At 71.0% G+C, this 56,960-nt stretch carries 45 protein-coding genes and 2 pseudogenes (2 of these 47 running past the window's edge); 19 read left to right on the top strand and 28 right to left on the bottom strand.

All coding sequences use genetic code 11. From position 1 onward, the window contains the following. Nucleotides 1-498, bottom strand: the 5' portion of a protein-coding gene (locus tag AAFF41_RS42055) for an RNA polymerase sigma factor (RefSeq protein ID WP_097287451.1). It extends 54 nt beyond the left edge of the window; the window shows 498 of its 552 coding nt (coding positions 1-498); it begins with the start codon at nucleotides 496-498; its stop codon lies off the left edge, out of view. A gap of 525 nt (nucleotides 499-1,023) precedes the next feature. On the opposite strand from AAFF41_RS42055, the gene AAFF41_RS42050 reads away from it, so the two are divergent. From AAFF41_RS42050 to AAFF41_RS42040, 3 genes are all read left to right on the top strand, one after another. After that, nucleotides 1,024-2,415 carry a serine/threonine-protein kinase gene (locus AAFF41_RS42050; RefSeq protein ID WP_319749127.1) on the top strand — a complete coding sequence of 464 codons (1,392 nt, stop codon included), beginning with the start codon at nucleotides 1,024-1,026 and terminating at the stop codon, nucleotides 2,413-2,415. Between the two features lie 226 nt (nucleotides 2,416-2,641). Then, nucleotides 2,642-3,361 (top strand): DUF4232 domain-containing protein, encoded by a 720-nt coding sequence (locus AAFF41_RS42045; protein WP_097287449.1) that lies wholly within the window; start codon nucleotides 2,642-2,644, stop codon nucleotides 3,359-3,361. 229 nt (nucleotides 3,362-3,590) lie between these two features. Further along, the gene (locus AAFF41_RS42040) at nucleotides 3,591-4,844 is read left to right on the top strand and encodes a polysaccharide deacetylase family protein (protein WP_319749128.1); all 1,254 of its coding nucleotides are present in this window, start codon (nucleotides 3,591-3,593) and stop codon (nucleotides 4,842-4,844) included. 86 nt (nucleotides 4,845-4,930) lie between these two features. Here AAFF41_RS42040 and AAFF41_RS42035 read toward each other — a convergent pair whose 3' ends face one another. Further along, nucleotides 4,931-6,844 carry an RICIN domain-containing protein gene (locus tag AAFF41_RS42035; protein WP_319749129.1) on the bottom strand — a complete coding sequence of 638 codons (1,914 nt, stop codon included), beginning with the start codon at nucleotides 6,842-6,844 and terminating at the stop codon, nucleotides 4,931-4,933. Between the two features lie 533 nt (nucleotides 6,845-7,377). Here AAFF41_RS42035 and AAFF41_RS42030 point away from each other — a divergent pair. Next, a complete protein-coding gene (locus AAFF41_RS42030; RefSeq protein WP_319749130.1) occupies nucleotides 7,378-9,234 on the top strand; it encodes a glycoside hydrolase family 9 protein in 1,857 nt (618 codons plus the stop codon). A gap of 111 nt (nucleotides 9,235-9,345) precedes the next feature. Here the strand turns inward: AAFF41_RS42030 and AAFF41_RS42025 are convergent, their stop codons facing one another. Further along, entirely contained in the window at nucleotides 9,346-10,314 is a 969-nt protein-coding gene (locus AAFF41_RS42025; protein WP_319749131.1) for an aldo/keto reductase, read from the bottom strand. Nucleotides 10,315-10,656: 342 nt separating this feature from the next. On the opposite strand from AAFF41_RS42025, the gene AAFF41_RS42020 reads away from it, so the two are divergent. The 4 genes from AAFF41_RS42020 to AAFF41_RS42005 all read left to right on the top strand — a co-directional run bounded on the left by AAFF41_RS42020 (nucleotide 10,657) and on the right by AAFF41_RS42005 (nucleotide 16,354). Then, a complete protein-coding gene (locus tag AAFF41_RS42020) occupies nucleotides 10,657-11,559 on the top strand; it encodes an SDR family oxidoreductase (RefSeq protein ID WP_343325699.1) in 903 nt (300 codons plus the stop codon). A 161-nt stretch (nucleotides 11,560-11,720) separates the two neighbouring features. Next, complete coding sequence (locus AAFF41_RS42015) at nucleotides 11,721-12,938, top strand: glycosyltransferase family 39 protein (protein WP_343325698.1); 1,218 nt, start codon at nucleotides 11,721-11,723, stop codon at nucleotides 12,936-12,938. 25 nt (nucleotides 12,939-12,963) lie between these two features. Next, nucleotides 12,964-13,962, top strand: coding sequence for an LLM class flavin-dependent oxidoreductase (locus tag AAFF41_RS42010; protein WP_425526265.1), 999 nt, complete (start codon nucleotides 12,964-12,966; stop codon nucleotides 13,960-13,962). A gap of 43 nt (nucleotides 13,963-14,005) precedes the next feature. Then, nucleotides 14,006-16,354, top strand: a complete 2,349-nt coding sequence (locus tag AAFF41_RS42005; protein WP_343325697.1) for an ATP-binding cassette domain-containing protein — start codon at nucleotides 14,006-14,008, stop codon at nucleotides 16,352-16,354. A 55-nt stretch (nucleotides 16,355-16,409) separates the two neighbouring features. Here the strand turns inward: AAFF41_RS42005 and AAFF41_RS42000 are convergent, their stop codons facing one another. The 5 genes from AAFF41_RS42000 to AAFF41_RS41980 form a co-directional block, all read right to left on the bottom strand. Continuing rightward, nucleotides 16,410-17,219, bottom strand: a complete 810-nt coding sequence (locus tag AAFF41_RS42000; RefSeq protein WP_319749135.1) for a lysophospholipid acyltransferase family protein — start codon at nucleotides 17,217-17,219, stop codon at nucleotides 16,410-16,412. Next, nucleotides 17,219-17,989 (bottom strand): GNAT family N-acetyltransferase, encoded by a 771-nt coding sequence (locus tag AAFF41_RS41995; RefSeq protein ID WP_054227933.1) that lies wholly within the window; start codon nucleotides 17,987-17,989, stop codon nucleotides 17,219-17,221. Before AAFF41_RS41995 ends, AAFF41_RS42000 begins: the two co-directional genes overlap by 1 nt. A gap of 313 nt (nucleotides 17,990-18,302) precedes the next feature. After that, the gene (locus tag AAFF41_RS41990) at nucleotides 18,303-19,052 is read right to left on the bottom strand and encodes a succinate dehydrogenase/fumarate reductase iron-sulfur subunit (RefSeq protein ID WP_319749137.1); all 750 of its coding nucleotides are present in this window, start codon (nucleotides 19,050-19,052) and stop codon (nucleotides 18,303-18,305) included. Continuing rightward, nucleotides 19,049-21,007: a fumarate reductase/succinate dehydrogenase flavoprotein subunit gene (locus AAFF41_RS41985; RefSeq protein WP_319749138.1), complete on the bottom strand. Its 1,959-nt coding sequence runs from the start codon at nucleotides 21,005-21,007 to the stop codon at nucleotides 19,049-19,051. The genes AAFF41_RS41990 and AAFF41_RS41985 overlap by 4 nt, the downstream gene beginning before the upstream one ends. 1 nt (nucleotide 21,008) lies before the next feature. Further along, nucleotides 21,009-21,680, bottom strand: a complete 672-nt coding sequence (locus AAFF41_RS41980; protein WP_319749246.1) for a succinate dehydrogenase — start codon at nucleotides 21,678-21,680, stop codon at nucleotides 21,009-21,011. A gap of 119 nt (nucleotides 21,681-21,799) precedes the next feature. On the opposite strand from AAFF41_RS41980, the gene AAFF41_RS41975 reads away from it, so the two are divergent. Continuing rightward, the gene (locus AAFF41_RS41975) at nucleotides 21,800-22,681 is read left to right on the top strand and encodes a LysR family transcriptional regulator (RefSeq protein WP_054227929.1); all 882 of its coding nucleotides are present in this window, start codon (nucleotides 21,800-21,802) and stop codon (nucleotides 22,679-22,681) included. Nucleotides 22,682-22,706: 25 nt separating this feature from the next. Here AAFF41_RS41975 and AAFF41_RS41970 read toward each other — a convergent pair whose 3' ends face one another. The 4 genes from AAFF41_RS41970 to AAFF41_RS41955 all read right to left on the bottom strand — a co-directional run bounded on the left by AAFF41_RS41970 (nucleotide 22,707) and on the right by AAFF41_RS41955 (nucleotide 27,917). Further along, nucleotides 22,707-23,486, bottom strand: a complete 780-nt coding sequence (locus AAFF41_RS41970; RefSeq protein WP_319749139.1) for an SDR family NAD(P)-dependent oxidoreductase — start codon at nucleotides 23,484-23,486, stop codon at nucleotides 22,707-22,709. Between the two features lie 81 nt (nucleotides 23,487-23,567). Continuing rightward, entirely contained in the window at nucleotides 23,568-25,703 is a 2,136-nt protein-coding gene (locus AAFF41_RS41965; protein ID WP_319749140.1) for a putative bifunctional diguanylate cyclase/phosphodiesterase, read from the bottom strand. Next, nucleotides 25,700-26,512: an SAM-dependent methyltransferase gene (locus AAFF41_RS41960; protein ID WP_319749141.1), complete on the bottom strand. Its 813-nt coding sequence runs from the start codon at nucleotides 26,510-26,512 to the stop codon at nucleotides 25,700-25,702. Before AAFF41_RS41960 ends, AAFF41_RS41965 begins: the two co-directional genes overlap by 4 nt. Before the next feature lie 457 nt (nucleotides 26,513-26,969). Next, complete coding sequence (locus tag AAFF41_RS41955; RefSeq protein ID WP_319749142.1) at nucleotides 26,970-27,917, bottom strand: SCO0930 family lipoprotein; 948 nt, start codon at nucleotides 27,915-27,917, stop codon at nucleotides 26,970-26,972. A gap of 282 nt (nucleotides 27,918-28,199) precedes the next feature. Between AAFF41_RS41955 and AAFF41_RS41950 the strand changes: the two genes are divergently transcribed. The 3 genes from AAFF41_RS41950 (at nucleotide 28,200) to AAFF41_RS41940 (ending at nucleotide 30,351) form a co-directional block, all read left to right on the top strand. Further along, nucleotides 28,200-28,751: a hypothetical protein gene (locus tag AAFF41_RS41950; RefSeq protein ID WP_319749143.1), complete on the top strand. Its 552-nt coding sequence runs from the start codon at nucleotides 28,200-28,202 to the stop codon at nucleotides 28,749-28,751. A 15-nt stretch (nucleotides 28,752-28,766) separates the two neighbouring features. Further along, on the top strand, nucleotides 28,767-29,531 hold the full coding sequence (locus tag AAFF41_RS41945; RefSeq protein ID WP_319749144.1) for a bestrophin-like domain: 765 nt from the start codon (nucleotides 28,767-28,769) through the stop codon (nucleotides 29,529-29,531). Between the two features lie 223 nt (nucleotides 29,532-29,754). Next, nucleotides 29,755-30,351, top strand: coding sequence for a hypothetical protein (locus tag AAFF41_RS41940; protein ID WP_319749145.1), 597 nt, complete (start codon nucleotides 29,755-29,757; stop codon nucleotides 30,349-30,351). Between the two features lie 109 nt (nucleotides 30,352-30,460). Here AAFF41_RS41940 and AAFF41_RS51880 read toward each other — a convergent pair whose 3' ends face one another. Further along, nucleotides 30,461-31,303: a hypothetical protein gene (locus tag AAFF41_RS51880; protein WP_425526207.1), complete on the bottom strand. Its 843-nt coding sequence runs from the start codon at nucleotides 31,301-31,303 to the stop codon at nucleotides 30,461-30,463. A gap of 332 nt (nucleotides 31,304-31,635) precedes the next feature. On the opposite strand from AAFF41_RS51880, the gene AAFF41_RS41930 reads away from it, so the two are divergent. Continuing rightward, complete coding sequence (locus tag AAFF41_RS41930) at nucleotides 31,636-32,298, top strand: class F sortase (RefSeq protein WP_319749146.1); 663 nt, start codon at nucleotides 31,636-31,638, stop codon at nucleotides 32,296-32,298. Nucleotides 32,299-32,380: 82 nt separating this feature from the next. Here the strand turns inward: AAFF41_RS41930 and AAFF41_RS41925 are convergent, their stop codons facing one another. Next, nucleotides 32,381-33,217, bottom strand: a complete 837-nt coding sequence (locus AAFF41_RS41925) for a polysaccharide deacetylase family protein (protein ID WP_319749148.1) — start codon at nucleotides 33,215-33,217, stop codon at nucleotides 32,381-32,383. An 81-nt stretch (nucleotides 33,218-33,298) separates the two neighbouring features. Then, nucleotides 33,299-36,586: a bifunctional lysylphosphatidylglycerol synthetase/lysine--tRNA ligase LysX gene (gene lysX, locus AAFF41_RS41920; RefSeq protein WP_343325696.1), complete on the bottom strand. Its 3,288-nt coding sequence runs from the start codon at nucleotides 36,584-36,586 to the stop codon at nucleotides 33,299-33,301. Between the two features lie 188 nt (nucleotides 36,587-36,774). On the opposite strand from lysX, the gene AAFF41_RS41915 reads away from it, so the two are divergent. Further along, complete coding sequence (locus AAFF41_RS41915) at nucleotides 36,775-37,239, top strand: universal stress protein (RefSeq protein ID WP_319749150.1); 465 nt, start codon at nucleotides 36,775-36,777, stop codon at nucleotides 37,237-37,239. A gap of 65 nt (nucleotides 37,240-37,304) precedes the next feature. Here AAFF41_RS41915 and AAFF41_RS41910 read toward each other — a convergent pair whose 3' ends face one another. After that, complete coding sequence (locus tag AAFF41_RS41910; RefSeq protein ID WP_343325695.1) at nucleotides 37,305-38,459, bottom strand: CapA family protein; 1,155 nt, start codon at nucleotides 38,457-38,459, stop codon at nucleotides 37,305-37,307. A gap of 241 nt (nucleotides 38,460-38,700) precedes the next feature. On the opposite strand from AAFF41_RS41910, the pseudogene AAFF41_RS41905 reads away from it, so the two are divergent. The 3 genes and pseudogenes from AAFF41_RS41905 to AAFF41_RS41895 all read left to right on the top strand — a co-directional run bounded on the left by AAFF41_RS41905 (nucleotide 38,701) and on the right by AAFF41_RS41895 (nucleotide 40,798). Beyond that, nucleotides 38,701-39,239 (top strand): annotated as a pseudogene (locus AAFF41_RS41905) (sigma-70 family RNA polymerase sigma factor). Nucleotides 39,240-39,390: 151 nt separating this feature from the next. Next, on the top strand, nucleotides 39,391-39,906 hold the full coding sequence (locus AAFF41_RS41900; protein WP_054234932.1) for a hypothetical protein: 516 nt from the start codon (nucleotides 39,391-39,393) through the stop codon (nucleotides 39,904-39,906). 235 nt (nucleotides 39,907-40,141) lie between these two features. Then, on the top strand, nucleotides 40,142-40,798 hold the full coding sequence (locus AAFF41_RS41895) for an anti-sigma factor family protein (RefSeq protein WP_319749153.1): 657 nt from the start codon (nucleotides 40,142-40,144) through the stop codon (nucleotides 40,796-40,798). Nucleotides 40,799-40,826: 28 nt separating this feature from the next. Here the strand turns inward: AAFF41_RS41895 and AAFF41_RS41890 are convergent, their stop codons facing one another. The 3 genes and pseudogenes from AAFF41_RS41890 to AAFF41_RS41880 all read right to left on the bottom strand — a co-directional run bounded on the left by AAFF41_RS41890 (nucleotide 40,827) and on the right by AAFF41_RS41880 (nucleotide 45,270). After that, nucleotides 40,827-41,687 carry an Fpg/Nei family DNA glycosylase gene (locus AAFF41_RS41890; RefSeq protein WP_319749154.1) on the bottom strand — a complete coding sequence of 287 codons (861 nt, stop codon included), beginning with the start codon at nucleotides 41,685-41,687 and terminating at the stop codon, nucleotides 40,827-40,829. Nucleotides 41,688-41,774: 87 nt separating this feature from the next. Beyond that, nucleotides 41,775-43,849 (bottom strand): annotated as a pseudogene (locus AAFF41_RS41885) (SpoIIE family protein phosphatase). 101 nt (nucleotides 43,850-43,950) lie between these two features. Continuing rightward, a complete protein-coding gene (locus AAFF41_RS41880) occupies nucleotides 43,951-45,270 on the bottom strand; it encodes a DUF6777 domain-containing protein (protein WP_319749156.1) in 1,320 nt (439 codons plus the stop codon). Between the two features lie 176 nt (nucleotides 45,271-45,446). Here AAFF41_RS41880 and AAFF41_RS41875 point away from each other — a divergent pair, with 176 nt between their 5' ends. After that, nucleotides 45,447-46,868: a lipase maturation factor family protein gene (locus tag AAFF41_RS41875; protein WP_343325694.1), complete on the top strand. Its 1,422-nt coding sequence runs from the start codon at nucleotides 45,447-45,449 to the stop codon at nucleotides 46,866-46,868. A 28-nt stretch (nucleotides 46,869-46,896) separates the two neighbouring features. Here AAFF41_RS41875 and AAFF41_RS41870 read toward each other — a convergent pair whose 3' ends face one another. From AAFF41_RS41870 to AAFF41_RS41835, 8 genes are all read right to left on the bottom strand, one after another. After that, nucleotides 46,897-47,736, bottom strand: a complete 840-nt coding sequence (locus tag AAFF41_RS41870) for an amidohydrolase family protein (protein WP_343325693.1) — start codon at nucleotides 47,734-47,736, stop codon at nucleotides 46,897-46,899. Next, complete coding sequence (locus tag AAFF41_RS41865) at nucleotides 47,733-48,047, bottom strand: L-rhamnose mutarotase (RefSeq protein ID WP_319749159.1); 315 nt, start codon at nucleotides 48,045-48,047, stop codon at nucleotides 47,733-47,735. The genes AAFF41_RS41870 and AAFF41_RS41865 overlap by 4 nt, the downstream gene beginning before the upstream one ends. Next, nucleotides 48,044-49,057 (bottom strand): aldo/keto reductase, encoded by a 1,014-nt coding sequence (locus AAFF41_RS41860; protein ID WP_319749160.1) that lies wholly within the window; start codon nucleotides 49,055-49,057, stop codon nucleotides 48,044-48,046. The genes AAFF41_RS41865 and AAFF41_RS41860 overlap by 4 nt, the downstream gene beginning before the upstream one ends. Then, a complete protein-coding gene (locus tag AAFF41_RS41855; protein WP_319749161.1) occupies nucleotides 49,054-49,812 on the bottom strand; it encodes an SDR family NAD(P)-dependent oxidoreductase in 759 nt (252 codons plus the stop codon). The genes AAFF41_RS41860 and AAFF41_RS41855 overlap by 4 nt, the downstream gene beginning before the upstream one ends. After that, nucleotides 49,809-51,179, bottom strand: coding sequence for an L-fuconate dehydratase (locus tag AAFF41_RS41850; protein ID WP_319749162.1), 1,371 nt, complete (start codon nucleotides 51,177-51,179; stop codon nucleotides 49,809-49,811). Before AAFF41_RS41850 ends, AAFF41_RS41855 begins: the two co-directional genes overlap by 4 nt. Nucleotides 51,180-51,265: 86 nt before the next feature. Next, nucleotides 51,266-52,300, bottom strand: coding sequence for an ABC transporter permease (locus AAFF41_RS41845; protein WP_319749163.1), 1,035 nt, complete (start codon nucleotides 52,298-52,300; stop codon nucleotides 51,266-51,268). Further along, nucleotides 52,293-53,786 carry a sugar ABC transporter ATP-binding protein gene (locus AAFF41_RS41840; protein WP_319749164.1) on the bottom strand — a complete coding sequence of 498 codons (1,494 nt, stop codon included), beginning with the start codon at nucleotides 53,784-53,786 and terminating at the stop codon, nucleotides 52,293-52,295. Before AAFF41_RS41840 ends, AAFF41_RS41845 begins: the two co-directional genes overlap by 8 nt. Beyond that, nucleotides 53,783-54,850 (bottom strand): sugar ABC transporter substrate-binding protein, encoded by a 1,068-nt coding sequence (locus AAFF41_RS41835; RefSeq protein WP_060899763.1) that lies wholly within the window; start codon nucleotides 54,848-54,850, stop codon nucleotides 53,783-53,785. Before AAFF41_RS41835 ends, AAFF41_RS41840 begins: the two co-directional genes overlap by 4 nt. Nucleotides 54,851-55,049: 199 nt before the next feature. Here AAFF41_RS41835 and AAFF41_RS41830 point away from each other — a divergent pair, with 199 nt between their 5' ends. Then, entirely contained in the window at nucleotides 55,050-55,751 is a 702-nt protein-coding gene (locus tag AAFF41_RS41830) for a FadR/GntR family transcriptional regulator (protein WP_054234945.1), read from the top strand. Between the two features lie 40 nt (nucleotides 55,752-55,791). Here the strand turns inward: AAFF41_RS41830 and AAFF41_RS41825 are convergent, their stop codons facing one another. After that, nucleotides 55,792-56,960, bottom strand: partial view of an alpha-mannosidase gene (locus AAFF41_RS41825; protein ID WP_343325692.1) — the end only. Its footprint extends 1,849 nt past the window's final position; 1,169 of the gene's 3,018 nt are visible here — the last part of the coding sequence; its start codon lies off the right edge, out of view — the gene reads right to left on this strand; it ends in the stop codon at nucleotides 55,792-55,794.

Below are 56,960 nucleotides of genomic sequence, written 5' to 3'. Positions count from 1 at the left end.
GGACTTGAGCGTGCCGAGCGGAATGCCGACGCGCTCGGCGACCTCGGCGTACTCCAGCTGGCAGATGTCCCGGTAGACCAACGGCGCCACCAGATGCGGGTGTTCGCGCTCCAGGCGCTCCAGCGCCTCCAGGAGGTCGATGCGGGATCCGGCGATCACGCTCGTGGTACGCGGGTCGACGTGCTGCGAGGCGTCGATCGCGTCCGGCTGCTCGGCGGCCCGCCGCTTCAGCTCGCGGTACTTCTGACGGGCGCAGTTGGCGACGACGGTGTAGAGCCAGGTACTGAATCGGCTTCGCCCCTCGAATGAGGTGATCTTCCGCGCCACCTGGAGGAGGACGTCCTGCGCAGCCTCCTCGGCGTCCTCGCGGCAGGGCAGGAAGCGCCCGCAGCGCCGCACGACCTCCGGTCGGATCCCCTGGAGCAGCAGATCAAGGGCCGCCGGATCACCCGAGGCCGCGCGCAGCGCGAGCTCCTCGGTCGCCGCCGCGTCCTGCACGGGGTGCTCCCCTCGGTGTCGATCAGAGGCCACGCATCATAGTTGCACGCACCCGGCGTCGTTCGGCGCGCCCCAGTTGGCTGGGGCTCTCTCCGTCCCGCTCCGTCGGACAGCCCGGAGGTCGCGCCCCTACCCGGTTCCGCCGGGGAGGCGGGGTGAAAGGAGATGGACACCGCCGTCGGCATGCTTCCTCGGGGCCTGGGCGTTCTCCGTCGGGCTCCTCCTGGCAGCCTGCGCCGGGTGCTTACGAAGTCCCCCATAAAGCCTCCATCTGCGACGACACAGGGGATACCGAGGAAGAACGCCCTCCGCATGGTGCCGCGTGCTCGGCGGCCGACGTGACCGGTAGGCTTCAACAGCCCGACCGTTGCCAGGAGCAGCAACCCCTCTAGGGACAGCGGCCACAGCGCCGCGCTCGTGGCATCCGCCCCGCCCTGGAGAGCAAATGCCCGCTGGTGAACAGATGCCAGGCCATCTCGACCGTGGTCGAACCCACCGGCTCACAGGCTTTGCGACGGGTTGTCCATGGTGAGGGGTCCCCTCGATCGGATCGGTCGCTACCGTCTGGACCGGCGTCTCGGCGCGGGTGGCTTCGGCGTGGTGTGGCTGGCCCACGACGAGGTGCTCGAGGCCGTCGTCGCCCTGAAGGTACTGTCCGACAACTGGGCCGACCACCTCGACGTCCGCGAACGTTTCCTCTCCGAGGCCCGGCTGCTGCGCAAGGCCGACTCGAACCGGGTCGTCCAGGTCTACGACATCGGTGAACTACCCGACGGCAGGCCCTACTTCGTCATGGAGTACGCCGACGGAGGCACCCTCGACGACCGGATCGAGGCCGGGCCGCTGCCCATCGCCGAGGCACTGCGCCTGACGGCCCTCGCGGCACGGGCCGCGGCCGCGCTGCACGAGGCCGGGATCGTGCACCGCGACATCAAACCGTCCAACGTACTGCTGCGCACCTCCACCGGCGGCGCCGATCGCGTCCTGCTCGCCGACCTCGGGCTCGCCAAGAGCCTGGCGCAGGCCTCCGGGCTGACGATGGCGGCCGGTTCCGCGGGCTACACCCCGCCCGAGCAGGCCCAGCCCGGTTCGGGCATCGACGCGCGGGCCGACGTGTACAGCCTCGGTGCTCTGGGCTACCACCTGGTCACGGGGTCGGTCCCCGGGCCGCCCGGCAAGGTCGTACGACCCGAACGGCTGCGTACGGATCTGGCCCCGGACGTGCGGCGGGCGCTGCTGCGCGCCATGGAACCCGACCGCGAGCGGCGCTGGCCCACGGCGCTGAGCCTGGCCGTGGAGTTGGAACGGTTGGCCGAACAGGTGTCGATGGGGGCGGTCCGCGTGCCCCGGCGCCGTCGGCGGACCGTGCTGGTGGCCGTGGCCGCCGCGGTCGTGATCGGCGCGGCCGGTGTGACCACCGCGCTCGTGACCCGAGGGTCCGACGCCCCGTCCGTGACGGTCGAGGACGCCTCAGGGCAGGTCTCGGTCGAGGTCCCGGGCGGGTGGGGCCGCCAACTGCGCGACTCCGGGTGGAATCCGCGGACCGTGGGCCTGCCGGACACGCACGAACCGGGTCTCGCCGTCGCGGACGACCTGGCGAGGTGGCAGAACCTGAGCTCGGGCGTGGACGGGGTGTTCGTCGGCCTGAGCGCACACGGCGACGTGCGCGCCAGGGTCGCGACCATCGCCCACATCGACTGCCACTACGAGGGCAGCCGCACCTACACGGGCACGCGCTGGCACGGGCTGATCCGCACCTGGAACGCCTGTCCGGGCAGCCATGGCTCACTCACGGAGGCGGGGCTCACCGCGGCGGGCGGGAACCAGCAGCCACAGCTGTACGTCCAGATCCGTCAGGCCGCCGGCAACGCCGCGACGACCGACCACGTACTCGGCTCCATACGGGCCGCAGGCTGACGAGCGGGAAACTGACGAGCCGGAGGCTGACCCGCGGGAAACTGACGAGCGGCGCCGGGGTCCGCGGGCCCCGGATCACGATCCCCGTTCCGGGACCCGCGGAAATCGCGGGTCCGCTCCGCGAACTTTTTCGCGTGCCCGAGCATCGGACACTGGTGACGGAGCACAGAGCGCCGTTTCGCACGCCGAGTCAGGGCGCGTGCGGTGAATTCCAAGGAGTGTTGACATGGCGACCTTCCGGCCCGGCGACGCGGTTCCCGTCCGCCGCCCGTCCTCCCCCACCCACAGGGCAGCGCTGGTCGCGGGGGTCGCGCTGCTCGGCCTGCTCACGGCCTGCGGCACCGACCACGGCACCGCCAGTCCTCCGCAGAAGCTCTCCGGCACGGCCGAGCCGGCCTCCGGCGACAAGACCACGGACACCACCGGAACGGGCGCCGCCCCGACCGGCTCCCTCACACCATCGGCAGCTGCCTCGAACTCGTCGTCGAGCTCGAACTCGTCCTCGACCGGGAGCGGCTCGTCCGGCAGTACCCGATGCCACACCTCGGAGCTGCGCGCGACGGTCGGCGCCAACAATCCGGGCGCCGGTCAGGAGAACTTCCCCGTCGTCCTCACCAACACCTCCCACCGCACCTGCACCCTGCGTGGCTTCCCCGGGGCGGCGTTCGTCGACGCGTCGGGCAAGCAGCTCGGGCCCGACCCGAGGCGCTCCGCCGATACGCCGACCACGGTCACGCTGACGCCGGGGCGGAGCGCGTGGGCGGGGCTGACGTTCTCCAATCCGGGCATCAGCGGGGCGAAGACGGCGACGCCCGCCTCGCTGATCGTCACGCCGCCCGACGAGCGGGACCCGCTCAAGGTCACGTGGAAGGGCGGCGAGGTACCCGTGTCGGGGAACGCCTCTTCCGTATCCCTGACCGTCGTCCGCGCCGGCAACGGCGCCTGACCCCGGTCCGCGTCACCGACCCCGCGACCCACGTCGCTCCCCCGCCCCGCCGTCCGCCCCGCGGATCGGCGGGGTTTGTCACGGAACAGCAACACGTGCCGATCCCGGCGACCTTTCTCGACGATCCACGCATCACACCGTGTGACGCACCCCGCGGAGCGGCGCGTCACAGGAACGGAAGCTCCCGCCCGTGGGCGGGAGCCGGATCGAGAAACTTCGGGGGTTCATCATGACCGGCATCTCACGCAGGCGTCTGCTGACCGCGACGGCAACCGCGGGCGCGCTGGGCGGCCTGGGCGCGCTCACCGCCTGCTCGGCGAACGACTGGTCCGTGGGCAGCAGCGCCAAGGGGGACACGAGCGGCAAGTCCCCCAAGCCGAAACTGATCGGCGACGGCTCCACCGCCGACACCGGGGCCCAGCCCAAGCAGCCGAAGGCCGAACGGCTGAAGCCGGGCGAGCGCCCGCCGCAGTTCGTGGTCTTCTCCTGGGACGGCGCGGGCGAGCTCAGCAACAAGCTGTTCTCCCGCTTCCGCAAGGTCGCCGCCGACCACGGCGCCTCGATGACGTTCTTCCTCAGCGGCATCTACACACTGCCCGAGTCGAAGAAGCACCTCTACAGCCCGCCTCAGCACCCCGTGGGCGCCTCCGCGATCGGCTACCTCTCCGACCGGCACATCCACTCCACGATCCAGCAGATCCGGTCCGCCTGGCTGGAGGGCCACGAGATCGGCACCCACTTCAACGGCCACTTCTGTGGCGCGGACGGGGTGCGGCGCTGGTCCCCCGCCGAGTGGCGCAGCGAGATCGCGCAGGCGAAGAAGTTCGTCACCGAGTGGAAGACCAACACCGGCTTCACCGACCTCGAACCGTTCCCCTTCGACTACGAGAAGGAGCTGATCGGTGGCCGAGCCCCGTGTCTTGAGGGCCAGTCCAACCTGCTGCCGACCGCCGCCGCCCTCGGCTGGAAGTACGACGCCAGCAGCCCCGGCGGCCTGCAGATGTGGCCCGGCAAGGTCCAGGGCGGCAGGATCTGGGACTTCCCGCTGCAGTCCATACCCTTCCCCGGTCACTCCTTCCAGGTCCTGTCGATGGACTACAACCTGATGGCCAACCAGTCCCACGCCAACCCGCTCGGGGACAAGTCCATGTACGACGCCTGGCGCGCCCAGGCCCGAGACAGCTACCTCGCCGGCTTCCGCCGCGCCTACGAGAGCAACCGCGCCCCCTTCTTCATCGGCAACCACTTCGAACGCTGGAACGGGGGGATATACATGGACGCGGTCGAGCAGGCCATCGAGCAGATCGCCGGGCACGACGACGTACGCCTGGTCTCCTTCCGCCAGCTCGTCCAGTGGCTGGAGGCCCAGGACCCGGCCGTACTGCGCAAGCTGCGCACCCTCAATCCGGGACAGTCGCCCCTCGGCGGCTGGTCGGAGTTCCTGGGCACGGCGGCCTCGCAGTCGGCCACGGCGAGTTCCTGACGACTCCGACACCGACGACCACCACGAACACGACCGCGGCCAGGCGCGCGTGGCCCGGCCGCGGTCGGTGTGACGTACAGGACGGGTCAGCGATGGCCGCCGTGTCCGTAACCGCCGTATCCCCCGTAACCGCCGTACCCATAGCCGCCGTAGCCGCCGTAGCCATCTCCGTAGCCGTACCCGTACCCGGGTGCGCCGTACTGTCCGCTCGGAGGCGCGCAGTAGTAGTACGGGGAGCAGCTGTGGTCGGGTGTCGAGGGCGCGGGCGTCGAGGGCTCGACCGAGGGCCGGGGCGACGCCTTGGGCCCGGTCGGCGACGGTGACTTCGACGGCTGGGGAGAGGCCCGACCCGACGATGTCTTCGGCTGCCCGGCGGAGTCCCAGTTGACCGCCTCCATCTGGAGCGAGGGCGACGAGGTGTCCATCGTCCAGTGCTGGTCGGACTCCTCCGCCCGGACCTTGAGGACCACGGACGCCTCGCCCTTGGTGGAGGCGGGGGTGAGGGCCAGGTCCTGGTTCCAGCGGGGCACCACCGTGCCCTGGAGGGTGAAGTCGTAGCGCACGTTCTTGGTGCCCGGTTGCGACTCGCCGGTGCAGGGCCCGAGTTGGACCGAGTAGCCGAGGTGGGAGTCGAGGCAGAGGTCGGGGGCGGCCAGGTCGCGCAGCAGTCCGTCGTCCTCGTACGACCATTCCTGGCTCGCCGCCGAGGAGCAGGGCGTGAGCGCGGTCTCCACGCCCTTCGCCGGCTTCTTGCCCACGATGCCGATGCACAGCCCGGTCTCGGTGTTGCGCAGCCGGCCGCGCACGCCGCCCTTCGACGTGTCGCCGGTGCCTATCCAGGACGGCTTCGATCCCGGCGCCTTGGCCGTACCCGAACTGGGCGAGCCCGAGGGTCCGGCGCCGTCGGCCATGCCGGGCGCGCCGTCCGAGCTCTGGGTGACCCACAGGACCAGCGGGACCAGGATCATTCCGCTCACGGTCAGCGCGGCGAGCGCGATGTTGTTGCGACGCGGGGCGCGGCGGGAGGAGCGCCGGGGCGCCTTGTGCGTCGGCGGGCGGGAGTCACCGGAAGCGCGGCTGCGCGGGGCGGGGCGCGAGGGCTCGCCCGGAACGAGGGGCGCGTGGCTGGGAAGGGGAGGGATTCTGTACGCGGCCGGAACGGCGCCCGGGACGTCCGTCACTTCCACGATCGCGTCGACGCGTCCGGGGCGGGAGTCGAGGTAGGCCGCGGCGCCCCAGCCGAGCAGAGCCTCGGCCAGGGGCAGCGCGAGGTCGCCGTTGAACCGGCTCAGCTGGTCGGCTGTGTGACGGCAGTGCCGGCAGCGGCCCATGTGCCTGCTCAGGTCGGCGTCGAGGTCGAGGCCGCCGCGGCGCAGGGACACGTCGAGCATCCGGTGGAAGCGGCGGCACTCCTCCTCCGGTGCCAGTTCGCGGTGGATTTCCAGGCAGCCCTCGCGCAGGCGTTCCCGGGCCCGCCGCAGTTCCACCAGGGCGTCGTCGTCGCTGATGCCCAACAGCCCAGCGGGTGCGGCGAGTTGCTCGGCCTCGACCTCGGTGTGCCACAGCAGACAGCGGGCGGGCTCGGGAAGCCGCTGGAACGCGCGGGACAACTGCCGCCTGTTCTCCGGCGGCAGAAGCCGCGCCATGACCCGGTCACGGCTGTCGGAATCGGCCAGCAATTCGGGATGAAGCATCTCCCGCCGTTGGTCCCCGAGCCATTCGGCGGTCATACGCCGTACGGTGACCAGCAACTGCGGCCGCCAGGCGGCCGTCGGCCCGGTCTGCCGCAGCGATTCGCCGAACAGCCGGGTGAAAGCGGCCGTGGTGAGCATTCCGGCGGGACGCACACCGTTGGTGCACAGGCGCGCGTAGGCGAAGACCGCTTCCCAGTGGCGGTCGAGGAGTTCCCCGACGGGATGGTGCGCGGGCGTGTTCCCCGAGCTCTTCTTCAGGTCCGCCGCGAGCCGCTCATCCGAAACCTCGAACAAGCGACCGGGCATGGGGGAATGAGACACCGCTGCGTCATTCACGTCCGCTTTCCTCCCAAAGGTAACGCAGGAATTAGTCCATACCAATGGGTATGTAGCCCGCCCGCCGAAGCGGAGGGACTACCCATGGGGGGTTGTTACCGCAATCGCCCCCTCCGACAGCTCTTTTGAAGCGAGGGGCGCGCGGGCACACCGTGCGCGTACAGAAGGAAGCGAATTGTCTGCACGCCAACAAGGCACACCTTTGCACAGTGCGCCGAGCCGAAACAAGAGATCTCGTCACCTTCCCTTTTCCGTCACGCGCGGACGGTTTGACCAAACGTCAGCCGAGGTCTCCACAAAAGGAATTCGGAATCCCCTACAGCCATCGGCGAGCGGTCATACGCAAGCCTCCGACCAGGCTCCCGAAGAGCGGCAAGGCCCGCACCGACCCGTTGACGGCCTGGCATGCCCATGCAATGCTCCCCATTGGGAGCGCTCCCATTTCCCGTCGTCCACCTCGCGTGGCCGCGGCACAGGATTCACCTCACCGCTGGGAGCCGCTCATGTCCGCTTTCCCGTTGCCCCGCCGCCGCCGAAGGCACCTGACGACCGCCTTGCTGGCGGGGGCATTACTCGTCGGCGGCCTCGCGACCGCCCCCTCCGCGACGGGGCTTGCCACCGCCGCCACGGCGACAACCGCCGTACGGGTCAACCAAGTCGGCTATCTGCCGGACGGCCCCAAGCGCGCGACCGTGGTCACCTCCGCCACGGGGCCGCTCACCTGGCGACTGCGCACCGCCTCGGGCAGGGTGGTCGCCTCGGGGTCGACCGTCGGCCGGGGCACGGACGCGGCCTCCGGGCAGCCGACCCAGGTCGCCGACTTCTCCTCGTACGGACGGACCGGTTCGGGTTACGTCCTGACGGTCGACGGAACGGTCAGCGATCCCTTCGACATTCGCGCGGATCTCTACGACGGGCTGCGCTCCGACGCGCTGGCCTTCTTCTATCACCAGCGCAGCGGTATTCCGATCGAAGCCTCCCTGGTGGGTTCCGCCTATGCGCGGCCCGCCGGGCATCTGGGAGTCGCACCCAATCAGGGCGACACGAACGTGCCCTGTCAGTCCGGGGTGTGCGACTACACGCAGGATGTCAGGGGCGGCTGGTACGACGCGGGCGACCAGGGCAAATACGTCGTGAACGGCGGCATTTCCACCTGGCTGCTCGTCAATTCCTTCGAACGGGCGAAGAGAGCGGGCACCGCGTCCGCACTCGGCGACTCGACGCTGCGCGTTCCCGAGCGCGGCAACGGCGTGCCCGACGTCCTGGACGAGGCGCGCTGGGAGCTCGACTTCCTGATGCGGATGCAGGTCCCGGACGGCAGACCGTACGCGGGTATGGCGTTCCACAAAGTCCACGACGCCGCCTGGACCGGGCTGCCGACCCGGCCCGAGCAGGACGCCCAGCCCCGTGAGCTCCACCCGCCGTCCACCGCCGCCACCCTCAACCTGGCGGCGACGGCGGCCCAGTGCGCCCGTGTCTTCCGGCCCTACGACACGGCGTTCGCGAACCGTTGCCTGACCGCCGCCCGCAAGGCCTGGACGGCGGCGCGGGCCAACCCTGCGATGTACGCGCCGGATTCGGACAGCACCGGCGGCGGGGCCTACGGCGACACCCGGGTCACCGACGAGTTCTACTGGGCAGCCGCCGAGTTGTACGCCACGACCGGCGAGCGCGCCTACCGGGACGCGGTGACCTCCTCGCCCTGGCACACCGCCGCGAACGCCTTCACGTCCGGCGGCTTCAGCTGGGCCGACACCGCCGCGCTGGGCAGGTTGACGCTGGCGACCGTACGCACCGGGCTGCCCGCGGCCGACCTCCGGCGGGTGCGCGCCTCGGTGACCGTCGCGGCGGACGGCTATCTGTCCACCATGGCCGGGCAGGGATACGCCGTCCCGATCCCCGCCACCGGGTACGTCTGGGGCTCCAACAGCGCGGTCACCGACAACGCGATCGTCATGGCCACCGCCCAGGAACTGACCGGGGACCCGCGCTACCGCGCCGGAGTGCTGGAGTCGATGGACTACCTGCTGGGCCGCAACGCCCTGGGCCGGTCGTACGTGACCGGATACGGGGAGCGGTACTCCGACAACCAGCACCACCGCTTCTGGGCGCACCAGTACGACCCCTCGCTGCCGCACCCGCCGGCGGGCTCCCTCGCGGGCGGTCCCAACAGCGGGCTGCAGGACCCGGTCGCACAGGAGCACCTGCCCGGCTGCGCGCCCCAGGCCTGCTACATCGACGACATCGGCTCGTACTCGACGAACGAGGTGGCCATCAACTGGAACGCGCCGCTGGCGTGGCTGGCCGCCTACGCGGCCGAGGACGACTGCGCGGGCGTCCTCCCTGGACGCCTCGGCTGACCGCGCTCCCCGCCCGCCACCGGCGGACGCGGAAGCCGAGTCGGAGGCCCTCTTCGGCTCGGACGTGCCGGGCGTGCGGGCGCTCACCACGGGTTCGGTGGGCGCCGCGCGTCAGTGCCCGCTGATCGCGCGAGGCGTGTACGGCTCCTCCAACTGCTCGATCTCCTTCTCCGAGAGCTCCACGTCGAGGGCGGCCACCGCGTCGTCGACGTGCCCCACCTTGGTGGCACCGATGATGGGAGCGGTCACGGTGCTCCGGCGCAGCAGCCAGGCGAGGGCGATCCGGGCACGCGGGATGTCGCGCTCGGCGGCGATCCGGGCGACGGCGTCGACGATCTCGCGGTCGCCCGGCCGGTAGAGCCTCTTGCCGTACTCGTCGGTGCGGCTGCGCTCGGTGCTGACGTCCCAGTCACGGGTGAGCCGACCGCGGGCGAGCGGGCTCCAGGGCAGTACGCCGACGCCCTGGTCCGCGCAGAGCGGCAGCATCTCGCGCTCCTCCTCGCGATAGAGGAGGTTGTAGTGGTTCTGCATGGACACGAACCGCGTCCAGCCGTTCAGCCGGGCCGTGTACTGGGCCTTGGAGAACTGCCACGCGTACATCGAACTCGCCCCGATGTAACGGGCCTTGCCCGCCTTCACCACGTCGTGGAGGGCCTCCATCGTCTCCTCGACGGGAGTGGCGGGGTCGTAGCGGTGGATCTGGTACAGGTCCACGTAGTCGGTGCCCAGACGGCGCAGGCTGTTGTCGATCTCCGTCATGACGGCCTTGCGGGACAGGCCACGCCCGTTGGGGCCGTCGTGCATCGCGCCGTTCACCTTGGTGGCGATGACGATCTCGTCGCGGCGCGCGAACTCCGCCAGCGCGCGGCCGACGATCTCCTCGCTCGTGCCGTCGGAGTACACGTTCGCCGTGTCGAAGAAGGTGATCCCGGCGTCCAGTGCGCGGCGGATCAGGGGGCGGGCACCCTCGGCGTCGAGCGTCCACTCGTGTGGCCCTCGGTCGGGCAGCCCGAAACTCATGCAGCCCAGGCAGATCCGGGACACGTCCAGGCCCGTCGAACCGAGCTTCACGTACTGCATGCTCACTCCTGCTTTCCGTGGGGTGGAAGGGCTCCCGCCGACCCGGCCACGGCGAGCCGCCGAGAAGAGCTCCGGGAAAGCCATTCCCGATCGCCGTTCGCTTAGTCGCGGGGGCGCGGCGCAGTACTTGCCGGCGAGGAGTTCGTACGACGGCCGGCGGGCGCGGGTGGACTGCGTGGCGGCAGGGGTGTGTGCAACGGTCTGAGCTGTGGTGATGCCTCAGACGTATCGTCGGATGCGAAACAGGCCTTGGACCCGGAGCACCTCCCGCGCGCAGGGTGGAATCACCGCTCCGGTGCCGCACCGGGGCGGACCCTGCTCGTCCTGTCGAAGGAATGCACCATGCGCGTATTCGTCACCGGCGCGACCGGATTCATCGGTTCCGCCGTCGTCCGTGAACTCCTCGAAGCGGGGCATCAGGTCCTCGGCCTCGCCCGCTCGGACACCGCCGCCGCGGCGCTCACGGCGGTCGGCGCCGAGGCGCACCGCGGCTCCCTCGACGAGCCGGACCGCCTGCACGAGGGCGCCGCAGCGGCGGACGGCGTCATCCATCTGGCCTTCAACCACGACTTCTCGGACTACGTCGCCAACGGCAAGCTGGACCTGCGTGCCGTCGAGGCTCTCGGAGCGGCGCTCGAAGGAACCGGCAGGCCCCTCGTGGTGACCTCGGGGACCTTGATGCTCACCATGATGGCGCCGGGTCGCCTCGGGACCGAGGAGATCGGGCCCGCTCCCGGGTCGGAGGCACCCCGGATCGCATCGGAGAGCGCGGCCATGGCGCTGGCCGCGCGCGGGGTGCGCGCCTCGGTCGTCCGGCTTTCACCGACCGTGCACGGCGAGGGCGACAAGGGCTTCGTCCCGAGCTTGATCGACATCGCCCGCCAGACCGGCGTGTCGGCCTTCGTCGGCGACGGATCGAACCGCTGGCCCGCCGTGCACCGGCTCGATGCGGCGCACCTGTTCAGGCTGGCGGTGGAAGCCGCCCCGGCCGGCTCGATCCTGCACGGGGCCGCCGAAGAGGGCGTGCCGTTGCGTGACATCGCCGAGCTCATCGGCCGCCGGCTGAAGCTGCCGGTCGCCGGGATCACCACCGAGGAGGCGAGCGGGCACTTCGGCTTTCTCGGCGCCGCCGTGTCCCTCGACAACCCGACCTCGAGCACCTTGACCCGGAACCTGCTCGGATGGCGTCCCGGGCACCCCGCACTCGTCCCCGATCTCGAAGCAGGCCACTACTTCAACGACTGAGCGAGCCGTTCGAGCGGTTCGAACCCGGCGACCTCGTCACCCTTCCGTCCCGGCCCGGAATGCGCCGCCCCGGAAGGTCGTGTCCCATGAAGTCAGGACCTTCCCACCGGTGGAACCCCGTCCCCGGCCATTCCCTCTAGCAGGGCGACGAGGAGGTCGGCATGGAAGACGGCCCCCAGACGGTGAGCGGCAGACCCACGCGGCGGTTCGTGCCCGCGACGCCTGCCGTCTCGGCCGGGGTATGGCGATGGCGGGGCGAGCTGAAGCGGGCGCTGCCGGCGCTGTGGCTGTTCGCCGCCGCGCGACTGGCGGGCGTGCTCATGGTGACCGCCTGGTCGCTGCACCTGGGCCGGCACCCGCGCAACGTGCTCGGCCTGGAATGGGACGGCGGCTGGTACTGGCACATCGCCCGGTACGGCTACGGCACGGTCGTCGCCGCCAAGTCCGGCCACGGGGTCGTCTACAACGACCTGGCGTTCTTCCCGCTCTTCCCCGGACTGATCCACGGCCTGAACACGGTCCTGCCGATCGGCCCGGTCAACGCGGCGCTCGTCATCTCCTGGATCGCCGCCGCCGTCGCCGCCTGGGGCGTGTACGCGGTCGGCGAGCTGCTGCACGGACGGCGGGTCGGGCTGGCGCTCGCGGCACTGTGGGCGCTGCTGCCGCATGCCGTCGTGCTGACCATGGCGTACACCGAGTCCCTCATGACGGCCTTCGCCGCCTGGGCGCTCTACGCGGCGCTGACCCACCGCTGGCTGACCGCCGGGACGCTGGCCGCGCTGGCCGGGCTGTGCCGCCCCAACGGTTTCACCGTGGCCGCCGCCGTCATCACGGCCGCCGCCGCCCACCTCTGGCAGCGCCGCCGCGAAGGGAGACCCACCACCGCCCCGCGCGCCTGGGTGGCCATGCTCCTGGCGCCCGTCGGGTGGCTCGGGTACGTCGCCTGGGTGGGGCTGCGCACACACGACCTGACCGGATACTTCCGGGTGCAGCGTCTGTGGGGCTCACGGTTCGACTTCGGTCACTACACCGCGCACATGTTCAAGCACCTGATCGTCGGGCACGAAACCCTGGTCGTCTACCTCTCCGCCGGAATCGTCCTCGGCTGCGTCCTGCTGTTCGTCCTCGGCGTCCTGGACCGACAGCCGCTGCCGCTGCTCGTGTACTCGGGGCTTCTCCTCGTCATCGCCCTCGGCGACGCCCACTTCTTCACGAGCAGACCCCGACTGCTGCTGCCCGCCTTCCCCCTGCTGCTGCCGTTCGCCCTCTCCCTGGCCCACGCCCAGCGGCGCACGGTCGTCGTCCTGCTCATCGGCCTGGCCGGTTTCTCCCTCTTCTACGGCACCTATCTGCTGACCGTTTCCCACCAGGCCCTGTGACCGCAGGTGGGGCGAGGTCCGTATCATCCGAAGCGTGACGCGTTTCTCCGTCCTTGACCGCTCGCGCACCCGTGAGGGGCACGACGCCGCCGAGGCCCTGCGGGACACCGTGCGTCTGGCCCAGGAGCTGGAAGGGCTCGGGTACCACCGGATCTGGGTCTCGGAGCACCATGGCGTGCCCGGGGTCGCCGGGTCCGCGCCCACCGTGCTGGCCGCCGCGGTCGCCGCCGCCACCCGGACGATCCGGGTCGGTACCGGCGGGGTGATGCTGCCCAACCACCAGCCCCTGGTCGTGGCCGAGCAGTTCGGTGTACTGGAGTCCCTGTTCCCCGGGCGGATCGACATGGGGCTCGGGCGTTCGGTCGGCTTCACGGACGGGGTGCGCAGGGCGCTGGGGCGGGACAAGGACGTCGCCGACGACTTCGCGGGGCAGCTCGACGAGCTGCTCGGCTGGTTCCGGGGCCCGTCGCCGGCGGGGGTGCACGCGCGCCCCTCGGAGGGGCTGACCGTGCCGCCCTTCGTACTCGCCCTGAACGAGGGCGCCACGATCGCGGCGCGCGCGGGTCTGCCCCTGGTCATCGGGGACATCAGGAACCGGGAGAAGATGCGACGCGGGATCGACCACTACCGCGCGACGTTCCGTCCCTCGGTGTGGGCGGCGGAGCCGTACGTCGTCGTCTCCGGCGCCGTCGCGGTCGCCGAGACCCCGGACGAGGCGATGCGGCTGCTCCGCCCCGAGGCCTGGTCGATGGCGTACGCCCGCACGCACGGTACCTTCCCGCCGCTGCCGCCCGCCGAGCGGGTCGAGGATCTCCCGATGAACGGCAAGGAGCGGCACTTCTACGAGTCGGCGCTCGCGGGGCAGATCGCGGGCACCGAGAAGCAGGTCGAGCACGAGCTGGAGAGGGTGATCGAGGAGACCGGCGCGCAGGAGGTGCTGGTCACGACCAGTACGTACGACCGCGGGGCCCTGCTGGACTCCTTCCGGAGGCTCGGCCGGGTCGCGGGACTGACCAGGCCCTAGAATCGTGGGGTTTGCCCCGAGCCCCCCGCCAGGAGTCCCGTCGATGTCCGACCCGCACCGCCGCCACGACGGGTACGTCCGTGTGCGGGGCGCCCGCGAGCACAATCTCCAGGGTGTGGACGTCGACATCCCGCGCGATGTCCTCGTGGTCTTCACCGGGGTCTCGGGCTCGGGCAAGTCCTCGCTGGCGTTCGGCACGATCTACGCGGAGGCCCAGCGCCGCTACTTCGAGTCGGTGGCGCCGTACGCGCGACGGCTGATCCACCAGGTCGGGGCGCCGAAGGTCGGGGACATCACCGGGCTGCCGCCCGCGGTCTCGCTCCAGCAGCGCCGCTCGGCGCCCACTTCGCGCTCGTCCGTGGGCACGGTCACCAACCTCTCCAACTCCCTGCGGATGCTGTTCTCACGCGCGGGCGACTATCCGCAGGGCGCCGAACGCCTCGACTCGGACGCCTTCTCGCCGAACACGGCCGCCGGGGCCTGCCCGGAGTGTCACGGTCTCGGCCAGGTCCACCGTACGACCGAGAAGTCGCTGGTCCCGGACCCGTCGCTGTCGATCCGCGCGGGCGCGATCGCCGCGTGGCCCGGCGCCTGGCAGGGCAAGAACCTGCGCGACGTCCTCGACGCGCTGGGGTACGACGTGGACCGGCCGTGGCGCGAGCTGCCGGCCGAGCAGCGGGAGTGGATCCTGTTCACGGACAAGCAGCCGGTCGTCACCGTGCATCCGGTGCGGGACGCGGACCGGATCCAACGCCCCTACCAGGGCACGTACATGAGCGCCCGGCGCTATGTCATGAAGACCTTCTCCGATTCCAAGAGCCCGACGCTGCGGGCCAGGGCCGAGCGGTTCCTGACCAGCGCCCCGTGCCCGGTGTGCGGCGGCAGCCGGCTGCGTCCCGAGGCGCTGGCGGTGACCTTCGCGGGCCGCACGATCGCCGAACTGGCCGCGCTGCCGCTGTCCGAGCTGGCCGGGACCCTGGAGCCCCGGGGAGAGGCGGCCCGCGTCCTCACCGACGACCTGAGGGCACGGATCGCCCCCGTCGTGGAACTCGGCCTCGGTTACCTCAGCCTCGACCGGGCCACCCCGACGCTCTCCGCGGGCGAGCTGCAACGACTGCGGCTGGCCACGCAGTTGCGCTCCGGTCTGTTCGGTGTCGTGTACGTCCTCGACGAACCGTCCGCGGGCCTGCACCCGGCGGACACGGAGGCCCTGCTCACGGTCCTGGACCGACTGAAGGCGGCGGGCAACTCGGTGTTCGTGGTCGAGCACCATCTGGATGTCGTGCGGGGCGCCGACTGGCTCGTCGACGTCGGTCCGCGGGCGGGTGAGCACGGCGGGCGGGTGCTGCACAGCGGTCCGGTGGCGGAGCTGGCCGGAGTGGCGGAGTCGGCCACGGCCCGCTTCCTCTTCGACCGCTCCCCCGCGCCGGAACGCGAAGTCCGTTCTCCGCGAGGGCAGTTGAAGGTGGGGCCGGTGAGCCGCCACAACCTGCGCGGGGTGAGCGCCGCGTTCCCGCTCCGTGTGCTCACCGCCGTCACGGGTGTCTCCGGCTCGGGCAAGTCCACCCTCATCGGCGAGGTGACCGAGGAGCTGGAGGGGGTGGGACGGCTCGTCTCCGTGGACCAGAGGCCCATCGGCCGTACCCCGCGCTCGAATCTCGCCACCTACACGGGCCTCTTCGACGTGGTGCGCAAGGTCTTCGCCGGGGCGGAGGAGGCGCGAAGGCGCGGCTACGGGGTGGGGCGCTTCTCCTTCAACGTCGCGGGCGGGCGCTGCGAGACCTGCCAGGGCGAGGGGTTCGTGAGCGTGGAGCTGCTGTTCCTGCCGAGCACCTACGCTCCCTGTCCGGACTGCGACGGGGCACGCTACAACCCCGAGACGCTCGAGGTGACGTACCGCGGAAGGAACATCGCGCAGGTCCTGGACATGACGGTGGAGGCCGCGGCGGAGTTCTTCGCCGACACCGCGCCCGTCGCCCGCAGCCTCGCCACGCTCCTCGACGTGGGTCTTGGCTATCTACGACTCGGCCAGCCCGCCACGGAGTTGTCCGGCGGCGAGGCCCAACGCATCAAATTGGCAGGCGAGTTGCAGCGGGTCCGCCGGGGGCACACCCTCTACGTCCTCGACGAGCCGACGACCGGGCTGCACCCCGCCGATGTCGAGGTGCTGATGCGCCAGTTGCACGGCCTGGTCGACGCGGGACACACCGTCGTGGTCGTCGAGCACGACATGGCGGTGGTCGCGGGCGCGGACTGGGTGATCGACCTGGGTCCCGGCGGCGGGGACGCGGGCGGCCGGATCGTGGCGGCGGGTCCCCCGGCCGAGGTGGCGCGGGCGGAGGGCAGCACGACGGCTCCGTACCTCACCCGGGCGCTCGCTCGGGGCCGATAGCCCCCTACCGCCGGCCACCGGCCCCTGTCCCTTCGGGTCGCCTCGTCCTGATACGTCAGCGATGGGCGAGGGCCGACGCGCGTGCGCCCTGGGAATGCAACCCCCCTTGCGCCGCGCGGGCCAGCGCCCGTCGATCCGGGTGGCTGCCCGGGGCGAGCGTGGGCCGTACCTCGACCTCCGCCACCAGCCCGCGGGCCGAGGCCACCCGCCACAGGGAGGCGAGCAGCGAGTCGTTCCCGACGAAGGCGGGCGCGGTGCTCGCCACTCCCCCGGCGAGCCGGTAGTGGATGTGCACCGGCTGGACCGGCACCCCCGCGTCGAGCGCGGCCTGGAAGACGGCCCGCCGGAAGTGGCCCTGCGCCCTGCCGCACCAGGTGCTGCCCTCCGGGAAGGCCACGACGGCCACCCCGTCGCGCAGCAGCCCGGCGATCCGCGCCACCGTGTCCGGCAGCGCGCGCAGCCGGTCGCGTTCGATGAACAGGACGCCGCCGCGCGCGGCCAGCGGTCCCGCCACCGGCCACTGCCGGATCTCGGACTTGGCGAGCATCCTGGCCGGCCGGACGGCGGCGAGGAGCGGGATGTCCAGCCACGAGATGTGGTTGGCGACGATCAGCAGCCCACCGGTGGGGACGGCGGGGCCGGTGATCCGGACGCGGACGCCCGCGGCCCGCACGATCGCCCGGCACCAGCGCCGTACCGGCTCGGCGGGGATCCGCCCGCCGAGCGGCAACAGCACGACCCCGGTGGCGACCACGACCAGGACCGCCGCGAGCCGCAGCACGGCACGCGGTACGGCCGTGGCGGACCCCGTCGCCTCGACGCACGCCCTGGGGGTGCAGGGCGCGCTGGGCAGCCAGACGCTCATCAGGCCGGGACGAGCGAGAGGAAGTGCCTCAGATAGCGCGGGTTGACCCGGCGCATCGACAGCAGCACGAACAGGTCCGCGACCCCGAAGTCCGGGTCGTGCGCGGGTGCGGCGCAGACCCAGGCGCCGAGCCGGAGATAGCCGCGCAGGAGCGGGGGGAGTTCGGTGTGGGGTCGGCGGGTGACACCCTCCGCGGTCCACGGCAGCAGCGGTCGTACCCGGTACTCCTCGGGTGCCAGGTGCTTGGCCTGCACCCGGTCCCAGGTTCCGGCCGCGAGCTCGCCGCCGTCGGCGAGCGGGATCGAGCAGCAGCCCGCGAGCCACTCGTGGCCGCCCTCGACCATGTAACGGGCAATCCCGGCCCAGATGAGGCCGATGACGGCGCCGTCGCGGTGGTCAGGGTGCACGCAGGAGCGCCCGACCTCGACGAGTCCCGGGCGGATCGCGTCGAGCGGGGTCACGTCGAACTCACCCTCCGAGTAGAGCCGGCCGGCGATCGCGGCGCGCTCCGGGGGCAGCAGACGGTAGGTGCCGACGACCTGGTCGGTCAGCGTGTCACGGACCAGCAGGTGATCGCAGTAGGCGTCGAAGGCGTCGATGTCGAGCCCCGGCTGCGGCGTGGTCAGCAGGGCGCCCATCTCCCCGGCGAAGACGTCGTGCCGCAGCCGCTGCGCGGCCCGGACGTCGGCCTCGGAACGGGCGAGGGAGACGGTGTAGCGGGTGGGGGCCAGGGGCTGCGGGGGGCTGTCGAGGGTGGAAACGCCGGTCATGGCACTCTCCTGGTCACGGGCCGGTTCGGCACAGCGGCGGCAGACCGGTTCGGTACGGCCCGCGCGCTCCTGTTCTTCCGATGCCGGTTGGCCTGCGCGTGACGTGTGCCAGGAGCCAGGATGTGGGGATGTTGAATGCCAGGAGATTCCCCCGAATGCGAGACGGGACCGGGGATGAGCACCACTCCCGGCCCCGCCCGTCCGCACAGATCCGGCGAACGTCTACCTAACAATCGGGGCCGGCAAGAACGCCCCTCGAGGGGCGCGGGGAACTGCGCGATCAGCCCCACCGACCCGCAGTCGAACCACCGCCTCAGCGACGCCCTGACTTACGAGCGGCCCGCAGCCACTCCTTGTTCATCCCGGTGATGGAAACCAACGGAATCCCCTTGGGGCAAGCGGTGGCGCACTCCCCGGCCAGCGTGCACCCCCCGAACCCCTCCTCGTCCATCTGCGCCACCATGTCCAGCACCCGCGTCTCCCGCTCGGGCGCCCCCTGTGGCAGCACGTTCAGATGGTTGACCTTCGCCGAGGTGAAGAGCATCGCGGCCCCGTTGGGACAGGCGGCCACACACGCGCCGCAGCCGATGCACTCGGCGTGCTCGAACGCGAAGTCGGCGTCCGGCTTCGGCACCGGCGTCGCGTGGGCCTCGGGCGCGGCGCCGGTGGGGGCGGTGATGTACCCGCCGGCCTGGATGATCCGGTCGAAGGCCGAGCGGTCCACCACGAGGTCCTTGACGACCGGGAAGGCGGAGGCGCGCCAGGGCTCGACGTCGATGGTGTCGCCGTCCTGGAAGGACCGCATGTGCAGCTGGCAGGTGGTGGTGCGCTCGGGTCCGTGGGCGTCGCCGTTGATGACCAGGCTGCAGGCGCCGCAGATGCCCTCGCGGCAGTCGTGGTCGAAGGCGACGGGGTCCTCGCCCTTGAGGATGAGTTCCTCGTTGAGGGTGTCGAGCATCTCCAGGAAGGACATGTCGGCCGAGATGTCGTCCACCTCGTACGTGGACATCGCTCCGTCGGCGTCGGCGTTCTTCTGGCGCCAGACGCGCAGGGTGAGCTTCATGCGTAGCTCCGCTGGGTGGGGTGGACGTACTCGAAGACCAGGTCTTCCTTGTGCAGGACGGGCGCGGCGCCGGTGTCGGTGAACTCCCAGGCGGCGGCGTACGAGAAGTCCTCGTCCTTGCGGGCGGCCTCGCCGTCCGGGGTCTGGGACTCCTCGCGGAAGTGGCCGCCGCAGGACTCGGACCGGTGCAGCGCGTCGAGGCACATCAGCTCGGCGAGCTCCAGGTAGTCGACGACGCGGTTGGCCTTCTCCAGGGACTGGTTGAACTCCTCGCCGGTGCCGGGGACCTTGATGCGCCGCCAGAACTCCTCGCGGATCTCCGGGATGCGCTCCAGGGCCTTGCGCAGACCCGTCTCGGTGCGGGCCATGCCGCAGAACTCCCACATGAGTTCGCCGAGTTCGCGGTGAAAGGAGTCGGGGGTGCGGTCGCCGTCGACGGCCAGCAGCAGCCGCAGCCGGTCCTCGGTCTCGGCCAGCACCTCCTGGACGGCGGGGTGTTCGTCCGTGACCTCGGCGTGGTGCGGGTTGCGGGCGAGGTAGTCGTTGATGGTCGACGGCAGCACGAAGTAGCCGTCGGCGAGGCCCTGCATGAGGGCCGAGGCACCCAGGCGGTTGGCGCCGTGGTCGGAGAAGTTGGCCTCGCCGATCGCGAACAGGCCGGGGATGGTGGTCTGGAGGTCGTAGTCGACCCACAGTCCGCCCATCGTGTAGTGCACGGCCGGGTAGATCCGCATCGGCACGGTGTACGGGTCCTCGGCGGTGATCCGGGCGTACATGTCGAAGAGGTTGCCGTACTTCTCCTCGACCTTCGCCCTGCCCATACGCCGGATGGCGTCGGCGAAGTCCAGGTAGACGCCCTGTCCGCCCGGGCCGACCCCGCGGCCCTCGTCGCAGACGTTCTTCGCGGCGCGGGAGGCGATGTCGCGCGGGACCAGGTTGCCGAAGGAGGGGTAGATGCGCTCCAGGTAGTAGTCGCGCTCGTCCTCGGGGATCTCGTTCGGCGGGCGGGTGTCGCCCTGGGCCTTCGGGACCCAGATACGGCCGTCGTTGCGCAGCGACTCGCTCATCAGGGTGAGCTTGGACTGGTGCTCGCCGGTGCGCGGGATGCAGGTGGGGTGGATCTGGGTGAAGCAGGGGTTGGCGAAGTAGGCGCCGCGCCGGTGCGCCCGCCAGACGGCGGTGGCGTTGGAGTTCATGGCGTTCGTCGAGAGGTAGAAGACGTTGCCGTAGCCACCGCTGGCCAGGACGACGGCGTCCGCGTAGTACGTGTCGACCCGGCCGGTGATGAGATCGCGTGCCACGATGCCGCGCGCCCGTCCGTCGACCACGATCAGGTCGAGCATCTCGGTGCGCGGATGCATCTCGATGTTGCCGGCCGCGATCTGCCGCGACAGGGCCTGGTAGGCGCCGAGCAGGAGCTGCTGGCCGGTCTGGCCGCGGGCGTAGAAGGTGCGGGACACCTGGACGCCGCCGAAGGAACGGGTGTCGAGCAGACCCCCGTACTCCCGCGCGAAGGGCACGCCCTGGGCGACGCACTGGTCGATGATCTCGACCGAGATCTGCGCGAGACGGTGGACGTTGGACTCGCGGGCCCGGAAGTCGCCGCCCTTGACGGTGTCGTAGAACAGCCGGTGGACGGAGTCGCCGTCGTTGCGGTAGTTCTTCGCCGCGTTGATGCCGCCCTGCGCGGCGATCGAGTGGGCGCGGCGGGGCGAGTCCTGGTAGCAGAACTGGACGACGTGGTAGCCCTGCTCGGCGAGCGTGGCGCCCGCCGAGCCGCCCGCGAGGCCGGTACCGACCACGATCACCGTGTGCTTGCGACGGTTGGCGGGGTTGACGAGCTTGGCCTCGAAGCGACGGGTGTCCCAGCGCTCGTTGACCGGCCCCTCGGGGGCCTTGCTGTCGACGACGGGCGAACCGGTCGTGTACGCGGCGTATTCAGAGGCTGCGGTCATGTCAGCTCACCAATCCGGTCATGACACCGACGGGTACGGAGATGAAGCCCACCGTCAGCACCAGTGCGAGGACGTCGGCGACGGTCTTGAGGGCGCGGTCCCGGGTGCGGCTGCCGGCGCCCAGGGTCTGTGCGGCGCTCCAGAAGCCGTGCCGGATGTGCAGGCCGAGCGCGAGCATCGCGACGATGTAGATCACGTCGCCGTACCAGGTCGAGAAGGTGTCGATCACGTTCTGGTAGGGGTGTCCGGGCTGGAAGCCGCCGGGGTGCGCGGTGCCGGTCGTCAGGTCGAGGATGTGCCAGACGATGAACAGGCCGAGGATGATCCCGCCCCAGCGCATCGTGCGGGTCGCGTAGCTGGACCTGGGCTTCTGGTGGACGTACTTGTTCGGGCGCGCCCTGATGTCGCGGCGGCTGAGCTGGTACGCGGCGGTGGCGTGGGCGACGACGGCGACGACCAGGACCACGCGGATGATCCACAGGGCCCACTCGTAGTGCAGGAAGGGCTCACCCAGGGTGCGCAGCCAGTGGGCGTAGTGGTTGAAGTCGCCCGAACCGAAGAAGATCTTCAGGTTGCCGAACATGTGTACGACCAGGTACATCAGCATGATCAGGCCGCTGACCGCCATCACGGTCTTCTTCCCGACGGAGCTGTCCCACACGGTGCGCGTCATCGACGGTCGTCGGTCCGTCCGCGTTGCCAGAGCCATGTCTCAGAACGTAGGGCCGTGGGTGCCGATCGGTCCAAGACATGGTCCAGCTCGTTTCCATAGCTGGAGCCTATGATGGGTGGATGCAGTTCCAGCAGCTCCAGTACTTCGTGGCGGTCGCCGAGACCCGGCACTTCACGCGGGCCGCCGATCTGGTCCATGTCGCCCAGCCGTCCCTCTCCCAGCAGATCAAGGCACTGGAACGGGAGTTGGGGGCGGACCTCTTTCTCCGCGCGCGGGGCAACATCACCCTGACGGACGCGGGCGAGGCGCTGCTGCCACTGGCCCGGCGCATCCTGGCCGACGCGGACACGGCCCGGCACGAGGTGCAGGAACTGGCCCAGCTGCGCAGCGGCCGGGTCCGCCTGGGCGCGACACCGAGCGTGTGCACCGGCCTCCTTCCGGATGTCCTGCGCGCCTTCCACGACCGCTATCCGGGTATCCGGCTGCTGATCGAGGAGGGCGGCTCCCACGATCTCGTACGGGAACTCGCGCGCGGCGCGTTGGATCTCGCCCTGGTCGTCCTCCCGCTGCCCACCCCCTCCCCCGCGCTGACGACGGTGGAGCTGCTGCGTGAGGACCTGGTCGTGGTGTCGTCACCGGATGCGCCCGCGCCGGGGACCGGTCGCACCGTGCGCATCCCCGACCTGGAGGGCGAACGCCTTGTGATGTTCCGGCACGGCTACGACCTGCGGGAACTGACCGTCGCCGCCTGCCGCGCCGAGGGCTTCGAGCCGGACTTCGCCGTCGAGGGCGGCGAGATGGACGCGGTGCTGGGATTCGTCAGGGCGGGGCTCGGCGTGGCCGTCGTCCCGCGCATGGTCGCGACGCGGTCGGGGCGCGGCCTGCGGGTGACACCGCTCGCACGCCCCGGACTCCACCGCGTCATCGCCCTGGCCCACCGCAGCGATGTGGCCCCGCCACGCGCGGCCCGCGAACTCCAGCGGATGCTGCTGGAACGCTGACCGGCGCAGGGGGCCGGTCGGTACGTCACCAGGTCGGGATGAAACCGCCGTCGATGACGAAGTCGCTGCCGGTGATGTTGCGGGACTGGTCGCCGGCGAGGAAGAGGACCAGGTCGGCGACCTCGGACGGCTGGGAGAAGCGGCCGGTGACCGTGGCACCGGACGCCTGGGCGACCACGTCGTCCGGGGTGATCCCGGCGGCTGCCGAGACCGTGGCCGCCACCCCGTCGCCGCCGAGCCACAGCTCGGTCTCCACCGGACCGGGGCTGACGGTGTTGACCCGGATGCCCTGGGGGCCGACCTCCTTGGAGAGCGCCTTGGAGAAGGCGACCAGCGCGGCCTTGCCCGCGCTGTAGTCGATCACCATCGGGTCGGGCAGGGTGGCGTTGACCGAGGCGACCGTCACGACCGAGCCCTGCCCGGCGGACAGCATCAGGGGCAGGGCGGCGCGGGTGACCCGTACGGCCGTGAGGAGGTTCAGATCGACCGTGCGCTGCCAGTCCTCGTCGGTCACCGACAGGAATCCGCCCATGCGGGCGGGGGCCGCGCCGACGTTGTTGACCAGGATGTCCAGTCGGCCGTCCGCCGTCGCCACGAGGCGCTCGGCGGCACCGGGTTCGGCCAGGTCCACCGGCACCCAGGAGACACCGCCCTGCTTGACCAGCGCGTCGAGACCCGGCGTCGTGGTGCGCGACCCGGCGATCACCGTCGCCCCCGCGCCGGCCAGCGCCTCGGCGACGGCCAGTCCGATGCCCTTGCTCGCGCCGGTGACGACGGCGGTCCTGCCCTGGAGTTCCGTGCCCATCCTTCGCAGCTCCTTCAGTTGATCCACTGGGCACACAGCGGCACGCCCTCCGTTCCAGGAGACCACGCCGCACCCGAAGCCTCAGCCTGTGGCGTCCACCAGGGCCAGTTCGTGCAGCCGCTCCGGTGGGCCCGGGCGGGCGTAGTACCAGCCCTGGGCCGTGTCGCAGCCCAGTATCCGCAACTGCTCGGCCTGTGCGCCCGTTTCGACGCCCTCCACCGTGACCGCGAGGTCGAGGCTGTGGGCGAGCGAAACGATCCCCTCGACGATCTTGAGGTCGACGGGGTCCGCCGGGAACTGCTGCATGCCCTGGGTGAAGGAGCGGTCCAGCTTGAGGATGCTCACGGGCAGGCGGCGGAGATTGGCGAGGTTGGAGTAACCGGTGCCGAAGTCGTCGAGGGCGATGTCGACGCCCATCTCGGCCAGGCGCCGCAGCGGCTTCAGCAGATCGTCGTCGGCGCCGATCAGCGCGGACTCGGTGACCTCCAGACACAGCGCCTCGGCGTCGAGACCTTCACGCTCCAGGATGTCGACCGTGTCCTGGACCAGACCCGGGTGGGTCAGCTGGCAGGGCGACAGGTTGACGTTGATCCGCAGCGGGCCCGAATCGGCGTGTCGTTCCTGCCACTGGCGGGCCTGGCGGACCGACTGCTCCAGGACCCACCGGCCCAGCGGCACGATCAGCCCGGTGTGCTCGGCCAGCGGAATGAACCGGTCGGGGCCGAGGACGCCGTGTTGCGGATGCAGCCAGCGCACCAGCGCCTCCGCGCCGTGCACGCTGCCGTCGCCGAGGTGCACGAGCGGCTGGTACTCGATGAAGAACTCGCCCCGGTCCAGGGCCGCGGGCAGCGCCGTGGTGAGCCCGTGACGGGTGATGGCGCGGGCGTCGGCCTCGGGATCGGCGAGCTCGAAGCGGTTGCCGCCCGCGGACTTGGCGCGGTACATCGTGATGTCGGCGCTGCGCAGCACCTCCGCCGGGCCGCGCTCACCCGCCGGGCCCTCGACGATGCCGATGCTGCCGCGGACCGTCAGCTCCCGGCCGTCGATGCGGACCGGGGTGACGAGGGCGTTCATGATGCGGTCGGCGAGCGCGTCCACCTCGCGCTCGGTGTCGGGCCCGGTGGTGAGGGCCACGAACTCGTCGCCGCCGAGCCGAGCGACCATCTCGCCGGGTGCGGTCGCACAGGACTGCAACCGGTCGGCGACCTCGACGAGCAGCCGGTCGCCCGCCGCGTGCCCCAGGCTGTCGTTGATGGTCTTGAAGCCGTCGAGGTCGAGGTAGCACAGGCCGAAGCGCTGGTCGTTGCCCGCGGACACCGCCTTCTCCAGGCGTTCGAAGAAGAGGGTCCGGTTGGGCAGGCCGGTGAGCGCGTCGTGGGTGGCCTCGTAGCGCAGCCGCAGATTGAGCAGCCGACGCTCGGTGGTGTCCTCCATCAGCGCGAGCTGGTACTGCGGCCGGCCGTCCGCGTCGCGCAGCAGGGACACCGTCAGGTTGGTCCACAGGGCGGTGCCGTCGGGCCGGTAGAAGGCTTTTTCGACGTGGTAGTGCTCGCGCTCGCCGCGTACCAACTCCTCGTACAACCGCCAGACTTGGGGTGCGTCCTCGGGATGCGTCCACTCGGGGACCTTGCGGCCGCGCACGCCCTGCTCGGAACCACCGAACATACGCAGCAGGGCTCCATTGACCTGCAGTATGTTGCCTTCGAGGTCGGCGATGCCGATTCCTATGGCCGCCCCCTCGAAGACGGCGCGGAACCGGGCCTCGCTCGCGTGCAGCGCCTCGGCCACCGTGCTGCGCGCGTTCAACGCCGCCTGGGAGATGGCCTCCTGCTCGGCGAGCGTCCGCTCCCGCAGTGCCCCCGCGAAGCCCGCCGCCATGGCGTGCTGCAGACGCGCCGAGCGGGTCCGCAGGGCCTCCTGGGGGCCGTCCTCGCCGCAGTAGAGCACCAGATAGGCGTCGACGCAGTCGAGGCTGCGGCTGAGCGCCTCGGGGTCGGTGCAGTGCGCGGCGACCAGCGCGGCGCCGACCGCCTGGCCCGCGGCCGCGTCGAAGGTCCTCGCCTTCAGCGCGTCACTCAACCGCCGGGCGAGCGGTACGAGTTGCTGCTCGAGCTCCGGCCGGGTCAGCGACGTGGAGGTGACCGGGAAGACCGCCCGGCTCCAGATCGTCGCGAACCTGCGCAGTCTGTCCTCCGGCCCGTCCGGTTCGCCCGTCACGCCGTGCGCCCCACACCTGCGAACCCCGAGAAGGAGTAGGGATCCTCATCCTCGGGTGCCGTGTCGGGCCGCCAGATCGGCATCGGCACCAGACCGGGTTCCACCATGTCGTACCCCTCGAAGAACCGCGCGATCTCCTCGCGCGAGCGCATGATCAGCGGGTTGCGGATGTCCTTGTACACGTCGACCGCGCCCTCGGCCCGCTCCGGCGGGAGCGGGATTCCCTCGTACGACGCATGCGTGAGCACGAGCAGACTGCCCGGCGCCAGCGCGTCGCGCAGCTCGGCCACCGCACCGTACGGGTCGTCCGCGTCCTCCACGAAGTGCAGTATGGCAACGAGGAGGAGGGCCACCGGACGGTTCAGGTCGATCAACCGCTGCACCTGGGGAGTCGCCAGGATCTCCTGGGGCTTGAGCAGATCGGCCGCGACCACGTCCGCGTCCTCGTTGTCCCGCAGGACGGCCTGGCTGTGCGCGACGGCCACCGGGTCGTGGTCCACGTACACGACGTGCGCGCCGGGCTTGGCCGTCTGGGCGATCTCGTGGACATTGCCGAAGGTCGGGATGCCGGAGCCGATGTCGAGGAACTGGTCGATGCCCTGGTCGGCCGCGAAACGCACGGCACGGCGCATGAACGCCCTGTTCGCCTGCATGACCTTGGGCAGTCCCGGCATGAACTCCATCGCCTTGCGCGCGGCTTCCCGGTCGACCTCGAAGTTGTGCGAACCGCCCAGGTAGTAGTCATAGATACGGGACACGCTCGGCACCGAGATGTCAATGCTGCGGGGGGCCCAGGCGGGACGCTCCATCTATCTCTCCAAGGCGTAGTCGACGACGTAGGCGATCCGGTGTTCGAGCTGAGGCTACTGATCGTCCGTCAAAGGAGCGAGTCAAAACGGAAATTGACCGTCCGTTCACCGTCACTGCCTCGGGCATGTGCCGAATTGGCGCCCGGTGCAGGTCAGTCGAACACGCCGATCCCTGTCACCGCGAAATCGATGCGAAGCATTCCAAAAAGTTCGTGGGAGTTACGAAGCGTCGCGACGGTATCGGGGCGTCGGGCACCCCTGGTGTGGAAAACTCCCGGGCGTTCGTTCGGCAAGTGAACCGCGCGGTGATCCACCCGCCTCACGTCGTCCGATCCGCGCGCCCCGCCCGTTCCGGGTACGCCAAGAGGTCCGCCCCCTCCGTGCGGTGCGGAGGGGGCGGACCCAGGTCGTACGCGTTGTTCCGGGCGAGATCGATCAACCCTGGGGAGGTGATCCTCTACTTCGGCGCGCCGACCGGCTTTCCGTCGGGGGCGACGGCGTACCAAGTGCCGCCCACGCCCTGACCGTTGGTGTCCCCGGCCGCCTTGTCACCGGAGAAGGTGTAGATGGGCCAGCAGTTGACGGTCATCTGCTTGGCGCCGTCCGGGCGGGTGAAGCCCATCAGGCCCTTCTTCTTCACGCCCTTGGTGTCACTGGCGGAGACCGGGGCCACGACGGGCCACTTCTCCAGGCAGGCACCGGTGCAGGCGGACTTCGGGACGGGCCAGGCCTGGTCCTTCAGGAAGCGGTAGACCGTCCGGCCGTTCTTGTCGACGATGATCTCGCCGAGCTTGGGGTCGTTGCGGGTCGACAGGCCCGGCAGGGAGGCCAGGGTGGCCTTCTTGCCGTCGGGGGCGGAGGCGTACCAAGTGCCGCCGACGCCTTGGCCGTTGGTGTCACCGGCCTTGGTGTCCTTGGCGTACCGGTACATCGGCCAGCCGCCGATCGTCAGCTGCTTGGTGCCGTCCGGGCGGGTGACCTCGCCGAGCAGGGCCTTGTCCACACCAGTGGCGGCCACGGCGCCGTCGGCGGGAACGGGCGGCCAAGCGGTCGCGCAGTCGCCGTCACAGTTCGACTTCGGCGGCTCGGCGGTGTCCTTCTCGAAGCGGTACAGGGTGAATCCGGCGCTGTCGGTCAGCACCTTGCCGAGCGTCGTGCTTTCCGCGACGGCCAGCTGACCTGCGGATTCCGCCTTGGGGGCGGCACTCTGCTGGTCGGCGCCGTAGCCATTGGGAGAGGTGGTGCTGCTACTGGTGGCCTGACCGTAACCGTTGGCTGCCGCGGCGGCGCCCACGTTCTGGCTCCCCGTCGACTGGGTGCCCGATTCCTGACCGCACGCCGTCGTGAGCGCCAGCACGGCCGCAGCTGTCGCTACGAGTGAGGCGCTCCGCCAGGAGGTCTTCATTGGGTAACTCCCACTGTTCGCGTTAAGGGTTGCAGCGCCCTGCTGCGCCGCGCATGGCCCTAGGTACGGGCGGGAGTGGCGGATGTGTTCAACGGCCGCACAAAAAACTTTCGGAACGCTGTGACACACCCCACCCCGGCATGTATCTCGCGCATCTGTTCCCACCCCGGTGGCCGTGTCCCGAGAGGGCGTCAAACCGGTCCGAGCCGGACGTCCTTCGTTCGGGGGCAATACCCGTCGGCTCCGGCGTGCACGGGCGCTGTACGGCTCATGATCTCGGTCGTGCATGGACCACAGCGGACCCGGTCCGCCCTCGTCATACGGGTGTTGGCGCTGCTGACGCTGACCTGGATCATCGGCGGCGCGCCGGCCTCGGCGGCGGTCGCCGACTCCTGCGCGTACGCCTCCATCGGCCCGGAGGGCACGGACGCGGTGGCGGTGGCCGGCGGCGACCTCTGCACCATCAGCCCGCCGCCCCCGTCGCCCACGCCCCCACCCATTCCGAAACCGCCGCCCCCACCACCCCCGGCGCCTCCGCCCAAACCCAGGCCGAAACCCCCGCCGCCGGCTCCTCCGCCACCGCCTCCACCCGCCTCGCCGACCCCGCGGCCCCCCACCGTGGCGCCCCCGCCGAGACCGGCGCCGAAGCCCACACCGACGCCTACGCCCACGCGCAAGGCGCGGCCCAAACCGTCGGCGACCCCGGTGAGATATCCGGCCTACCGCGCCCCGACGCGCAAGCACTCGCCCCGCAGCGGACCGTCCCTGGTCTCGCTCACCCTGCTCGTCACCGTGCCCGCGTTGCTCGCCGTCGCGGCGCTGCGTCCGCGCTGACCCCTGGAGGCACCCTTGTCGGAATGGCTTGTTCTCGTCCTCGCGATGGCGGCGGCGTGTGTCGTCGTCCTCGTCGTGTCCCTCGTACGCACCCGCCGGGCCCCCGACGACGAGGATCCGTCCGAGACCCCGGACGTGATCGAATACATGACCATGATGATCGGCGTGGTCTACGCCATCGTCCTGGGACTGGCCATCGCCGGAGTCTGGGAGGCCCGCAGCGCCGCCCAGGACCATGTGCAGGCGGAGGCGCAGGCCCTGCACGAGATCTCGGAGCGGGTCCGCGTCTACCCGCCGGACGTGCGCGACCGTATTCGCGGCGACGTCGACGCGTACGTCGGATACGTCGTCAAAACCGAGTGGAAGACCATGGCCGACCACGATCATGTCACCGCCAAGGGCGGCCGGCTCTTCGAGGTCGTGCGCCAGGACGTCAGCGAATACCGGCCGAGGTCGGACTTCGAGGCCCAGACCTACCAGCCGCTGGTCGACCAGGTGACCGCGGCCGACGCGGCACGCAACGCCCGCGCCGACTCGACGGACGCGACCATGCCGGGCGTGGTGTGGTTCGGGCTGATCACCGGAGCCGTGGTCACCATCGGAATGGTGTTCGCGCTCCAGATCCGGCGCACCAAGCGGGAACTGATCCTCGCCGGGCTCTTCTCCGCCCTGATCGCGTTCCTGCTCTTCCTGATCTGGGACTTCGACGCGCCCTACAGCCGGGGGATCACAGCCTCGGCGGAACCGTTCACGGCACTGTTCCCGCACCTTCCGAAGTGACCGGCCTCCCTTAACGGCCGGCGGATCGGGGGACGGACGCCACACCGCGTCCGTCCCCCGCTCGCGCACCCGCATTCCCCCGTACGGCCCACCCGGTTACCCCGTTCGCGCTACTGCGATCGCGCCGACGTGCACGCCTTCCTAGCGTTTCGAACATCGAGGCGCATTTCAGACGCAGGCGGAAGGTCCGCAGCAAGGCTCCTCGGGGACCCGGAGGCTCACCATGCACGCGATACGCGTGGCTTCGGCCGCACTGCTGGGCGCGACCGCCCTCACCCTTTCGGCAACCGCCGCTCTCGCCGGAAACGGCGACGGAAACAGTGACGGCGGCCGTAGCAGTGGCCGTGACAGTGGTCGGGGCAACAACAACATCACCTCGTTCGGCTTCAACGTGCAGCCGCAGAGCATCGCGGCGGGCGGCCGGCTCCGGCTGACCGCGGAGAGCTGCGACTCCGTCGCCAGGGTCTCCTCGGAAGTCTTCGACACGGTCACGATCCCCAGGGGCCAGTCGTCGGCGACGGCCCTGATCGACGCGGACGCCAGAGCGGGCTCGGTGTACCAGGTGACGTTCCAGTGCGGCAACGAGAGCGGCCACACCGAGCTGACCATCGCCCCCGGCCGCTCCGGTACCACCTACTCCGACCCGACCCAGGTCCAGGTCCCGGCCTCCGTGCAGCGAGGCGTCAAGGCCGGTGTCGGCGGGAGCTCCGGCGGTGGCTTCGACCTCAAGGAGATCGGCCTGGGAACCGCGCTCATCGCCGGCTGTGTCGGCACAGCGTGGTCCATGACGCGCCGCCGCGTCACGGACGAGGAGTCCTGATCACTCGCCGCTCGGGGCCCTTCTCGCCCCGGATCTCGGCGAGAAGGGCCGGGGCGAAGGCCTGTCACACACACGCTCCGCGGGGCTCTGCCAAGGGTGCCGGCACCGCTCAGTTCCGCCGTTCGGACCTGCGACGCAGCCAGAACACCCCACCGCCGACGACACCGGCGGTCATCAGTCCGCCGCCGATCGCCACGTCGGCGGGCGCCGCTCCGCCGACGCTGCCACCCAGACCAGCTCTGACACCGCCGATGACGGCGAAGGCCGCGGGCCGGGTCAGCCTTCGGCCGTCGCAGTGGACCGTGACGTCGTACGACCCCCGGCGCGCGTCACGGTCGACGATGACCGTCGCGATGGACGTGTCGCCGCCCACCCGGCGCAGCAGCGTAGTGGGGAAGACCCGCGAGGAGACCGTACTGCCGGGCCTCAGGCACGCTTCGCCGTCCACGGTGATCGACAGCTGGCCGCCCCGCGCGATGACACTGGGCCGGACGAGGATGTTCCGTACCTCGAAGCGGCGGTTGTCATCGAAGCGGCCATTGTCGTTGAACCGGCCGTTGTCGTTGAAGCGGCCATTGTCGTTGAAGCGGCCATTGTCGTTGAACCGGCCGTTGTCACCCAGGCGGCCGCCACCGACCACGCCACCGCCGCCGATCACCACGCCACCGCCGCCGACCACCCCGCCACCGACCACGCCACCGCCGCCGACCACGCCACCGCCGCCGACCACCCCGCCACCGCCTACCACACCACCGCCGCTCTCCAGCCCGGTGCCGTTGCCCGGTCCACCGGGGTTGCCCAGTCGCTCGTTGCCGCTCGACTCGTTGTTGCTCGGCTCGTTGTTGCCCGACTCATTGCTGCCCGGTTCGTTCGATGCCGTCGCCACCGGGGCGGCGAGCCCCACCGCGGCGACCACGGCGGCAGAAACCGCCAGGGCACGAGTTGTACGCATGTGATCCTCCGCGGAAGACGCCCCGGGAACCGTCCCCGGTCGATCGGCGAGAAAGCGCCTCCCATACAGACCCTCAGATGCGGTGCACGGGGGCGCATTTCGAGAATGGTCCGTCCTGGTGAGAAGACACGCCGAAGGATTTCCACACAATCGGATATTGCCGCAGGTCACGGACCGTCAGAAATTTCCTGCCCTCGGCAACTCGGATGGCTCACCACACGGATGCCCCGACACCCGTTCGCCCGCGCCCCGTCGCCTGCCGGGCATGCTCCACTTAGCGTTCTGGTATGCGCGACGGACGCGGCGACGGTCGCGTCGAGAGGGGATTGCGAATGTTTGCGTCCGAGGTGGTCGAAGAGGAGGAGCGGCAGAAGAAGCGCGCCCCGTGGGGCGTGATAGCGCTTGTTCTGCTGACCGGCCTCGCACTCATTCGGAATGGTTCCGGTGAGTTCGACGTGGGCCCTCCGCAGCCCGCGACGGCGGCGGCAGCGGACAGCAGGACGCCCGTCGCCACCTTCTCCAACGGGCCCGCCGCGTTGCCGTACTCCGTGGTGGACCGGGTCAGGATCCCGGCGATCCAGGTGGATGCCCCGGTCGTGCCGGTGGGTCTCGACTCGGCCGGCTGGGTCGACGCGCCGCCGCCCGACAATGCCAATCTCGCGGGCTGGTTCACCGGTGCGGTGTCGCCCGGCGAGAAGGGCACGGCCGTGATCGTGGGCCATGTGGACAACATGCGGGGACCGGCCGTCTTCTACGGGCTCGGTGCCCTCAAGAAGGGAAACCGGGTCGAGGTTCAGCGAAAGGACGGGAAGACCGCCACTTTCGAGATCTACGGCGTCGACGTATTCGCGAAGAACAACTTCCCCGGTGACCGGGTGTACGGCAGCAAGGGCACCCCGGAATTGCGGGTCATCACCTGCGGAGGCGGTTTCTCCAAGCAGCACGGCTACGACGGGAACGTCGTCGTGTTCGCCCGCCTGGTCGAGGTCCGCTGAGACTCCCCGCCGACGGGCCCGGGCGCTGTTCCCGGGCCCGTCGGCGGAGTCGGGGGCGACCGCGACCGCTCCCCGCTCCCGCTCAGAGGTCCTCGCGGTGCGGCACCGTGAGGTGGTAGCCGGAGTCGAGGAGTACGGGCAGGTAGTCGCGCAGGGCGCTGACGGACTGGGAGCGGTCGCCGCCCGCGTCGTGGGAGAGGACGACGACGCCGGGGGCGGCGCCCTCCTCCACCCGGTCGACGATGGTGGCGGTGCCCGGGGTGGTCCAGTCGAGGCTGTCGACCGTCCAGGCCATCGGTTCCATGCCGAGGTCGGCGCCGATCTGGAAGGTCGCCCGGTTCCAGGCCCCATAGGGCGCGCGGAACCAGACGGGCCGTTCGCCGTAGGCGTCCTCGATGACGTCGCTGGTGCGCGCGATCTCGGAGCGGATCTCGGAGCGCCGGAGCTCGGTCAGCAACGGGTGCGTCCAGGTGTGGTTGCCGACGACGTGCCCGTCGTCGGCCATCTCCGCCAGCAGGTCCTTGTTGTCGACGGCCATCTCCCCGCAGACGAAGAACATCGCCCGCACGTCGTGCTTGCGCAGGGTGCGCAGAATGCTCGGGGTGTAGCGCGGATCGGGTCCGTCGTCGAAGGTCAGTACCATCGTGCGGCCGCGCCCGCTCACCCGCAGGATCGGCTCACGCCGGACAGCGGGCTTGCCGGGCGTCCGGCGCGACGGAGCGGATCCGGTCATCGGCTCGAGGCGGTACGCGGAGGGCTTGAGTGCCTGGCGCGCTTGCGGGCCCCCGGCCACGGGTGCGCCCCGCACCGGGCTCCCGGGCGGATCTGCGGTGAGGACGCGGGCCGTGCCCGCCACCCCCAGGACGGCGGTGCCGGCGATCAGCAGTCGGCGCCGCGTAATCAGCTGATACTTTTTCATGATTAATCAGACGCCCAATGGAGGCACATCGCGGCTGAGCAACACCGGTGCGGACTCACGAAAGCGCCCGTTGGGACCAGCTCAGCGCCGACGCACCAGGGGGAACGGCAATGTCTCCCGAATCGTCAGCCCCGTGAGGAACATGACCAGCCGGTCCACCCCGATGCCGAGCCCGCCGGTCGGCGGCATCGCGTACTCCAGCGCGTCGAGGAAGTCCTCGTCGAGTTCCATCGCCTCGGGATCTCCCCCGGCGGCCCGCAGCGACTGCGCGGTCAGCCGCCGCCGCTGCTCCACGGGGTCGGTCAACTCCGAGTACGCGGTGCCCAGTTCGGTGCCGAAGGCGACGAGGTCCCAGCGTTCGGCGAGGCGCGGGTCGGTGCGGTGCTGCCGGGCGAGCGGGGAGACATCGGTCGGGAAGTCCTTGTAGAACGTGGGCAGCAGGGTCTTCTCCTCGACCAGTCGTTCGTACATCTCCAGTACGACGTCACCCGGTCCGTCGTCCGGCCGATACGGCACTCCCGCACGGTCGCACAGCTGGTGCAGGTCCGCCACGGACGCGCCGGGGTCCACCTCCTCCCCCAGGGCCTCCGAGATCGCGCCGTACACCGTCTTGACCGGCCACGGGCCGGAGATGTCGTACTCGGTGCCGTCCCTGCGGGCGACGGGCGCGCCGAAGGCGGCGGTCGCGGCGCCCTGGATCAGTTCGCGGGTGAGGCCGAGCATCACGTCGTAGTCGGCGAACGCCTGGTAGGCCTCCAGCATGGTGAACTCGGGGTTGTGCTTGTAGGAGACGCCCTCGTTGCGGAAGGTGCGCCCCATCTCGAAGACCTTCTCCAGGCCGCCCACGCACAGCCGCTTGAGGTAGAGCTCGGGGGCGATGCGCAGGTACATGTTCAGGTCGTAGGCGTTGATGTGGGTGGTGAACGGACGGGCGTTGGCGCCACCGTGGATCTGCTGGAGCATCGGCGTCTCGACCTCGAGATAGCCCCGGTCCAGCAGGCCCTGGCGCAGCGCCTGCACGGCGGTGGAGCGGGCCCGCAGGACCTCGCGGGCGTCGGGGCTGGACACCAGGTCGAGATAGCGGCGGCGCACCTTCGCCTCGGGGTCGGCGAGGCCCCGGCGCTTGTCGGGCAGCGGGCGCAGGCATTTGCCGGAGAGCTGCCAGGAGGAGACGAAGACGGTCGGTTCGCCCAGGTCGCTGACGCCGACCAGGCCCTCGGCGGTGATGAGGTCGCCGATGTCGACGTCCTGGCGGAAGCGCCTGAGTTCGGGTCCGGACTCCAGCCGGGTGAGGGCGAGCTGAAGATCGCCGGACCAGTCGCGCAGGACGGCGAACACGATCCCGCCGAAGTCCCGTACGAGGAGGACGCGCCCGGCGACGGTCACGTGGTGTCCCGCCGGCCCCGCGCGGACCTCGGCGAGGGTGTGGGTGCGGGACGGGACGCCCACCGGATAGGGGTCGACTCCGTCGGCGAGCAGCCGGTCGAGCGAACGGTGGCGGAGGCGGATCTGTTCGGGCAGGCCCGCGGTCGGATCGGTGGCCGCCGCCTCCTCGCCCTCGTCGAGGCCGAGGGCCGACAGCGAGGGCAGGCCCGCGGTGCTCGCGGGGTGGGGTCCGGTCCTCGGGTGCCCCTTGCCCCAGAGCTTGCGCAGCGAGGGCACGGAGACGAAGCCCTCGGCGATGCCGGACGCCAGGCCGATGCGGGCGAGGGAGCCGGTGTCGCCGTAACAGATGAAGCGGGGGTACCACTCGGGCTGGAACTTGGCGTTGGACCGGTAGAGGGCCTCCAGCTGCCACCACCGGGAGAAGAACAGCAGCAGTCCGCGCCAGAGCCGGAGCACCGGACCCGCACCGATCCGGGCGCCCTCCTCGAAGACCGACCGGAACACCGCGAAGTTGAGGGAGATGCGCCGTACGCCGAACGTCCCGGCCGCCGCGCACACCTCGGCGACCATGAACTCCATGACGCCGTTCGGGGCGCTGCGGTCGCGGCGCATGAGGTCGAGCGAGATGCCGTCCTTGCCCCAGGGCACGAAGGACAGCAGCGCGAGGAGCTTGCCCTCGGGCGTCAGGGCCTCGACGAGCAGGCAGTCGCCGTCCGCGGGGTCGCCGAGCCGGTCCAGCGCCATGGAGAAGCCGCGCTCGGTCTCGGTGTCGCGCCAGGCGTCCGCCTTGTCGATGATCTCCTCCATCTCCTCGTCGGTGAGGCTGGAGTGGCGGCGTACCCGGCAGGTGGCGCCGGTGCGCCGTACGCGGTTCACCGCCTGGCGGGTGACACGCATGTCGCGGCCGTCCAGGTCGAAGCCGGCGACGTGCAGGATCGCCTCGTCGCCGAGTTCGAGCGCGCCGAGCCCGGCGCGCGCGAAGGCCTTGGCCCCGTCCTCCGAGGTGCCCATGACGGCGGGCGCCCAGGCGTAGCGGCGGGCCAGGCCGAGCCAGGCCTCGATGGCGTGCGGCCAGGCCTCGCGGTCGCCGACGGGGTCGCCGCTGGCCAGGCAGACGCCGGCCTCGACGCGGTAGGTGACGGCGGCCTTGCCGCTGGGTGAGAAGACGACGGCCTTGTCGCGGCGGGTGGCGAAGTAGCCGAGGGAGTCGTCGGCGCCGTACGCCCGCAGGAGGGCGCGGATGCGGGCCTCCTCGTCGCCGCGCAGGGCCGCCTCCAGGCGCTGGGAGCGGAAGAGGGTGGCGACGGCGTTGAGCTGGGCGAGGGCACCGAGGAGGCCGAGGACGAAGAAGAGCTTGCGGGGCGGGCGCCCGCTGAACGAACTGCTGGGGACCAGCCCGCCGCACACCCGGCTGGCCGCCCACACCAGCCGTTCTTCCGAGGCCAGCGTGCCGGGGAACCACTCGACCAGGCCCCAGCCGATCAGGATCGCCACGGCGAGTCCGACGAGCAGCACGGCCAGGGCGCGCCATACGGCGCCGCGCCGGGAGTCGGCGTAGAACTCGCGGCGCGCCACGATCAGGAGCACCAGCAGCAGTCCGCAGGCGATGAAGGACGGCAGCGACTCGGCGTACAGGCCCATCGCCAGGCCGGCGACGTCGAAGAAGACCAGCACGCCGAGGTAGACGACGACCAGCCACCAGGCGACCTTCTTGCGGGCGGCGGTCGCGGCGGCGAGCAGGAAGAGGAAGACGGCGTACGCGAGGTTGGCGCTGACCGGGACGATCAACAGGTCGAGGAAGGCAACGACGGGGTACAGCAGACGGCGCACGGGAGCGAAGAAGGCCAGCAGGACGCACAGCAGCGAGAGGGCGCCGAAGAAGGCCGCGAAGCCTTCGGGCACCTTGCTGAGGAAGCCGACCCGGGACGGCGGTACGGGACCCGTGGCATCCCTCGGTCCGCGGGCCTCCACGGTGGCGCTCATGATGTCGACTCTAGGAAGCCCCGGCCGCAGGCGCCCGTCGAGCGCCGGGCCGCTCGTCGCCGACGCGGACGGCGGTCGCGGCGGGTCCTGGCGGGCCGTGGCGGCGGACACTTCACCCGTTCCGTCGCATGCGGGACGCAGCAGGGCCGCCCTGCTCCCGACCTGCGGCTTCCGATAGCCTCGGTGGTGTGGCGGAACAGCAACCCTCGCACCGGTTCGAGCGTGGCACGGACGGTCCCAAGGTCATTGTCGTCGGCGTGGACGGCTCCGACTCGTCGCTGCGCGCTGCGTCCTACGCCGGCGGGCTGGCCAGGCGGCAGCACTCGCTGCTCGCCCTCGTGTACGTGCAGCCCGTCATGGCCGCCGGAGCGGCACTCGGGGCGCCGGTCGCCGAGACGACCGACCAGATCGCCGAGGACCTCGTCGCGCAGATCCGGGACGCCACCGAGCGGGTCAAGGACATATTCGCGGTGCGCTGGGAGTTCCACACCTTCCGCGGCGATCCCTACAACGGTCTGGTGACGGCCGCGGACGAGCTCAAGGCGGACGCCGTGGTGGTCGGTGCCTCCGAGCAGGCGGGGCACCGGATCATCGGGTCGGTGGCGATCCGGCTGGTGAAGGCGGGCCGCTGGCCGGTCACGGTCGTCCCCTAGATCCCACGGACCGCATAGGCCCCGTGGGTTCCTTGGGCCCCATGGCTCCGTGAACTCCGTGGGTCCTACTGCGCCATCATCAGGCCGTCGTGGGCCGCGCCGCGGCTGAGCACCACGTCACGGATGCGGTCGCGTACGCCGGCCAGGTCGGCGCCCTGGGCCAGAGCCGCGTTGATGTCGACGACCCGCCCGGCGTCGATGTCGAACAGCTGCGGTACGAACTCCGCCTTCGTGACCTCCCAGCGGTCTCCCTGGCGCGCGGGCGGGGCGAAGGTGAAGCGGGCGAGGGTGCTCTCGTTGCCCCGGGAGTCCTGGAGGCCTTGGCGGTTGAACATCTCCCCCGCGACCTGGTCGCCCATCCCGTAGACGACCCACGTGCCGTTGACCTTCTCGTAGGCCTGCGGGACACGCGCGTGCGTGCCGAGGATCAGGTCGATGTCGGGCCGCCCGTTCGTGCGCGAGGCGGTGAGCTCCCGGCTCAGCGTCATCTGCTGGGTGTTGGGCTGTTCCTGCCATTCGGTGCCCCAGTGCAGGGACACGACGACCACGTCGGCGCCCGCCTTCCTGGCGGCCCGGGCGTCCGCGAGGATCCGGTCGCGGTCGATGAGGTTGACGCTCCAGGGCTGCCCCTGGGGCATCGGGAAGCCGTCCGTGCCGTAGGTGTAGGCGAGGTGGGCGACCATCGCGCTGCCCGCGCGCAGGAGGGTGGGCACATACGCCTCCTGCGCCGTGCGCGCTGATCCCGCGTGCCGTACGCCGGCGAGGTCGAGGGCGTCCAGGGTGCGCCGTACGCCCGCGGCGCCGTCGTCCAGGGAGTGGTTGGAGGCGGTGGAGCAGGCGTCGTACCCGGTCGCGGCGAGCCCGTCGGCCACCTGCGGTGGAATCTTGAAGGCCGGGTTGCCGGTGTGGTCGCCGTCGGATCCGTACACGGTCTCCATGTGACAGATCGCCAGGTCGGCACTGGAGACCAGGGGTTTCACCCCTTCGAACATCGGCAGGAAGTCGTAACCGGTGCCGCCCGCGTCGGCGTTCGCCCGCTCGGTGACCGAGGTGTGCGCCAGCACGTCGCCGGACGCGACGAGGGTGAAGCCGTGGGGGGTGAGGGGCGCGCCGGGGTGCCCCGTGCTCCGGGCCGACGGCTCCTGGTCGGCCCGGCAGCCGGCACCCACGACAAGTACGGCCGCGAGAGCGATGGCGGCCAGTCGACTACGTGTGATCATGCCCAGCCTCGATACGGTCATATTTAAGTAGGAAGTGGATCAAATCCATCCAATCGAAAGAAGGGAGTCAAGGAGCGACGCGCATCCGTAGCCCGTCCGGCCCTCGGGGAACCGCCCGTCGGGGCGCCACCGGGCCCCGCTGAACCGTTCACCGCGCCGTTCACCGACGGCATCGACCGCCCACCGCAGACCCGTGCCCCGGGCCTGTCCCAGCAGAGCGGCACCCGCTGGCATACACGCCATGACGGCCGGAACCACCACCAAGACGACCGCCGAACACGAGTTGGCCGCGCTGCAGCGCGAGCACGGCCGGCCCTCTTCGCCCTGCTCCTGCGGCTCTCCGACGGCGACCGCCAACGCGCCGAGGATCTGCTGCAGGAGACGCTCGTCCGCGCCTGGCAGCACCCCGAGGCGCTGCGCGCCGACGACTTCGACTCCGTACGTCCCTGGCTGCTCACCGTGGGACGGCGGCTCGCGATCGATGCGCGGCGGGCCCGCCAGGCGCGTCCGCCGGAGGTCGGGGACGCGGTGCTGGAAAGCGCGCGGGTCTGCGCGGATCACGCCGAAAGGTCGGCGGCGACGCTCGATGTGCGGGAGGCTGTGAAGACACTCACTCCCGAGCATCGTGAAGTCCTGGTGCTGGTGTACTTCCAGGGGGCGAGTGTGGCGGAGGCCGCCGCAGCGCTCGGAATTCCGCCCGGTACCGTGAAGTCTCGTGCGTACTACGCGCTGCGCGCCCTGCGCCGGGTTCTTCCGGGATACGCGGCCGACCTGCGGTGAAACCGAAGGCCGAGTCAAACCTCCGTAAAGCGCCTTGCTGAGGACCATGGTTGAGCAATCAGCTGTCCTCATCCGTGTTCCGGATCGGGGGAAACCCCCAAGGGCTCGGGATCGGGCGACGCGCACGCAAACCGGAGGAAGGCAGGAAGGGATGCTGCACAGAGGCCAAGAGAGCACGGACGGCACCGGCGGTGGGGAACTCACCGTCCCCATGGCGTGGTTGTACGCCGAGTACATCGCCGACGAGCTGCTGCGGACCGGCGACCTGATGCCGCCCACGTCCTTCGAGTTCCGCGCCGGGCGTGACGCCCTGGCACTGACCATCTTCCTCTCGGACACCGACGGCGAGCTCTCGGGCATCCGGGTCGTCTCGCAGTTGGAGACCTGGCTCTCGCTGACGGCGTACGACCAGCCGTGGCAGGACTGGGTGCGCGAGCACATGGCGCGGCGCGCGGCCGAGGCGGTCGAGTCCGGCGGCCCCGCCCCGGACCTGGAACTGGCGACGGCGGCCTGGCGCTGGCTGGAGGAGACCGAACTGCTCGCGCCGGACCTGGACGCCGTGCCCGGAGGCGGGCCGATCCCGGGCGAGGACGACGGTCCGAAGGTGTGGACACCGGCCTGGCGACTGGGTCTGCCCCTGGGACATCTGGCGATCCATCTCTTCTGATCGCCACGACCGGGCGGACCGCCGGTAACCCCTGTTCAGGGCTCCGCACTCCGCCAAACAAGTTTTCCGCACAACTTTTTTCGGGCTCGCACCAATCCGCGAGCCCACCCGCTCCGAATGTCTTGGCCGCGATTCCGAACGAGTCTTGAGTGATTCGACGGTCTGGTGCGTACCCGTGGGCAACAGCAACACCACTCCCACCCCGCACCATCGCCACGAGGATTCGGTATTCGGTATGAGGTCCCTGGAACGGCATCGCGACGTCGGCGCCTACGCGCTCGGCGTGCTGGACGAGGCGGAGGCGTTCCGCTTCGAGGATCACCTCATGGAGTGCCCCCAGTGCGCGGCGCACGTGAGTGAGTTCAGGCCCGCCACGCGACAGCTGATGCTGTACCGGCATGCCACCCCACGCTCCGTGCACCCCTTCGCCGCCCCCGGGCCGCGCCTGATGGACAAACTCCTCAGTGAGGTGGCGACCCGGCACCGGGCCGGGCGCAGGCGCTGGTTGTACGCGGTGGCCGCCGCCGTGGTGCTCGCGGTGGGCGGTCCGTCGCTCGCGATGGTCACGTCGCACGGTTCCGGGTCACAGACGGCCGCGGTCGCGTCGACGGACGCGCAGACCGGCGTGTGGGCCAAGGTCACCACCGCGGACCGCATCTGGGGCAGCCAGGTCGAGGTCGAGGTCAAGGACACCGGGGGCCCGCGCCCCTGTCAGCTCGTCGCCATCGGCAAGGACGGTTCGCAGCAGACGGTGACGAGTTGGATGGTGCCCGCGCACAACGGCGAGGCGACCACCCTGCAGGGCGGCGCCGCGCTCAAGTCCGACGAGATCAGCCGGTTCGAGGTGCGTACGACGGACGGCAAGCACCTGGTGACCGTCACGCCCCACTGATCCCGGGCCGTTCCCCGCTGCTCCCGGGCTATTTGAGCAGCCGGGACAACCGGCGGTCCGCGAGTGGCCTGCCTCCCGTCTGGCAGGTCGGGCAGTACTGCAGCGAGGAGTCGCTGAAGGAGACCTCGCGGATGGTGTCGCCGCACACCGGACAGGGCTCGCCCGCTCTGCCGTGCACCCGCAGCCCGCTCTTCTTCTCCGCCTTGAGGCGCCCCGCGGCCAGACCGTGGGAGCGCTCCACGGCCTCGGTGAGCGTGGAGCGCAGCGCCTCGTAGAGACGGGTCGTCTCCTCGGGGGTCAGTGAGGCGGCCAGCTTGAAGGGGGACATCCTGGCGGCGTGCAGGATCTCGTCGCTGTACGCGTTTCCCACACCGGCGATCAGGCTCTGGTCCCGGAGTGCGCCCTTGAGCTGGCGGCGCTCACCCGCGAGCAGCCGGGCGAACCGTGCCTCGTCGAAGTCGGCGGCGAGCGGGTCGGGGCCGAGGCGCGCCACGCCGGGGATCTCCGCCGGGTCCCGGACGACGTACACCGCGAGTCTCTTCTGTGTGCCGGCCTCGGTGAGGTCGAAGCCCTCGCCGGTCTCCAGGGCGACACGCAGCGCGAGCGGGCCCTTGCCGGGCCGGGGCGGGCCGTCGGGCAGCGTGTCCCTCCAGTGCAGCCAGCCCGCGCGGGCCAGGTGGGTCACGAAGTGCAGCCCGTCGGCCTCGATGTCGAGGAACTTGCCGTGCCGGCGCACGGCGGTCACCTCACGGCCCTCGAAGGCGGAGACGGGCGGGTCGTAGGTCTTCAGGACACTGATGGCGACGGGCAGCACGCGCACGACCTCGCGGCCGACGAGATGGTCGGCCAGGAAGTCCTTGAGCGCTTCGACCTCTGGCAGTTCCGGCATGGCTCCAGAGTGCCACCCCCCACCGACAACACCAGCCGAACCGCCCGCCTTCTGAGGTAACGGCGGCCGGTCCCCCGCGACACCCGGTCAGCCCCGTTCCGGGACCAGGAACTCGCACCACACGCACTTGCCGCCGCCGCGCGCCTCCACGCCCCACACGTCGGCGAGGCGGTCGACCAGGAGGAGTCCGCGGCCGGAGACGCCGGACACACCCGCCTCACGGCGGCGCGGCAGGGCGCTGGAGGAGTCCTCGACCTCGGCGCGCAGCCGACGGCCCGGGCCGCTCAGGACCCGCAGGGTGACGATCGCGGCGCCTTCGGTGTGCATGAGGGCGTTGGTGATCAGCTCGTCGGCGACCAGTTCGACCTCGTCGGCGCGCTCTCCCCGCCCCAGGCGCGGACCGCGGCCCGGATCATGTGCCGGGCCTCGGTGAGCGCCTCGGGGTCGCCGGGGGCGACATGGTGCTGGAGCCGCCCGCCGGACTGCTGGGGCCCGGGGCCCCGGCGGCGCAGCGCCAGCAGGGCCACGTCGTCGTCGCCGCCGCGTTCCTCGGCCACGTCGATGAGCCGGTCGGCGAGGTCGCGTACGTCGTCCGGGCCCGAGCAGATCAGCTCCATGAGGGTGTGCATGCCCTCGTCGAGGTCGACGCCGGGCTGCTCGACCAGGCCGTCGGTGCACAGCACCAGGGTCTGTCCGGGGTCCAGTTCGACCGTGTCGACGGGGTATTCGAGGCGCCCGAACAAGGCGGACAGACCCAGCGGCAGGCCCCCCGCGACGGACTGCCTGCGGCAGGTGCCGTCGTTCTGCCGGATCACCGGGTCGATGTGGCCGGCCCGCACCAGCTGGACGACTCCGGTGGACAGGTCGGCCTCCGCGTACAGGCAGGTCGCGAAGCGGTCGGTGTCGAGTTCGTGCAGGAAGACCGAGGCGCGGGCCATCACGGTGGCGGGGGTGTGTCCCTCGGCGGCGTAGGCCCGCAGCACGATCCGCAACTGGCCCATGACGGCGGCGGCGTGGGTGTCGTGGCCCTGGACGTCCCCGATGACGGCGCCGACGCGACCGCCGGGCAGCGGGATCACGTCGTACCAGTCGCCGCCTATGTCCCTGCCGAGGGAGGCGGAACGGTAGCGGACGGCGATGTCGGCGCCGGGCACGCTGGGTATGGAGCGCGGCAGCATGGCCTGCTGGAGGCCCTGCGCGAGATCCTTCTCCTGCTCGTAGAACATGGCCCGCTGGAGGCTCTGGGCGATGCTGCTGCCGAGCGCGACGAGGACGTTGCGCTCCTCCGACGAGAAGCCGCGCCGGTCGTTGTAGAGCAGTCCCATCGCGCCGATGGGGCGGGCCTGCGCGATGAGCGGCAGGTAGGCGGCCGAGGTGATCTTGAGGTCGGTGATGTGCGGCCACAGGAGCGGATACGAGTCGGCGAAGTCCTCGGGCGACTCGATGAAGCGCGGGGCGAGGGTGCGTACGGCCTCGCTCATCGGGTACTGCTCGTCGATGCGGGTGACCATGGTGCCGGGGACGAAGCTGCCCTCGGGGCCCTCGGCGACCAGCCGTATGCGTCCGGCCTCGACCAGGCCCATGACCAGGCTCGTCGCGCCGAGGTGGGTGAGGCCGTGGGAGTCCTTGAGGACGTCGATGACGTCCTGGACGGTACGGGCGTGGGCGAGGGCGGCCGTGGTGATCTGCACGACGTTCGTCTGCTGGCGCCGCGCCTCGTCCTGGGCCGCCTGTTCGCGGCGCGCCGCGCTCTCGCCGAGCTCCTGCGTGGCGTCGCGGACGATACCGATGATCCGGCGCGGCCGGCCCGTCCCGTCGCGGCGGATGTAGCCCTGGGTGTGGGTCCAGCGCAGCGAGCCGTCGCGGCAGCGGATGCGGAAGTAGGCGCCGTAGTTCTCGCTGCCGTCCTTGAGGGCGTGCGAGACCAGCGTGTCGAGACGGATCCCCTCGGTCGCGGGCACCCGCAGGGACAGGGTCTCGGGGCGGCCGTCGTACTCCTCGGGACGCACGTCGAAGACTTCGTGGGCCTGGGCGTCCATCTGCATCAGACCGGAGTCCAGGTCCCATTCGAAACTGCCCATGCGGTTGAGCGCCAGGATCGGATCCGGGTGGGCGGGCCAGTCGTCCGGGAGTGACAGGGCGCTCGCTCCCCGATCAACCATGCGCCCACCTTGCCAGTATTCGGCCGATTATTCGACTTCTGGGACGTCCGGAATGCGACTTCGGGAGAGTCCGGATCCGGGCTCTCCCGACCACTCGGCGCTCAGCCGTCGAAGACGTCCGTCGGGGCGTCGAAGACGGTGTCCGCGTCGGGCGACTCGTCGGGGATGAGACCACCGCCGTCGGGCAGGTCGGGGATCTCCGGAACGGTGTCGGGGCCGATCTCCTCCTCCGAGGGGTCCAGCGGGGCGAGGGGGTCCTGCGGGGCGTTCCGGTCGCTCTCCGTGGAGGTGGGGGCGGGGGTCCGCGGCGCCAGGGGCGGCAGGGAGATGTCGGGCCGTGGGGTCGGAGAGGCGGTCGGCGAGACCGTCGGAGAGGCGGTCGGCGGGGCGGTCGTGGTGGGCGGGAGACAGTCCGACACCGCGGCCACCGGAGCCTCCGCCGGCGCGCCGCGGTCCGGCATGCCCGGGGTTCCCTCCGGGGTGACGGTCAGGGTGGGCGCCACACAGTCGGACGGCCGCTCGTCCGCGAAGGGGCCCGTCCGCGGGCTCTGCTCCGGGGCCGTGCTCGGGCTGGTACCGGGACTCGTACCGGGACTTGTGCCGGGGCTTGCGTCGGTGCGACGGCCTGGGCTCGCGGCCGAGACGGGCGGCCGCAGGACGACGTCCCGGTGGCCGTCGTCCCCGATCCGCCGCGCGATCCACCTGTTGTCGACGATGTCGATGATCGTGATGTTCCTGATCGCGGTGGACGCCGGGGTCACGACGACAACGTTGCCAGGACGGAAACCGGACCAGGGCTGCCCCTGGATCCCCGGGGTCGTCCTGGACACGACGGGCGGGTTCAGCGGGTTGCCGCCGGCGCAGCGCACACGCGGCACGCCCCGGTCGTCGACGAGGACCGCGGTGCCCCGCTGGAGCACCGACTGGAAGCTGGTCGCCCGGCCGTCCCGGAAGCCGTGGTCGGTGACCTGTGTGTCGGCGCGCAGCACGACCGAGGTCAGACCGCGCAGAAAGTCCGGGACGGCCGCTTGCGGGACGCCTGCCGCCTGCGCGAAGGAGCGCGCCTTGCCGGGGTCCGAGGAGAGGAAGCCGATCTGCTTCCCGACGTCACAGCTACCGACGGCCCTGGTGCCGCCGTAGAGGCCGGGTGTGGAGCCGGGGAAGGAGCGCACGCCCTGCGCGGCGGAGCCACGGTTCGCGGGTGTCGCCGGGTACGGCATTCGGGTGATGAACGGCGAGTCGGCGGCGGTGGACGCGGTGAACGGGTCGCGGCCGCCGCCGGCGACCGACTGCAGGAAGACCTCACCGCCGTCGGCCCCGGACGCGGCCCTCTCGCCGCCTCGGCCGCCACACCCGGCGACGAGGAGCGCCGCCGAGAGCGCGCAGGCCATGACGAAGGCTCGGGTGGGTATGTGCACCACGCTGTTCTCCTGTCGCACCACGTTCTCCCGTTGCACTGCTTCCTCCCGCTGCACCGCGACCTCCCGGTCACTCAGGGCGTTTCGTCCACTATTGTCTGCGTCGCCCAGTTGGCACACGCAAGCGGAGACGGTCACCGAGCGTCACAATGGAAGACAAGCGAAGAGGAGTGGCTCGCGTGCAGTGGTTCGTCGCCCCCGACTACTGGCTGAGCCGGCTGGTCTTCCAGCGGGCCCTGGCCGCGGTGTACCTCGTCGCCTTCCTGGGCGCGGCGCTCCAGTTCCGTGCGCTGATCGGGGAGCGGGGCATGCTTCCCGTGCCCCGGTTCCTGGCGCGGGTCGCGTTCCGCGACGCGCCGAGCGTGTTCCACCTGCGCTACTCGGACCGCCTCTTCGCGGCCTGGGCCTGGGCGGGCTGCGCGGTGTCGGTGGCGCTGATCGCCGGCCTGGACCAGCGGCTCCCGCTCTGCGGGGCCATGGCGCTCTGGCTGGTGCCCTGGGCGATGTACCTGTCGATCGTCAATGTGGGCCAGACCTGGTACGCGTTCGGCTGGGAGTCCCTGCTCCTGGAAGTCGGTTTCCTCGCCGTGTTCCTCGGCAACGACGAGGTGGCCCCGCCGGTCGTCGTCCTCTTCCTGCTGCGCTGGGTGCTGTTTCGCGTGGAGTTCGGCGCCGGGCTGATCAAGATGCGCGGGGACTCCTGCTGGCGGGAGCTGACCTGCCTCGACTACCACCACGAGACCCAGCCGATGCCGGGACCGCTGAGCTGGTTCTTCCACCGCCTCCCCAAGCCCTTCCACCGGGTCGAGGTGGCGGCGAACCACTTCACCCAGCTCGTCGTGCCCGTCCTCCTCTTCACCCCGCAGCCGATCGCGACGGCGGCAGCGTCGCTGATGGTCCTCACCCAGCTCTGGCTGGTCCTGTCCGGCAACTTCGCCTGGCTGAACTGGACCACGATCGTGCTGGCCCTCTCCGCGATCGAGTTCCCCACCACTCCCCCGCACGTGGCAGGGCCGCCCCTCTGGTACGAGATCGTGGTCCTCGCGGTCGCGGCGGGCCTGGCGGCCCTCAGCTACCGCCCCGCCCGCAACCTGGTCTCCCGGCGCCAGGTCATGAACCGCTCCTTCGACCCGCTGCACCTGGTCAACACCTACGGCGCGTTCGGCAGCGTCAGCCGGGTGCGCCACGAGGTGGTCGTCGAGGGCACGGCGGACCCCGTGCCGCGGGAGGACTCGGAGTGGAAGGAGTACGAGTTCAAGGGCAAACCGGGCGATCCCCGCCACTGGCCGCGCCAGTACGCGCCGTACCATCTGCGGCTCGACTGGCTGATGTGGTTCGCGGCGCTCTCCCCCGCGTACGCCGCCTCCTGGTTCACGGGCCTGGTCGAACGGCTTCTGGAGAACGACCGGGACACACTACGGCTGTTGCGCCGCTGTCCATTCCCGGCGGACGCCCCACCCCGGTACGTCCGCGCCCGCCTCTACCGCTACCGCTACACGACCTGGCATGAGCTGCGGGAGACGGGCGCGTGCTGGCACCGCACGTATGTGCGGGAGTTCCTGCCGCCGATGCGGCTGGAGTGGGTGGATCAGAGCCGGTAGATCGGACTCTGCGGAGCGGACCGGTTGATCAGAGCCGGTAGACACGGGTGGCGGTGCCGCCGAAGACCTCGGCGCGTTCCTCCGCGCCAAGTCCCCCGGTCAACTCCTCGGCCACATCGACCACTTGGCCGTACGACGCCGCCAGCGTGCACACCGGCCAGTCGGAGCCGAACATCAGCCGGCCGGGTCCGAAGGCGTCCAGGACCGTGTCCGCGTAGGGGCGCAGCCCGTCGACCGTCCACGTCGCGTGGTCCGCCTCGGTGACCATGCCGGAGAGTTTGCACACGGTGTTGGGGAGCGCGGCCAGCGCCCGGACGGCCGTCGCCCACGGTCGCAGCGTGCCGGTGACGATCGGTGGCTTGCCCAAGTGGTCGAGGACGAAGGTGAGTCCGGTGTGGCCGGCGGCGGCCCGGACACAGGCCGGCAGCTGGTGCGGTAGCACGACCAGGTCGTAGACGAGTCCCGCCTCGGCGACGGCGGCGAGTCCGTCCCGTACGTCCGGACGCAGCAGCCACTCCGGGTCGGGCTCGCCCTGTACCTGGTGGCGGATGCCCTTGAGGTGGCGGCCGCCCGGCAGCCCCCGCAGCCGGGCCAGCTCGTCGGCGACGTCCGGCCGGGTCAGGTCGGTCCAGCCGACCACACCCGCGATCAGCTCGCCCTGCTCCGCGAGGGCGAGGAACTCAGGGGTCTCCTCGGGCACGGTGATCGTCTGTACGAGGACCGTGCGGTCGACGCCGGCGGCGCGTGCCTGCGGTGCGAGGTCCGACACGCCGAAATCACGTCGCAGTGGCCGGAGTTCGGGCCCGGTGATCCAGTCCTGGTCGCGGACCGAGAGGTCCCACACGTGGTGGTGCGCGTCCACCCTCACGGCAGCTCCCACACGACGGGCAGCCCTGCCTCCGCGCCCTCGCTCGAGTAGTCGTGGACGACGTCGAGGAGTTCGGCCATGCGTGCCTGCCAGGCGATGTTGACCGGCAGTTTCTCCAGTTCGGCGAGCAGGTGCCCGTAGTCCTCGCACTCCAGGACGTGGAAGAGGTCGGTGCCGCTGCGCCAGATCGTCCAGGAGGTGGCTCCGGCGGCGCGGACGGCCGCGGTGAGCTCTTCGGGAACCTCCCGGTGGGCGGCCTCGTACGCGGCGACGCGGTCCGCGCGGACCTTGGTGTGCAGAGCGACTCTCATGACGGGTCCTGTGGGGGTACGGGTACGGGGGCGTCCTCGGGCAGCAGCTTCGCCTCGCGCAGCTCCCGCCAGAAGTCCTCCGGCACCGGGGTCGTGAACTGCTCGACACAGTCGCGGACTTCGTGCGCCGAGCGGGCACCGGCCAGGACGCTCGCGACGGCCGGGTGGGCGGCGGGAAACGCCAGCGCGGCGGCGCGCAGGGTGGTGCCGTGCCGCTCCGCGATCTCCTTCAGTCGCAGGGCACGGTCCAGCAACTCCGCCGGTGCGGTCGTGTAGTTGTAGGTCGCTCCGGGCCTCGGGTCGGCCAGCAGGCCCGAGTTGAAGGCGCCGCCGATGACCACCGAGGTACCGCGCTCCTGGGCGGCCGGCAGCAGCTCGGTCAGCGCGGCGTGGTCGAGCAGGGTGTAGCGGCCCGCGCACAGCACCACGTCCACGTCCGTGTCGCGGACGAAGCGGGTGAGCATCTCGGCCTGGTTCATGCCCGCGCCGATCGCGCCGACCACGCCTTCAGAGCGCAGCCGCTCCAGGGCCGGATAGCCCTCGTGGAAGGCCTGCTCGGCGTGGTCGTCCGGGTCGTGGAGGTAGACGATGTCCACGCGCTCCAGGCCCAGGCGTTCGAGGCTGGCCTCGATGCCGCGTCGTACGCCCTCGGCGCTGAAGTCCCAGACGCGGCGGTGCGTGGCGGGCACCGCGAAGCCGTCGGCCAGGTCGTCGCCGTCCGCGTCCGCGCCCGTGGGTTCCAGGAGGCGACCCACCTTGGTGGAGAGGGTGTACTCGGAGCGGGGGCGATCGCCCAGGGCCGCGCCGAGACGGCGTTCGGAGAGGCCGATGCCGTAGTGCGGGGCGGTGTCGTAGGAGCGGATGCCCCCGGACCAGGCGGCGTCCACGGTCTCGTACGCCTGTTCGTCGCTGACGGCGGTGAACAGGTTGCCGATGCCCGCGGCGCCGAAGGACAGGGCACTGACCTCGACACCGCTGTTCCCGAGCGTGCCCGTTCCGAGCGTGCTCACTGGCCCACCGGCCGCAGTCGCAGTCCCTGCATGCCGCCGTCCACGGCGAGCGCGGTACCGGTGGTGGCGCCGGACAGCGGGCTCGCCAGGTAGGCGATGGCGCCGGCGACCTCGTCCGCCGAGACGAGCCGCCCGGAGGGCTGGCGGGCCTCCAGGGCGGCCCGTTCGGCGGCCGGGTCGGTGGCGGCGTCGAGGAGGCGGCCGACCCAGGGGGTGTCGGCGGTGCCGGGGTTCACACAGTTGACGCGGACGCCCTCGCGGAGGTGGTCGGCGGCCATCGCCAGGGTGAGGGAGAGGACGGCGCCCTTGGTGGCGGAGTACAGGGCGCGCTGCGGGAGCCCGGCGGTGGCGGCGATGGAGCAGGTGTTCACGATCGCGGCGTGCGCGGATTCCCGCAGGTGGGGCAGGGCGGCGCGGGCGGTACGGACCATGCCGACGACATTGACGTCCAGGACCCGGTGCCACTCGTCGTCGGCGTTGTCCTCGACGGTGCCCTGGGCGCCGATCCCGGCGTTGTTGATCAGCACGTCGAGTCCCCCGAGGTCCGCGACGGCCGCGGCCACGGCCTCGCGTACGGAGGCGTCGTCGGTGACGTCGGCGCGGTGACCGAGCAGGGGCTTCTCGACCGTCGAAGGGTCCAGGTCGAGGACGGCGACCCGCGCCCCACGGGCGGCGAGCAGCTCGGCGGTGGCACGGCCGATGCCGGAGGCGCCACCGGTCACCAGCGCCTTGAGTCCTTCGAAGTCGGCACTCACGCGGCTTCCCCCTTCTGCTTGTCGCTCGGCTGGCTGTCGGACTTCTGGTGGGCGAGGTCGGCGGCCCAGAAGGTGCCGCCGGGGTAGGTGAACTCCGCGATGGACTGCGGCCGCATGGTCGCGGAGAAGCCCGGCGCGGTGGGTGCCGTGTAGTGACCCTGCCTGATCACCACCGGGGCGAGGAAGTGGTCGTGCAGATGGTCGACGTATTCGATGACCCGGTCGTCGGTGGTGCCGGAGAGCGCCACGAAGTCGAACATCGACAGGTGCTGGACGAGTTCGCACAGGCCGACCCCGCCCGCGTGCGGGCAGACCGGCACGCCGAACTTGGCCGCGAGGAGCAGGATGGCGAGGTTCTCGTTGACGCCGGCGACGCGGGCGGCGTCGATCTGCAGGACGTCGATGGCGCCGGCCTGGAGGAGCTGTTTGAAGACGACACGGTTCTGGACGTGTTCGCCGGTGGCGACCTTGACGGGGGCGACGGCCTCGCGGACGGCGGCGTGGCCGAGGACGTCGTCGGGGCTGGTGGGCTCCTCGATCCAGTAGGGCTCGAACTCGGCGAGGGCCTTGGTCCAGGTGATCGCCTCGTCCACGTTCCAGCGCTGGTTGGCGTCGATGGCGATCCGGATGTCGGGGCCGACCACCGAGCGGGCGACCCGGCAGCGGCGTACGTCGTCCGCGAGGTCGGCACCCACCTTCAGCTTGATCTGCCGGAACCCGTCGGCGACGGCCTCGGCGGCGAGGCGGGTGAGCTTCTCGTCGCTGTAGCCGAGCCAGCCGGGCGAGGTGGTGTAGGCGGGGAAGCCCTTCTCCCGGAGGGTCGCGGCGCGCTCGGCGGCGCCCTCCCGGCCACGACGCAGCAGTTCGAGCGCCTCCTCGGGGGTGAGGGCGTCCGTGAGGTAGCGGAAGTCGACCTGGCGGACCAGCCACTCCGGTTCGGCGTCGGCGAGCAGCTGCCACAGGGGCTTCCCGGCACGCTTGGCGGCCAGGTCCCACACGGCGTTGACGACGGCGCCGATCGCCATGTGCATCACGCCCTTCTCGGGCCCGAGCCAGCGCAGCTGACTGTCCCCGATCAGGTCCCGGGCGAGGGAGCCCGGGTCCGCGCACAGCTCGTCGACCGAGCGTCCGACCACATGCCCGCGCAGCGCCTCGATCGCGGCGACCTGGACGTCGTTGCCCCGCCCGATGGTGAAGGTGAAGCCGTGCCCCTCGGGACAGTCGGCCGCGTCGCCGCGCAGCACGACGTACGCCGCCGAGTAGTCGGGGTCCGGGTTCATCGCGTCGGAGCCGTCGAGCTCGCGCGAGGTGGGGAAACGGATGTCGTAGGTGTCGACCGCGGTGATACGGGCGGCAGTTGGGGACACGGGAGGCCTTTCGGTCCGGGACAGGGGCGTACGGAGGGGTTCCGTGGATCCGTGGGTCCTTGGATCCGTACGAAGACGAAGGGAGGTCAGTCCTGGGCGCGGCCGGTGGTCACGCGGGCGATCATCAGGGCGACCAGGATGATTCCGCCGTAGATGGCCTGGATCCAGAAGGACGGCACCTGGGCGAGCGTGAGCAGGTTCTGCACCACGCCGAGGAGGAGTACGCCGGTCAGGGCGCCGAACATGGTGCCCTTGCCGCCGTCCAGGCTGATGCCGCCGATGACCGCCGCCGCCATCACCGTGAAGATCATGTTGTTGCCCTGGTTGGCGCTGATCGCGCCGACGTACCCGGTCTGCATGATTCCGCCGACCGAGGCGAGGACGCCGGCGACGACGGAGACGCCGAGCAGCATCCGGTCGACGCGGATACCGGCGGCGCGGGCCGCCTCCGTGTTGCCGCCGATGGCGTACAGGGCGCGCCCGACGCGGTGGTATTTGAGGATCAGTCCGGCGACTCCGAAGGCGACCGCGGCCAGCCACACCGACAGCGGGACGCGCAGGAAGGTGGAGGTCGCCAGCTGGAAGAACGCGTCGGGCATGCCGAACAGTGTCTTGCCCTTGGTGGCGCCGACCAACAGGCCACGCAGGACGATCAGCATCGCGAGGGTGACGATGAAGGCGTTGAGCTTGAACTTCACCACCAGGATGCCGTTGAAGGCGCCGATGACTCCGCCCACGACGAGGATCGCGACGAGGGCGAGCGCGACCGACCACTCCGTGCCCCAGCCGGACTGCGCGGACGGCAGCACCAGCAGGGCGCCGACGGCGGGCGCGATGCCGACCACCGACTCCAGCGACAGATCGATCTTGCCGGTGATCAGCACCAGGGACTCGGCGAGGACCACCATCGCGAGGGCCGCCGAGGCGCCCAGGATGGAGATCAGGTTCCGTTCCGTGAGGAACGAGTCGTTGACGATCGCGCCGAGCACCAGCAGCACCAACAAAGCGGGCACCAGGGCGAGTTCACGGGCCCTGCGGAGCAGTACGGTCTTGGCGGCCCGTGCGTCGGGGACGCGCGCGGTGGTGGGCGACGAGGCCGACGGGGCCTTCGTGTCAGCCATGGTCCACTCCTTCGATGGAGGCGATCAGCTCGTGGTCGTGCCAGCCCGCCGGGTGCTCGGCGACGACACGGCCGTGGAAGAGGACGAGGACGCGGTCGCAGCGGCGCAGGTCGTCGAGTTCGTCGGAGACGACGAGCACGGCGGTGCCGTCCTCGCTGGCGCTGTCCATCCGGGACAGCAGTGACTCCTTGGACTTCACGTCGACGCCCGCGGTGGGGTTGATGAGGACGAGGAGGCGGGGGTCGGAGGCGAGGGCGCGCGCCATGACGACCTTCTGGGCGTTGCCGCCGGAGAGGTCGGAGACGGGCTGTTCGGGGCCCTCGGTGTGGATGTCGAGGCGTTCGATCAGCTCGGTGGCGAAGCCCCGCTTGCGGGCGGCGGAGATGAAGCCGTAGCGGCCGAGCCGGTTCAGGACGCTCATGGTGGTGTTGTCGCCGATGGTCATGCCGGAGACGAGACCCTGCTCGTGCCGGTCGCGCGGGACACAGGCGACGCCCGCCTTGAGCGCGGCCTGCACGTCACCGAACGGCAGCCTTTCACCTTCGAGTTGAGCCGTGCCGCCGGTCGGGGTGTGCAGTCCGGCGAACGACTCGGCAAGCTCGATCTTGCCGCTGCCGCTGGAGCCGGCGAGGCCGAGGACCTCCCCGCGGCGGACGGTGAGGTCGATGTCCTCGTACGCGTCCGAGGTGAGCCCCCGGGCGTCGAGCAGCACCGGGGTGTCCGCGGCGACGGACTGGTGCGTGACGGTCCGCTCGGCGATCGACTCCCCCGCCATGGCCTCCACCAGGGCCGTGCGGGGGAGTTCGGCGACCGGCGCGGTGGTGATCCAGCGGGCGTCGCGCAGCACGGTGACCGTCTGGCACACCTCGTACACCTCCTGGAGGTGGTGCGAGATGAACAGGAAGGTGACACCGGACTCCTGGAGCGCGCGCATCCGGGTGAAGAGCCGTTCGATCTCCCGGTTGTCGAGCTGCGCGGTCGGCTCGTCGAGGACGATGAACCGGGCGCCGAAGCTGAGCGCCCGGGCGATCTCGACCATCTGGCGGTCCTCGACCTTGAGGTCGGCGGTGCGGGCCTCCGGGTCGACGTGCACGTCCCAGGTGTCCAGGACCTGCGCCGCCTCGGCCCGCAGCCTGCGCCAGCTGATGAAGCCGCCGCGCCCGACCGGCTGCCGGTTGATGAAGAGGTTCTCCGCGACCGTCAGCTCCGGTACGACGGTGGGCTTCTGGTAGACGCAGGCCACCTTGCGGCGCCAGGCGTCGCGGTCGGTGAGCGCGGGCGCGGGCTCACCGTCGAAGCGGACCTCGCCCTCGTCGGGGGCCTGGAGGCCGGTGAGGACGGTGACGAGGGTGGACTTGCCCGCGCCGTTGCGCCCGACGAGGGCGTGGGACTCACCGGGGAGAACGGTGAGCCGGCCGTCTTGGAGGGCGACGGTGGGGCCGTACCGCTTGGCCACCCCCCGCGCCTCCACCAGTGGGGTGCTCATTTGACCGTGTTGCCCCAGAGCTTGGGGTCGTCGACGTTGTCCTTGGTCACCAGCGGCGCGGGCAGCTGGTCCTCCAGGATGCCGCTGGGCAGCTTGACGATCTCGGAGTCGTGGTCGGTCGGGCCGGTCTTGAACGTCTTCCCCTGCATCGCGGCCTTGATGTAGTACATGCCGTACTTGGCGTACGCGTCGGCCGGCTGGGAGACGGTGGCGTCGATCTCGCCCTTGCGGATGGCGTCGAACTCCTGCGGGATGCCGTCGTTCGAGACGATCGTGATGTGGCCCGCCTGGCCGGCCTTCTTCAGCATGCCCTTGGACTTGAGCGTTTGGAGGGTCGGCGCGAGGTAGACGCCGCCCGCCTGCATGTAGATGCCCTTGATGTCGGGGTTGGCGTTCAGCAGGGTGTCGAGCTTGGAGGCCGCGGTGTCGGACTCCCACTTGGCCGGGATCTCCAGGACCTTCAGCTTCGGGTAGTTCTTCTGCACGCAGGTGCGGAATGCCTCGGAGCGGTCCCGGCCGTTGACCGAGGCCAGGTCGCCCATGATCTGCACGACCTTGCCGGAGGGGATCTGCTTGCCGAGGTACTCGCAGGCCTTCTCGCCGTACGCGACGTTGTTGGCGCGTACGACCATGGCGACCTTGCCCTTCTCGGGCGCCACGTCGACGGCGACCACGGGAACGCCCTTGCGCTCGGCCTGGTCGAGCCCGGCGGCGATCGCGGCGCTGTCCAGGGGGGCCACGACGAGGCCCTTCACGCCCTGGTTGAGCTGGTTGTTGATGTCGGTGATCTGCTGGGACGGGTCGCTGTTGGAGTTGACGGTCTTGAGGGCGTCGACCCCTTCGGACTTCGCCATCTTCGGCACGTAGTCGTTGTAGGACTGCCAGAACGGCGAGGTCAGCAGGGGCAGGATGACCCCGACCTTGCCGGTGCCTCCGCCGCCCGACGACACGGAGTCCTTGGTGCTGCCGCATGCCGCGAGCACGAGGGTCGCGCAGGCGGCCGCAGCCGCCGCACGCACTGCCCGCGACGCAATTCGCGTGTTCCGCACGTTTCTGCCGGCCATCTGACGGCTCCTCGTTGAGCGAGATCGATCGGGGGTGACGGTGCGTGGCCGAGCGTCCCGCTCAACCGGGACGAATATTTATCAGACCACTTCGCCTCCACAACACCCCTGTGCGCCAAAATTTCCGCGTTATCAGCCGTAGTGGTCCGACCACTCCGGTGGTTAGACTGCGGCGCACCCGGCAACAGGAGGAGACGGCGTGGACGAGTCGGCCCCGCAGAAGGGCACCGTGACGCAGCGCGCCATCGAGCGGATCAAGGCGATGATCGGCGAGGGCCGGCTGGAGCCCGGGCAGCGGCTGCCGACCGAGCGTGATCTCGCCGCCCAGCTGGGCATGTCCCGCAGCTCGATGCGCGAGGCGATCCGCGCGCTCACGGTCCTCGGCGTGCTGGAGGCCCGGCACGGCTCGGGCATCTACGTCACCCAGCTGGAGGCCGGGGACCTGCTGGAGACCTTCGGCGTGGTGGCCGACCTCTCGCGCGGGCCGCGGCTGGTCGAGCTGCTGGAGGTGCGGCGGATCCTGGAGTCGACGGCGACCGCGCTGGCCGCCGCGCGGATCACGGCGGACCAGCTCGCCGAGGTCGAGAAACACCTGCTGGCGATGAACGCGACGGACGACCCGGAGGAGATCCTCGCCCACGATCTGGCCTTCCACCGCGAGATCGCGGCCGCCGCGGGCAACGAGACCATGGCCGCCATCCTGGAGGGCCTGTCCTCGCGCACGTTCCGTGCCCGGGTCTGGCGGGGCTACGAGGAGGAGGGCGCCTTCGAGCGCACACGCCGCGAGCACGCGGCGATCCACCGCGCGCTGGTGGCTCACGACCCGGAGGCCGCCAGGGCTGCCGCCGCCGCGCACGTGGGCGAAGTGGAGCAGTGGCTGCGGACCCAGCTCACGCAGTAGCCGGATCCGCAGCCCGGGAAGGGGCCGGGGACGCGCCCGCTCAGGCGCGTGTCAGCCGCAGAGTGACCAGCTCGAAGGGGCGCAGCGACAGGGTGACCCGGTCACCGTCGCGCCGCGGCGCGACGGCGTCCACGAGGGGACGCTCCAGCAGGTCGGTGACGGTGACGTCCCCGATCTCGAACCCGGCCGTCAGCGTGGCCCCGGTGCGCCCGCCCCGGGACTCGTGGAAGCGTACGACCACATCCCCACTGCCGTCGTCGGCGAGCTTGACCGCGGTCACCACGACCGCGTCCTGCGCCACCTCCACCAGGGGCGCGACCTCACGCTCGCCGCTCACCCGCCGCTCCGGCAGATTGATCCGCCACCCCTCACGCACCGCGTCCCCGATGCCGGCCCCCGGCACCAGCGCGTGCCGGAAGCGGTGGACGCCCTGGTCGGTCTCGGGGTCGGGGAAGCGCGGGGCACGCAGCAACGAGACGCGCACGGTCGTGGTCGTACCGGAGTCGCTGTCGCGGACCGTACGGGTCACGTCATGGCCGTAGGTCGAGTCGTTGACGAGCGCGACACCCCAGCCCGGCTCCTCCATGTGCACGAACCGGTGGTTGCACGCCTCGAACTTGGCCGCCTCCCAGGACGTGTTGGTGTGCGTCGGCCGGTAGAAGTGCCCGAACTGCGTCTCGGAGGCGTACCGCTCCGCGTGCACGTCGAGCGGGAAGGCGAGCTTCAGGAACTTCTCCGTCTCGTGCCAGTCGACCTCGGTGTCGATGCCGAGCCGCCGCTCCCCCGGCGCGAGCGACAGCACCTGGGTGACCCGCGACGCGCCGAAGGACCGTACGATCCGCACCGACACACCGTCCTCGCCCGGCACGACCTCGTCCGCGTCGACCAGGTCGGTGACCGTGTTGCGGTAGAACTCGTCGACGTCCCAGGCGTCCCACATGTTCGGGAAGTCGGGGTGGATCTGGAGCAGATTCGCGGCGCGTCCCGGGGCGATCGTCTCGCGGTCGGCGTCGATGTCGTACGCGGAGACGACCAGGCCCCGGGCGTCGATCTCGACCCTCAGCAGGCCGTTGTCGAGGACGTGGCCGCCGCCTACGCGCGACGCGAGCGCCACCTCGCCCGTCGCGGCGGCGGGCAGGGCCCCGCCCGCCGGGACCCCGTCCCTGCGGTGCGGGGCGGAGTTGAACACGAGCTCCGTCCCGCCTTCAC

Source organism: Streptomyces mirabilis, from assembly GCF_039503195.1.
Lineage (GTDB): Bacteria > Actinomycetota > Actinomycetes > Streptomycetales > Streptomycetaceae > Streptomyces > Streptomyces mirabilis_D.
This window is presented reverse-complemented; position numbering and strand designations above follow the sequence as displayed.

What these genes read in the sequence shown, in the direction of transcription:
- AAFF41_RS41900 (WP_054234932.1), top strand. Translation starts at nt 39,391, where the DNA reads ATGCTGCACAGAGGCCAAGAGAGCACGGACGGCACCGGCGGTGGGGAA.
- AAFF41_RS41995 (WP_054227933.1), bottom strand. Translation starts at nt 17,989, where the DNA reads ATGACCGGCGTTTCCACCCTCGACAGCCCCCCGCAGCCCCTGGCCCCC.
- AAFF41_RS42015 (WP_343325698.1), top strand. Translation starts at nt 11,721, where the DNA reads ATGGAAGACGGCCCCCAGACGGTGAGCGGCAGACCCACGCGGCGGTTC.
- AAFF41_RS42000 (WP_319749135.1), bottom strand. Translation starts at nt 17,219, where the DNA reads ATGAGCGTCTGGCTGCCCAGCGCGCCCTGCACCCCCAGGGCGTGCGTC.
- AAFF41_RS41980 (WP_319749246.1), bottom strand. Translation starts at nt 21,680, where the DNA reads ATGACGCGCACCGTGTGGGACAGCTCCGTCGGGAAGAAGACCGTGATG.
- AAFF41_RS41910 (WP_343325695.1), bottom strand. Translation starts at nt 38,459, where the DNA reads ATGATCACACGTAGTCGACTGGCCGCCATCGCTCTCGCGGCCGTACTT.
- AAFF41_RS41890 (WP_319749154.1), bottom strand. Translation starts at nt 41,687, where the DNA reads ATGCCGGAACTGCCAGAGGTCGAAGCGCTCAAGGACTTCCTGGCCGAC.
- AAFF41_RS42040 (WP_319749128.1), top strand. Translation starts at nt 3,591, where the DNA reads ATGACCGGCATCTCACGCAGGCGTCTGCTGACCGCGACGGCAACCGCG.
- AAFF41_RS41955 (WP_319749142.1), bottom strand. Translation starts at nt 27,917, where the DNA reads ATGAAGACCTCCTGGCGGAGCGCCTCACTCGTAGCGACAGCTGCGGCC.
- AAFF41_RS41975 (WP_054227929.1), top strand. Translation starts at nt 21,800, where the DNA reads ATGCAGTTCCAGCAGCTCCAGTACTTCGTGGCGGTCGCCGAGACCCGG.
- AAFF41_RS42050 (WP_319749127.1), top strand. Translation starts at nt 1,024, where the DNA reads ATGGTGAGGGGTCCCCTCGATCGGATCGGTCGCTACCGTCTGGACCGG.
- AAFF41_RS51880 (WP_425526207.1), bottom strand. Translation starts at nt 31,303, where the DNA reads ATGCGTACAACTCGTGCCCTGGCGGTTTCTGCCGCCGTGGTCGCCGCG.
- AAFF41_RS41895 (WP_319749153.1), top strand. Translation starts at nt 40,142, where the DNA reads ATGAGGTCCCTGGAACGGCATCGCGACGTCGGCGCCTACGCGCTCGGC.
- AAFF41_RS42005 (WP_343325697.1), top strand. Translation starts at nt 14,006, where the DNA reads ATGTCCGACCCGCACCGCCGCCACGACGGGTACGTCCGTGTGCGGGGC.
- lysX (WP_343325696.1), bottom strand. Translation starts at nt 36,586, where the DNA reads ATGAGCGCCACCGTGGAGGCCCGCGGACCGAGGGATGCCACGGGTCCC.
- AAFF41_RS41865 (WP_319749159.1), bottom strand. Translation starts at nt 48,047, where the DNA reads ATGAGAGTCGCTCTGCACACCAAGGTCCGCGCGGACCGCGTCGCCGCG.
- AAFF41_RS41985 (WP_319749138.1), bottom strand. Translation starts at nt 21,007, where the DNA reads ATGACCGCAGCCTCTGAATACGCCGCGTACACGACCGGTTCGCCCGTC.
- AAFF41_RS41990 (WP_319749137.1), bottom strand. Translation starts at nt 19,052, where the DNA reads ATGAAGCTCACCCTGCGCGTCTGGCGCCAGAAGAACGCCGACGCCGAC.
- AAFF41_RS41840 (WP_319749164.1), bottom strand. Translation starts at nt 53,786, where the DNA reads ATGAGCACCCCACTGGTGGAGGCGCGGGGGGTGGCCAAGCGGTACGGC.
- AAFF41_RS41960 (WP_319749141.1), bottom strand. Translation starts at nt 26,512, where the DNA reads ATGGAGCGTCCCGCCTGGGCCCCCCGCAGCATTGACATCTCGGTGCCG.
- AAFF41_RS41845 (WP_319749163.1), bottom strand. Translation starts at nt 52,300, where the DNA reads ATGGCTGACACGAAGGCCCCGTCGGCCTCGTCGCCCACCACCGCGCGC.
- AAFF41_RS42020 (WP_343325699.1), top strand. Translation starts at nt 10,657, where the DNA reads ATGCGCGTATTCGTCACCGGCGCGACCGGATTCATCGGTTCCGCCGTC.
- AAFF41_RS41970 (WP_319749139.1), bottom strand. Translation starts at nt 23,486, where the DNA reads ATGGGCACGGAACTCCAGGGCAGGACCGCCGTCGTCACCGGCGCGAGC.
- AAFF41_RS41930 (WP_319749146.1), top strand. Translation starts at nt 31,636, where the DNA reads ATGTTTGCGTCCGAGGTGGTCGAAGAGGAGGAGCGGCAGAAGAAGCGC.
- AAFF41_RS42045 (WP_097287449.1), top strand. Translation starts at nt 2,642, where the DNA reads ATGGCGACCTTCCGGCCCGGCGACGCGGTTCCCGTCCGCCGCCCGTCC.
- AAFF41_RS42030 (WP_319749130.1), top strand. Translation starts at nt 7,378, where the DNA reads ATGTCCGCTTTCCCGTTGCCCCGCCGCCGCCGAAGGCACCTGACGACC.
- AAFF41_RS42035 (WP_319749129.1), bottom strand. Translation starts at nt 6,844, where the DNA reads ATGCCCGGTCGCTTGTTCGAGGTTTCGGATGAGCGGCTCGCGGCGGAC.
- AAFF41_RS42025 (WP_319749131.1), bottom strand. Translation starts at nt 10,314, where the DNA reads ATGCAGTACGTGAAGCTCGGTTCGACGGGCCTGGACGTGTCCCGGATC.
- AAFF41_RS41925 (WP_319749148.1), bottom strand. Translation starts at nt 33,217, where the DNA reads ATGAAAAAGTATCAGCTGATTACGCGGCGCCGACTGCTGATCGCCGGC.
- AAFF41_RS41940 (WP_319749145.1), top strand. Translation starts at nt 29,755, where the DNA reads ATGCACGCGATACGCGTGGCTTCGGCCGCACTGCTGGGCGCGACCGCC.
- AAFF41_RS41835 (WP_060899763.1), bottom strand. Translation starts at nt 54,850, where the DNA reads ATGGCCGGCAGAAACGTGCGGAACACGCGAATTGCGTCGCGGGCAGTG.